Origin of the sequence: Roseobacter sp. MH60115 (assembly GCF_015644665.1) — a bacterium.
GTDB lineage: Bacteria > Pseudomonadota > Alphaproteobacteria > Rhodobacterales > Rhodobacteraceae > Roseobacter.
In genome coordinates this window covers 57672-105407 of record NZ_JADOBQ010000010.1, presented here as the reverse complement: position 1 = coordinate 105407, position 47736 = coordinate 57672, and the positions used below count along the sequence as shown (strand labels likewise).

Genomic DNA, 47736 nt, shown 5'->3' with positions numbered 1-47736 from the left:
GCGCGCGCGCCGACATTGTTTTCCGTCGCCTCGAGCATCTGCGCCAGGGCAACCTTGGCATTACGTGTATCATCCGAGGCCGGGCTGCTTTCGATGATATCCCGAAGCTCGGTGATGGCAACGTCGCGGTCTCCGCGGTTGAACAGATGCTCAGCCCGCATGCTGCGGTAAAAGACGACATCCTCACCGGCGGCGATCCGCGCGTCCATCTCGGCGACGGCGGCCGCGCTGCCCTTGGTGGCCTGCAAAAACTGCAGAACGACGACATGCGCGTCCCGGCGGTCTTCTTCGGGCGCATCCGCGGCCAGCTTACGCAGGAAGTCTTCTGCCTCGTCCAGCTTGTTTTCCTGCACATACCAGCTGATCAGGAAGTTCTGGATCTGCTCGTTTTCCGGAAATTGCCGGATCATGACTTCGAGGTGGCTGCCGACCGTTTCTGTTTCCTGCAGTTCGTTCAGAATGCGGAGTTTGACCTCATGCAGGCGCAGGTTCTCGGGGTCCTGTTCCAGAGACAGCTCGACCTGCTCCAGAGCCTCCGTCAGGTTCTGGTTTGTCAGCAGATCATCGATCAGAATCTGGCGCGCCACGTTCTGGGTGTCATCCTCTTCCAGGATGTCCCGGGCCAGCTGGATCACCTCCGACATCTTTGCGCTGTCTTCCGCATCGCGCGCCGTGCGGTAGTTGAGCAGCGCATCCATGGCACGGAACGACAGGTCATCCGGCGCCAGCGCATAGCCCCGGGGGATGTAGCGTTCCGCACTTTCCCAGTCGAAGCGGCGCAGGGAGATTTCACTCAGCGCGCGCAGGCCTGTGAGGTTTTCGGGATATTGTTCCACCAGCCGCAGATACTGCTTGTAGGCGATGTCCTCGCGGCCCCTGTCCATCTGGATCTGGGCATAGACTTCGCGGGCTTCGCGGTGCTGGCCGTTGAGTTTGAAGACGTTGCGCAGCTCGACCAGGGCCCGGTCGACATCCCCCTCGGCCAGCAGCTCCTGTGCCGTGGCAAAATGCCCTTCGGCGCGCTCTTCCGCAGTTTCACAGGCGCTCAGCGCCATCAGAAGCAGGAGGGGGAACAGGAATCTACGCATCAGAACCATGAAAATAATCCGCGAATGGTGAAAATGATGAATAAGAGCAATTGAGGCGATTGGCTATTAAAACTAATAACCAATCGCCTCAATGTGAAGGCTGTGCAGGCATCTCTATGCCAACAAATGCGTGCTTTTTAAGTCAATCTGCGGGGCAGATCAGCATCCTGTTCCCTTGAACACGACCCGGACCGTCGCAAGGATGATCTTCGTGTCCGTCTGGAAAGACAGCTGATCGTCATAGGCGTCATCGAACTGCACACGGCGCGAGAACGTCGTGTCGTTGCGGTCGGAAATCTGCCAGGGGCCGGTCACGCCGGGGCGCATGCCGTAATAGGACTGACCCGCGTAGAGGGCGCGCTGCTCGGGCATCATGGGACGCGGGCCGACAAGGCTCATGTCGCCCTTCAGCACGTTCCAGAGCTGCGGCAGCTCATCCAGGGACGCTTTGCGCAGGACGGCACCGAAAGGGGTGATGCGCGGGTCATTGCGCAGCTTTTGCTTGCTGTCCCATTCCGCGCGGGCGTCGGGGTTCTCGCTGAGGTGCTTTTCCAGCAGGGCGTCCGCATTGGCCACCATGCTGCGCAGTTTCCACATGGTGAAAACCTGCCCGTTCAGGCCGATGCGCTTTTGCGAGTAAAACGGGTTCTTGCCGTCGCGCAGGAAAATGCAGAGCGCAAGGGTGATGACGAAAGGCAGGACAACCGGTGCGGCAAGCAGGGTCAGCGCCACGTCTAGGCATCTTTTAACGCTTGTCCGGTAAAGATCGGAGGGAGCCGACACGATACCCGTGGATGCCACAAATTTCGCATCGTCGTCGTGTTCGGAAATGTTCGTGTAATGGATAGACATACTTGCAACCTTCACTGTGCCGGCCGAGGCCATTTACTGAGTACAGACGTCCGATCTATTAGAGACCAAACTTGAAATAAATTTAAACTTCTCAACTTCCTCACAAATTTTTTCGGAACACCTCTTCATACAAGCCAGAGGGCCTTTTGGCAATTTCATCATAGTTTAGGGTAAATTTTAGGAAAGATGTTAAGCATCTGATATTTAAGGGAATTTAAGTTGTCCACCTGTTTTCGCCGATCTCTTCGGAGCGTTTGCCCATTTTTTAATCAACCCAGCCGTGTATTGCGCCACCCAGCATATTGCCGATTCATACGAATGGCTCAATTTTGTCCAACTTTGATTCGCATTCGAATCATTAAATAGCATCATATTTTGTGGATGTTGTGACTTTTTGGGCAGTTTTCCCGAAACGCGCCGCAATCGTGCTAAAGGCAGCGTGCAGACAGGGTGGATGTGTTGCCTTGTGGGGGCAAAAACTGGATGAACACCGGGGTAAAATGCGATATGGCATCCTCGGTTGCGGTCCGGAAGTTGGCGAGACGTCGCGACATGTCTCAAATGTGTTCGGTTTGAGTGCGTGGATTAACAAGGTTGCGGGAAGACGAGATGAACATGTCCAACTCTTTCGATATCTATACGGAGTTCTTTGGCCTGACCGAGCGACCGTTCTCGCTGGTGCCGGATCCGGACTTCCTCTATTGGTCCGCAGCCCACAAGCGTGCCTTCAACATGTTGGAGTATGGTCTTTTTACCCATGCGCCGATCACGCTGGTGACCGGCGATGTGGGGGCCGGCAAGACAACGCTGCTGCAGTATCTTCTGAGACAGATCTCGGATGATATCACCGTCGGGCTGATCTCGAACGCCCAGGGCGGCCGGGGTGATCTGTTGCGCTGGGTCATGATGGCGCTGTCGCAGGAAGTGCCGCCCGGTTCGGACTATGTCGATCTCTTCAACCAGTTCCAGATGTTTCTGATCGAGGAATACAGCCAGGCCCGGCGCGTGGTCCTGATTTTTGACGAAGCCCAGAATTTGGACCGCGAAACGCTTGAAGAATTGCGTATGTATACAAACATAAACACCAATAAGGACGAGTTGCTGCAGTTGGTGCTTGTGGGCCAGCCGGAACTGCGCGACATCGTGAACCAGCCCGGACTGGAACAATTCTGCCAGAGGGTTGCTGCCAATGTTCACCTATCAGCCATGAGCGTGGAGACAGTGACCAGTTATATCAAGCACAGGATGCGCACTGCCGGTGCCACGCGGGAGGTCTTCACCGATGAGGCGATACAGCTCATCGCGCGGTCGGCCCGCGGTATCCCGCGCCTGGTGAACCAGCTGGCTGATTTTTCTCTTGTCTATGCCTCCTCTGAAGACCAGGAGACCGTGTCCGCGGATATGGTGCGCAATGTGCTCAGGGATGGTTTGTTTTTGTCGAATGTTTTGTTTCTGGAAAAGACTGAGTCATGAAATTCAATCCGAAATTCTACCTGTCGATTTTCTTTCGGCGCTTTCATTACTTCCTGGTGATTGCGGGGCTGGTCTCCGCGGCGGGGATTACCGTTTCCGCGATGCTGCCTGCTGAATATTCCGCATCGGCGCTGGTGCTGGTGGAGCGTCCGCAGATCCCGCGCGATCTGGCGGCCTCGACGGTGCAGACCACGCCGGGCGAGCAGGTTCAGATCATCCGGCAACGGCTGACCACCCGGTCTGCCGTGCTGGAGATTGCCGACAAGATGCAGATCTATCCGAACCGGAGCGAGCTGACCCCGAACTATATCATCAGTGACATGCGCCAGCGGATCATGATTGCCCAGCCCCGCGGCAAGCGCGGCACGGCAACGACGCTGACTGTCGGGTTCCGCGGGCGCACGCCGACAAAGACAGCGGCGGTTGCAAATGAACTGGTCACGCGGCTGTTGGCCGAGAACGTCGAGATCCGCACCGGGAATGCCACGCAGACGCTGGAATTCTTCGAGCAGGAAGTGGCGCGTCTGAATGCCGAGCTTGATGAAAGAAGCAGCCGGATCCTGCAGTTCAAGCTGCAAAACCAGAACGCCCTGCCGGACAGCATGAATTTTCGCCGGTCTCAGCAGACATCGCAGCAGCAGCGGCTGGTCCAGATTGAACGTGAGGAAGCGGCTCTCATGGACCGGCGGGCCAATCTCGTCGATCTTTTCGAACGCACGGGCCGTGTCGATACATCCGCGGCGGATCTGTCGCCCGAACAGCGGCAATTGCAGTCCCTGCAAAATGAGCTCGACAGCGCGCTGCTGATCTATTCCCCGCAGAACCCGCGGGTTCGGGTGCTGCAGGCCAAGATTGCCGCTTTGGAGACGGTCGTGTCGTCTCAGTCAAACGGGAATGAGCAGGATGCAGCCCAGGCCCTTTACGAGTTGCAGCTGGGGGATATCGACGAGCAGCTTGAGGCCTTTGCCCGGCAAAAGCAGGAGATCGAAACGCAGATTGCCAAGCTGCAGGAAACGATCGATGCGACCCCGGGCAATTCCATTCAGCTCGAAGAGTTGAACCGGGCGTTTGAAAATACCCAGCGGCAATATCAAGGTGCAACCGCGCGTCTCGCCACCGCCGAGATGGGGGAGCGGATCGAAGTGCTGGCCAAGGGTCAGCGGTTCTCCGTGGTTGAGCCGGCTGTTGTGCCCGGTCGCCCGTCGAGCCCGAACCGGCCCTTGATCGCAGGCGGCAGCGTTGGCGTGGGGATCGTGCTTGGTCTGGCTTTCGTGGTTCTGATGGAGTTGATCAACTCCTCAATCCGGCGCCCGATCGACATCCAGACCAAGCTGGGCATCACCCCGATTGCAACCCTGCCGTACATCCGGTCGACCCGGCAGCGTAAGATACATGATACGATTATCATCTGTGGCGTGTTCATTGCCGTGATCGCGGCGCCGGTGACGATCTGGGCATTGCATACCTATTACCTGCCCTTGGATCTGTTGATTGAACGGCTGCTCGACAAGACCGGGCTGTCCAGCATCGTCGCCCTGATGGGCGGGGGGAGTTCATGATGGGAACCAGTTATGCACCGGGTAATATTGTTCCGGTATATGCCCTAAACCTGGTCGGCGCGCGCGGGTACAGATCAAAAGGTGAGATGTAAAAGATATGGAACGTATTCAGGTTGCTCTCGAAAGGGCCCGCGCCAAGCGTGGTCAAGGCAAGAAACCGGCGGCCCCGGCGGCGGAAGGCACAAAACAATCCTCCATCAAGGGGGACTCCGAACTGGCGACGGTCTGGAGTGAACTCAAGCCTTTTGAGCCCGATCAGGATCTGCTGAACGAGCACAAGATACCTGCCTTTGAGCGGAATTCGCTGTCGACGCCGATTGATATGCTGCGCACGAAAGTGCTGCAGGCCATGCGGGACAACGGGTGGTCCCGGCTGGCCATTACCTCCCCCAATGCCTCCTGTGGCAAGACAACGCTGAGCCTGTGTCTTGCGTTCAGCATCGCGCGCCAGCCCGAGCAGCGGGTGGCTGTCATCGAAATGGATCTGCGGCGCCCGAATGTGGCCGCGTCACTTGGCATGCCGCGCGGCATCAGCCAGTTTTCCAAGGCGCTTGAGGGCCGGGACCCGATCAATGAGCATCTGGTGCGGATCACCGATAACATGCTGGTGGGGGCCAACCTCCATTCCGCCCGCAACCCATCGGAACTTTTGCAAAGCGATACGATGCGGGAAGCGCTGGACGAGGTCGAGCAGACCTACAAGCCGACGATCACGATTTTCGACATGCCCCCGATGCTGGTCAGTGATGACATGATGGGCTTTGCCGACAGTGTTGATTGCACCCTGCTGGTCGCTGCTGCAGAGAGCACCTCCATCAGCGAAGTGGACAATTGTGAACGTGAGATCGCCAAGCGCACCAATGTGCTGGGGATCGTGCTGAACAAGTGTCGCTACATGGGCAAGGAATATGGCTACGACTATTACAGCTGACCCCGCTGTCGTGTAAAACGGCAGCCTTGGTGTGATCAGCTGAAAGGTGATGGCTCTTGGCGGGCGGGTGCCCTGACCAGATCCCGGCCCCCCCCGGCCTTTTTCTTCAGAACAGCGGCCTGGCTTTTCTTGAAAGGCATTCGCTTTTGCGGCGGCGGCTTCTTTGTTTCTGCAAAGGCGGGGATTGCTTTTGTGTGGTGCGGGGGAGGGGCACATCATTCCCGTGGCCCGATCTGAGCGCTGGCCATAAAAAAAGCCCGCATTGCGCGGGCTTTTCTTTTTTAGTTGTCGCTTTTGAAAGCCGTATCAGGCTTTCTTGCGGCGGCGGGCCAGACCCAGACCACCAAGTGCGCCCATCAGCAGGAAGCCTGCGGCAGGCAGCGGCACTGTGTCAGGTGTGTTGCCGTCAGTCGAACGGTAGTCGATCGCGGCCAGCGCGAAGTCACCGTTTGCTGTGTCGACACCGTCGCCAGGCACGAATGTGATCGATTTGATCGCCAGGTCAGCAACAGCTTTGAAGCCGTAACCGTTGTTCGGGCTCACTTCACCATCGTCTGTCGCGAAGACTTCCACGATGAGGCTGTTGTCAGCATCGTTGAAGGTCAGTGCGGATTCAGTACCGTTCGGACCGATGAAGAGGTCAAGGAAGTGGACCCCCTGCAGGAAGATGGTTTTGGTGAACGACAGTGTCAGTGTCTGACCTGTGTTCGTAACCTCGTCATCCTGACCGCCAACGCCAACGCCGTCAGTGACCAGCGCGAGAGGCGCCGGAATGACGCCCTGGGCGTCGCTGTCGGTGTCTGCATTAACTGCACCACCTGTCGCGGACAGGCTCCAGTTGATGCCACCACCGATGGAACCGGAAGTGTTCGTGCTTGCTGTGAAATCGAGAAGGGCTGCCGAGGCGCCCATTGTGCTGGCGGCAGTGATGCCCGCAGCGAGGCAAAGAGATTTGATCGAATACGACATCTTTTTACTCCAAAGTTACATTTACTATTCCAGGTACCCCAAGAGAAATCACCGCCGATTGGCGTTGATATCCGGAACACCCCCTCGTCACTTTGTTACCACCTCCATCTTTACCAAAGAAGACCAAAATCCATCTTCGGTCTCAAAATGTTCGCATTTACCGGCGTCGTCTGTGACTTTGGCTACATTTGGCGGATATTTATTTCAGTTTTTACGACAATTTCGCCAAAAGGTAGTGATGGTTTCCAAATTCTGCTGGCGCGTCAAAGGCGCCGCGAATCACTCTTGCCCGACAGGCGCGGGTGAAATTGCAACCGAAAGAAAGGGCGAGCCTTTTTTCTTCCCCTTTAGCGTGTAGGCTGCTTTCTGCCCATTTTCGAATCGACCATCAGCCGTAAAATGCTGGTTTGGGGTGTCGTCCATGAAGACCCGGGTCCAACCGATCACTTTCCCTTGCGCGTAGGCATAGACGTCGCGCCAGGGGGCGCTCCAGTGCAGGACCGGATCGTAGGGGCGTTCGGCACCCAGGGCGTCGTAATCGATCTGCACGAGGCGGCGGGAGCCGCTGCTGTCCGGGCTCTCCTCATAACGCCGTTCCTGGTGCGTCGGGAAGCTGACCGAGACAAAAGCAGGGGCACTTTCAAGCGCGCCCTGCGTGACGATCACCCCGATATCCACCCGATCCGTCAGACGTTTGGCACGCGGTGCGATCGGGCGTCTGTCGTGCCAGTTGAGGGTCAGGCGGGCGCGGCTGCCCTGGGCATCCAGCGGCTCGATCCGGACGCGGTCGGGGTCGCCGCGCAGCAGGACCCAATTGAAACTGGCATCCGGAGCCAGCGGCACCCCGAGGGTGTCCGCGGCCACGATCATTTCCTTTTCCCATTCCGGCCCGCGCCAGACGCGGGCGATGGCCGCCGGCGTGTTGAACAGCCGTTCGGAGCGTCCGATCAGCCCGGCGCGGGGGGCAAAGCTCTCTGACAGCACCTTGAGCACGGGCACCGGCGGCACGGTCTCGGGGGTCAGGCTCTGGGCCAGCGTCACGATCCGGTCATAGCGCAGGGCATCCTGCTGAAACACGGTGGGGTGGGCGGCCCCCGACAGATAGGTGGCGCGGTTGCGCACATGCGCCTGGGCCCGGCGCAGGATCATCTGCAGGGTGGGCACCATCAGGTTTTCCTGCTCCAGAAAGGCGCGGGTGTCCGGGCGCATGGCGGCCAGCGCCCAGGCTGCCGCCGCGACAAATGGCCGGTCCTGATAGGACGATCCCTGGCTGATGATCATGTAGGGCCAGTTCGCCGGATAAAGATCGACCGCGTCGTGATCGCGGTGTTCGGGGTACACGTAGAACTGGTTCAGCATGTAGTTCTGATAGGCAAAGGTCGGCCCCGGCATCTGGGTCATGGCGGTGCGCGGCAGGCTGCGCGGCGCCTTGCCCCGCTTGTAGGCGGTGGAGGAGTTCCCGATCACCGGCGTGCCATAGAGCAGATCATCGGCCAGCCCGTAGTTGATTTTCCTGTCCTTCAGGGGTTTTGCGTAGCGGGTGATGATCAGGCCGGGATAGCGCGTCAGATCAAGCTCGGAATGGCCTGCGTCCCGATTGTCATAGAGCAGGCCGGAGAACCCGGCGGCCCGGCCGCTGTTGATCAGGCGGTTCAGATTGGCGTGGCCCGCGCGCTGGTCAGCCCTTGCGCGTTTCGGCAGGGGGGGCAGGGCCACCGGCGTGGGGGCCTCCGGCATCTCCAGCAGGACCGCGAAGCGCCGGGTCTGGCTGTCCCATTTCAGGTTTTCAAGGGTCAGGGGCAGTTCCTGCCCGACCGGTCGGGTGGCACGGGTCCCCGTGCTGCGGGGCAGGGCGCTGCTGCGGGCAATCAACCCCAGATCCTGTGCGGCGGGGCGCAGCGGGGCCAGCAAGGGATGGCCGAGTGTCTCGTCAAGGTTGGCGAACCCTTTGGCCACGGCCTGGTCGAGCGCCTTCAATGCCTTGTCGGGGGCGTTCTGGGCCATCCGGACCATGGCGCGCATGACATGAAGTTCGGGCAGGTCAGGGGTCTGCTTCTGGGCCTGGGCGATCAGCGTATCCGCCTGATCGATCTGGCCTCTCTGCAGCAAGAGGGCGGTCTGGTCGCGCAAGGCTTCAAGCCGCGGGATATCCAGAACGACCGTCGGCGTGGCGGTTGGGGTCTGCGGTGTCTCGGGGGCGGTCTGCGCGGCCAGCATCGTCGGCCATATGTGGAACAGCAGAATGCCTATGCGCAAAGGACGGATCATGCTTATGTCTTTGTCTCTCTATCGGTGCAGCCAAATATCCTTGACGGCACACTACAGCCGCAAGGCGGCTCCGGCTACGATGCTTTGATCACATCCGGGTGGGGCCTGATCTTTCAGCGGGTGGAGAGGGCGCGAAATTCCTTTTCGTAAATCCGCACATTGCGATCTGCACTATAGGTGTCTGCAACATAGGCCGGGCCGCGCTCCGAGACATGGGCCAGCTTTTCGGGGGCCGCCATCAGCTCTGCGATCCGGTCGGCCCAGGCCTGCGGCGTGTTGGGTGCGAGAAACCCGGTCTCCCCTTCGGTGACATAGCTGTTGATCGGATCGACGTCCGAGGTCAGCAGCGGCAGGCCCACGGCCATGCTTTCCAGAAGGATCTTGCTGACCCCTTCGAAATCCGCCGGGTGGCAGAGCAGGTTGGTCTCCAGCATCTTTTGCCAGAGGGCGGCCTGCGGCATGAATTCCTGAAAGGTGATCTTGTCGGCAACGCCCCGTGCGGCGGCAAGCTCTTTCATGGGCCCGAGGTTGGGGCCATTGCCGACGAAGGTGACATGCACATCCGCGTCTTTGGGCAGCAGGGCCAGCGCCTTGATCAGGATGTCCTGGCGTTTCTGATACATCGTGAAACGCGAGGCCATGAGGATCTGGAACGGCGTGCGGTCCAGTGCCGTATAAGGTGTCTGCCGGTCGACCTGCGCCCAGGTGCCGATGTCGCCATAGAACACGCGTTTGAACACATCCGGCATGTCCAGACGGTCCAGCTCTTTCTGCATCATCGGGTTCAGGGCTTCATGCAGCAGGTTGAGCGAATCCAGTTGCGAAAACATCTGGGTGTATTTGGCTTTCAGCGCCGGGTCGGTGTCGATCATGAAGGACCAGTGGAAGCCCGCCATGCGCATGACGATCTTGGTGCGGGGGGCAAAGCGGCGGGCGGTCAGCAGCCGTTCCAGCAGGTCGAGCTCGTAAAAGGCATAGACCACGTCGATCTTGCGCAGCCGCAGGATGAGGATCAGCTGCAGCACCTGCAAAAGCCGTGCCAGCCAGCGCAGCGCCGCATAGGCCTGCCCGCGTGGCTTGAGAATGCCGGTGAGCGTCACACCCGCCTGTTTTGCCATGCGTTGCGTCTCGGGGGTGACGCCAAAACACATGTAGGAACTGCCATGGCCCAGCTCGGCCAGTTTCTCGGCCAGCAGGCGGGTGGAGGTCTCCGCCCCGCCGAAATTCTTTTTGCCATAGGGATTGTTGGCCGTCAGGCAGAGGATGTTCATGGGATCTCCTGAATATGCAGGCTGGGCCGTCTCATCGGTTCCAGCGCCCGGTCAACGCATCGGGGTCGTCGCTCAGCGCCAGGCGCAGCATGATCCATGTGCGGTAGAACCGGATTCCGGTCAGCGCCAGCATCGCCAGCCCGCGCGCCCGCAGCCCCGAGATCCGATCCGAGGCGAGGATGCGCGGCCCTTCGGCCAGTGGCGAGGCGCACATGGCCGCGGTGCGGATCAGCCATTTCACCCGTCCCAGGCGGCGCGCGCGATAAAGGCTGTAGTCATGGGCGCTGTGCCGGTCCCATTTCTGGGTCAGCTCCGCAAAGCTCCGCCGCGCCGGGTGATAGACTTTCATGGTGGCCACATAGCGCAGGTCATGGCCCGCCCCCGTGGCGCGCTGGCCCCAGTCGCGGTCCTCGGCCACATCAAGCCCGCCGAAGGGTCCCACCGCCTGCATCACCGCGCGGCGCATCGCCAGATTGCCGGTGCCGGTGAAGCCCTCGCGGGCGATATAGCGGTCCATCCGGTAGGCATAGATGCTCTCATAGGCCTCCAGCAGGGTGAGCCGGCCGGGATCGTCATAGGCGATGCGCACATCACCCCCGAGGATTTCGGCGCTGGGGTCTTTTGTGAACGTCTCTTCGATCACCGCCAGCCAATCCGGATCAGCCAGACAATCGGCATCGATGAAGGCAAGGATATTGCCGCTGCTGGCGGCAACCCCGGTATTGCGCGCAGGCCCGGGGCCGGGGGTGGCCTCCGACAGCAGCGTCACACCTTCAAACGCGTCACAGACTTCTTGCGGCAGAACATTGGAGCCATTGTCGACCACGAAGATCTCATCTGGTTGCCTTGTGCCCGCCTGCAGCGAGGTCAGGCAGCGCTGCAGAAACGCTGGCTGGTTCAGATGCGGGATGACAACGGAGATGCGCAGGCGCTCAGACATGGGCGGCAGACCCCGCTTTCCACTCCGCGCGCCGGGCCCAGACCTCGCGCCAGGTGGCCGCACTGTCGGTTCCCTTTTTCAGGCCCAGCCGGTTCAGCAGGGCAAAGGCAAGGCTGCGCGACAGCGGCCAGCCATGGAACAGTGCCAGCGCCAGGGGGCGTTGCCAGGCGGGGATGTGACGGCGCACCAGCTCGGTTTTGGCGCGCATCAGCCGCACCATCTTGTCGGCGCGCACCTTTTCCGATGCCCCGCCGTAATGCACAATCGTGGCCTCGGGGGTGACGCGGGGGGCGGCATTCAGCTGCTCTTGCGCACGCAGGCAGAGGTCAGCCTCCTCGCCATACATCACAAAGGCCGGATCGAACCCGTCGAGCACCTCCCAATCGGCGCGGGTCATCAGGAACATGCAGCCCACCACGATATCCACCTGCCGTTCGGTGCTGCGGTCCCAGCCGCCATAGGCCTCGGCGTTGAAAAGATCGCTTTTGGGGAAAACCCCCGTCAGCCCCGCGGTGCGGCAGAAGATGTTCCACAGGCTCATGCGCCGCCAGCAGGAGGATGGGTTCAGCGACCGGTCACCGTAAAGCGTGCGCCCGCCCCAGATGCGCGCCTGCGGGTGCGTCCGGGCAAAAGCCAAGAGCTTGTCGAGTGCTGCGTCCAGCACCAGCGTGTCGGGGTTCAAAAGCAGCACGTATTCGCCGCGCGCCCGTTTGGCGGCGATGTTGTTGGCGCGCGCAAAGCCGTGATTGTCTGTCTCTGCCATCAGCACCGCATCGGGAAATTCGGCGGCGATGGCCTCGGCCGAGCCGTCGCTTGAGGCATTGTCGATCACGATCAGTTCGAAATCGGCCCTTGTCTCGGCATGGATGGACCGCAGACACTCCAGCGTCATCTCGCGCGTGTTGTAGCTGACCACGATGATGGAGAGGGCGGGGGCGGTCATGCGCTCAGGGCTTCTTCAGGCCAAGGGCGCGTTTGAGCCGGGCCTTTGCCTTATGTTTCATCACCGGCAGGCGGCTTTTGTGGGCCACGGCATCCTTTTGCCGGTTCGAGAGCAGAATGGCGGGCCATTGCACTAGGGGGCTCTCGCGCAGATCGCCGTCCAGATAGGTCAGCTCCAGCCCCATCTTCCAGGCCACGTAGTTGCACGAGAGTTGATCGCGCCGCGAATGGGTCAGCACCTGCTCGAACCAGTGCTCGCCAAAGGCCGCCCACTCCGGGCTGTCATGGCGCCGGATGAGGAAGGGGCCGGTAAAGAGCCCGTTGTGCTCGGGAAACCCTTCCTGTTTGTAAAACGCCATCTGGGTCTTGATCCGGTCCGCGGTGTCGCGCCTTGCCAGCAGACAGGCCTTGGCCTCTTCATAGGCGCAGTCGCGCAGGAAATGCCGGTAGGCGGCAAAACCCGTTTTCGGGTTCTCGGCGAGGCGGCCCACAAGTTCGACCGGATCGGCCAGAAGGCTCGCATTGTTGTCGAGATAGATGCTCCAGTCATGGTCCGGGAAATACCGTGCCGGGCGCAGCTTTTGCCGCCGCGACGCGCGGTTGACATCCAGCCCGTTCAACGGGTCGTGGATCACGGTCACCCCGTCGATGCGCAGATCGGGATTATCGGTGAACAGGAACCTGTCACAGTCGTGGTGCTGCCCCAGGCAGTCGGGGTTGATCGGGTCCCGCTGGCCATAAAGGGCGGAATAGACGGCAATCTTCATATGTCACCTTTCCCGGTGGGCCTGTGCGGCGGCGGCGCGTGTCTCGCAGGGTGCCAGGGGTGGTGATCCCGCGCCCGGTTCATTGAAAGCCCAGCCGTTTTGCCAGAGCCACCGGGTCATCGACCCCGCGGTTGGGCCCGCCCCGACCGGGCAGAAAGCTGCGCAGGTAGCGCGACATGGCTTGTCGGTTGACCCGGCGCAGCGCTTTTTGATCATGAGAAATCCGTCCGATCAGGGTCTTGATCGGCAGATCGTCCTGCCATTTGCGATACATATAGTCGTAGGCCTGACGGTACCCCTGATCGAGCCGGAAGATCTGGTCGCTGTTATGCACCACCGGGGCGTCGATCACGAAGGATGTATATCCCGCGGCCCGGGCGATCTGCACGATGTCGGTGCCGTAGAGGTGAAAATGCGGCAGCTCGCGGTCGAACCGGACGCCGCTGGAGCGCCGGACCACGAGCACCAGCTCGTCCAGGCAGCACACCTCCAGGGGCGACTGGAAGGCCGGTTTTAGCTCCCGCTGCAGGCCCGAGGACCACACATGCCCGCCCTTCACGCCCTCTGCCGTGATCCCGAAACAGCCCAGCACCGCCCAGTTTTCCCCCTTCTGCGCCAGCGTTTCGATCGCCTGTTGCAGGGCGAGATGCCAGCCATCGGGAAAATAGACATCCTGATGCGCAAAGATCATGTATTCGGCGGCGGTGTTCTCGACCCCGGCATGATAGGCTTCGCCGATATTGCGGGCGCCGCGGCAGAAAAACCGCTCCACCCGGTCGGAAGCCAGCAGCGGTGAGGCCATCAGATCGCGGGCCAGCACATCCTCTCGATTGACGGCGGCAATGACCGCGAGTTCATCCAGTATTGATGCCATGGTCTCCGGACCTTAACAGGTTTGAGTCGTTACGATATTTCCGCGCGCAGGCTGTGGTTATCTCAAACAGATAAACTTCACCAGATCATGAATGCCGGATCCGCAGGCGGTGGGCGGATCCTAGCGGCGTCTGCCGCAAATGCTGATCTGGCGCATAAAAAGATGGCGCAGGCGGTTTCCGGTCAGCCTGTTGAGGGTCCGGGTGCGGTTGGCAAAGGGCGTCACCGGGCGGACTTCGGTCACCTGAAACCCCGCCTGCTCAAAGAGATCGGCAAAAAGCGCAGGTGTGAACCAGCGCAGATGGGTGCGGTCCATGACACCTTTGTCGGTCAGCTCCCACCGGCCCTGCAGCAGCCGCAGAATGACACTGTAGTGACTGATATTGGGCGAAGAGGCAAAGACCAGCCCGCCGGGTTTGACCAGCGGCGCCAGGCGCTGCATCACCTTCCAGGGGTCGACCAGATGTTCGAGCACTTCACTGACGATCACTGCATCGAAACTGGCGGGTTCGAAGGGCAGGTCCATCTCTTCGACATTGCCGATGAGGACCTGCGTCAGTTTCTGGCCTGCGATCTCGGCGGCTGCCGGATTGAGTTCCACCCCGACATAGGTTGCGCATTTTCCCCGCTCCAGGGCCAGCGCACCGGTGCCGCCACTGGCGCAGCCGATCTCGAGGATGGCCGCGTCGGGGGTCTCTGGCAGAGCATCCACATAATCCGCCCGGCAGCCCTCGAAATAGGAGGAGGGTTTTGCTTCGTAGTCCATGACCGGTGCAAGCGTCATACATATTCCTTTGGTGAATATTCGCGTTCAAAAAATCCGGACCATGTTGCGCGCTTGAAAGCGGTAGCGTCAATCGAAAATGAAGGTGCGGGGGGAGGTGTGTTGCCGGGCCGGGGGGATCAGACAATGAAAGGTCTGTCGCGGCAGTTCGGGATCTTCGTCCGGTCGATAGTTTTCGCCGATGACAATGCCCGGGCCGTCCGGGAAAAGTTCCGCGGCTTCGCTCCCGGTCATCCAGTCTGCATCGCCATAGGTGGCGTTGCGTGATCGCTTGGCGTGCATCTTGCCGGATCGCGTTCGCATCGGTGCGCGCGTGCCCATGCGTAGAAACCAGATGGCGAAGAGCAGCGCTACGATGGCGGCGATGAGTGCATAGGCGTCCACGTATGGCATCAGATCCGCCCAGCTGTATCCGCGCGCGGTGAAAGGTTCGAGGCGTTGATACTCGACCACAGCAGCCCAGCCAATCACGATGAGCACACCAACAGCGCTGCCGACTGCCACATCCCGAAAGCCTGTGTCATTCAGGAGAGCGCGCAAGAAGAGCATGAGCGCGAACATCGGGAAGATAATCACAAGCGGCGGACCCAGGCGCAGGAGTTCGGCATCGGCTGCACCCGCGAAGCTGTCAAAGAAGAATCCGACGACGAACGCCATCATCACGGCGGCAGCAACTGGTCCCGTGAGATAGAGCGCCCGGATCATGAAAAGAACTCACGCCGTCCGCGGCGCTCGAGGCGGTTGTGCTCTTCGGACTTTTCGAGTTTTTCGGCCAGTTCGACGAGACCACCATAGAGGGCGAGCCTGTCGACATCGCCGATGCCAGCCTTGATGATGAGACCGCCAAGTTCGATTTTTTGGCGTGTGTCCTTCTTGCGATCTGCGAGAACGGTTCTGGTGCGTTCGGCGTCCACTCTATGCAGCCTGGCTCGGAGTTTGCCCAGAGGGCTTTTCTTGCGCTTTGTCACCGGCCCGCTTCTGAAATCGCCCTGCAAACTCCTTGAAGAGTGTTTTCCATTCGGCGTCAGAGATGTTCAGATCGATCAGGCCTTCTGCAGCGGCGAGCTTTCCGATCTTGATGGCCGCCCGCTCTTCAGCTTCGGATATCTGTGCCTCTAAAGCTGCCATCTCTGCCTTGAGTGTTGCGATTGATTTGCGTGCCATTGTGCTGCTCCTATTTCCCGTATTGCGAGAATCTTGAAGAAGAGTGGACCGGCCGTAAAGCGGCCTCTTCGCCGTAGGCGGTCACTTGCCTTCAAGTGCGCACTTACGAGTTGCATTTGCAACTCAGAGCGAAATCGCCAAGATTCATCGTGTGAATCCAGACGATTGAGAGATGAGCGACGTGGCGATCTACCACCTCAGCATGAAGCCGATCTCGCGGGCTCAAGGACGGAGCGCCGTGGCCGCAGCGGCCTATCGGGCAGGCGTAAGCCTGACGAATGCGCGTGATGATCTGACCCACGACTTCACGAATAAACGTGGCGTTTTGCACGCGGAGATCGTGTTGCCGGAAGGCGTGGAAGCGGCGTGGGCCGAGGACCGATCTGATCTTTGGAATGGCGCCGAGGAAGCTGAGAGGCGCAAGGATGCGCGGGTCGCCCGCGAGTTTGAGGTGGCGCTTCCGCATGAACTGGATGCAAAGCAGCGCCTTCAGGTCACGCGCGACATCTCACAGATGCTTGCGGATCGATACGGGGCTGCGGTCGATTTTGCCATTCATGCACCGCACGACGAGGCGGATGTGCGCAATCATCACGCGCATATCCTGATGACCACACGGCGGGTCACGGCGGAGGGGTTTGGCGAGAAGACCCATATCGAGCGGGAAAACAAATGGCTGCTTGCGAACACTCTTGCGACGACAGACATGCAGTTGCGGGAGCTGCGGCAGGCCTGGGAGATGATGGTCAACGAGCGGTTGGCCTTGGCCGGGTTCGATGTGCGGATTGATCACAGGTCTCACATGGCGCGCGGCCTAGAGATCATCCCGACAGAACATATGGGCGTGCAGGCGACACAGTTGGAGCGCCTTGGGCTCAAGCCTTCACGGGCGCGACTGGGTATTGAGGCCGCCAAGCACAATGCCGATCTGATCCGTCAGAAGCCCGAGCAGGTGTTGGACATCATCACGGCTGAGAAGAGTGTGTTTGACCGGCGTGATGTGGCGCGCACGCTGCATCGCTACATCAACGACGATGCGATAGAGTTCCAGACCCTCTTTGCGAAGGTGATGGCCTCCCCTGCCCTGGTCGAGCTTCAAGCGGAGTATGAGGCCATCGAGCCGGGCGACAGCGGGCTGGCGTTGTACTCGACCAAAGAGATGGTGGACGTCGAGACTGGCATATTGAAAGCGGCGGTACGGCTTCATGCGAGTGCGGATCACGTAGTGGATCCGGGTCATGTGTCACGTGCCATTGGCGCGCAGGATGCCGCGATTCAGACGCGTTCTGGAGACCCAAGCGCCGGTCTTTCTGAGGAACAGAAAGGCGCGATCAAACACATCACCGGTGCAGAGCGTGTCTCCGCTGTCGTTGGATTTGCGGGCGCGGGCAAGAGTACGATGCTGGCGGCGGCGCGTGAGGCTTGGGAGGCGCAGGGCTACCGCGTGCGTGGTGCGGCGCTGTCCGGCAAGGCGGCGGAAGGGTTGGAGGAGTCGTCCGGCATATCCAGCCGCACGCTGGCGTCCTGGACGCGCAGTTGGGACCACGACCGCAACCGGATCGGCAAGGGCGATGTCTTTGTCATCGACGAGGCGGGCATGGTTGGCAGCCGCCAGCTGGCCGGGTTCGTGGCCGAGGTCGAGGCGCGTGGTGCCAAGATCGTGCTGGTGGGCGACCACGAGCAGCTGCAGGCGATTGGGGCCGGTGCCCCCTTCCGCGCGATCACCGAGTTCATCGGGCGGGCGGAGCTGTCCGAGATCAGGCGGCAGCGTGTGGGTTGGCAACGAGATGCGTCGGTGGCGTTCGCTACGCATCGGACGGCAGAGGCTTTGGCCGCCTATCGGGATCAGGGCGCGATCGAGCTGCGTGAGACCGGAGAGGATGCGATCCAGGCCATTGCGCGCGACTACCTTACCGACGGCGATGATGGCGGCGGCGGGACGCGCGTGGCCATGGCGCATCGCCGGGTCGATGTGCGGGCGATCAACGATGCGATCCGGGCCGAGCTGCAGGCGCGCGGTGCGCTGGCCCATGTCGCGGAACCTGACACCGATGGTCGCCAATCGCTGGATGGAGGCGCGGCCGCTGGGCCTCGCGCGTTGCGCTTCCAGACGAACGATGGTGCGCGCGACTTCGCAGTCGGTGACCGCGTTGTCTTCCTGGAGAACAATCGAGCTCTTGGCGTGAAGAACGGGATGCTGGGCACGGTCGCATCTGTTGCCGATGGGCGCATGAATGTGATGGTCGATGGTCGGAGCGGCGCGCAGGTTAGCGTGTCCACTGAGGAGTACAAGGCCATTGATCATGGTTACGCGACGACGATCCACAAGACACAAGGTGCGACCGTGGACCAGGCCTTTGTTCTGGCGTCGCGCACGATGGACCGGCAGCTGTCCTATGTGGCGATGACGCGGCACAGGACAGATGTGAAGCTTTATGCGGCGATGGATGAGTTCGCAGACAAGCGGGCGGGTCGATTGGTGGCCCATGGAGCAGCGCCCTTTGAGCACAACCCGGAAAAGAGCGAGAGCTACTACGTCACGCTGGAAAGCGCGAGCGGCAAGCAGCACACGCTCTGGAGCAAGGATCTTGGGCGGGTCATGGCGGAGGTCGCGCCAAAAATTGGAGATGAGATCGCACTACAGCATCTTGGGTCCACCCCTGTTACCTTGCCCGATGGCACGCAGACCCATCGCAATACGTGGAAGCTTCAGACCGTAGACCAGCTGGTGCATGCTCAGCTGGAAAACCGGCTCTCGCGGTCTGGCCTGAAATCCAGCACGCTCGACTACGTGAATGGCGTCGATATCAAGAGCGCCATCGAATTTGGCGAGCGGCGTGGCCTCACGTCCAAACAGTCCGTGCTGCGCAGTGTGCGCAACACCATCGCGCGCCAGGCCAAGCGCCTCGCGGGCCTCGTGACCCGGCTGACGGCTGTTGCCCCCGAGGTGTCAAGATCGAGCGAGTGGCTAATCGCGCCGCTGGTCGAGGCAGATCGCGACGCCGCGAAGTTGGCGCAGGACCGCGCTCTGGTCTCGCCAAAAGTCGTGGAGGCCGAACGCGACCTGCAGGCGGCGGCTGCCAAGGTGTTCCGCAATCCTGATGCGGCGATGGCGATGTTCCGTCAGCTGCTCAAAGAGCCAGCCGCTGCGGCGGACCGGATGGCCAGTCAAGTTCTCAACGACCCCGAAAGCGTTGCCGCACTGCGCGGGGGCACGGGCCTGATGGCAGGGCGGGCGGCCCGAGCGGAGCGTGCGGCAGCGATAGCTGCGATCCCGCCGCTGCGGCGGCGCATCAGCGACTACCGCGGGATGTTTGGAGCGATGGAAGCCCAGGAGCGCGGTATTGAGACCGAGCGCCGTGAGCGGCTTGGTGTCGGCATCCCCGCCCTTTCGCAAGAGGCATCGTCGCTGCTCAAGCGGCTCGACGGCGCCGCGCGAGACGGGGACAAGGCATTTGCGGCAGCGCGTGAACAGGCGAGGAAGGACGCGCCAGTTGTCATGGCGCAGCTGGACGGCTTCCAGGTGGCGCTCAGCAAGCGCATCGGACCGCTTGAGCGCTTCCTCGCAGGTCATGATGACTTTGCACCCGGAGAGGTCGCCAAGACGGACAGAAAGCATCTCATGGCCCATATCCCCAAACTGCGGCAGCTGCAGTGTGTCAAGCGAAGCATCGAGGAGCAACGGAGGTTGGAACAGTCGCGTGATCAAGGTTTGAGGCAATAGGGGGCTCCATCAACTTCAGCAGTGGAGCCAAGGAGGCAAAATGCAATTCTAGGATGATTGGTATTGTCAATGGACATGGCCCTTAAGCACTACTTTGTGGCAAGTCCCCCGCCTTCTCTGACCCATTCCGATATGCCCATGGTTTCTGAAAGGATCTGCGCATCGGGTCCTTGGGCCCATTTGTCCTGCTATTTGCGGTCATTCACACAGATCGCGGCGAAGGTATAGAAAGAGTCTATTTTGTTGAAAAACTCTTGCTTGATCGAAGTGTAAGTTGCTGATTCAATTGCCTCTGAGGGGAGGCATTGATGATGTTGAGACGAGACAAGAGGCACAGTCAGCGCTCTTTTATGGCTTCTCGCTGGAGGATCATGTTCCACAAGACCATCTGGTTCGATCGATTGACCGGTTCGTCGATCTGAGCATAATTTGCGCGCACCTTGCGGATTTTTACAGCCACACCGGCCGCCCATCCATCGACCCTGAACTGCTGATCCAGATGCTGATCGTGTGATCTTGTGGTCTGCGATTTGGCCGAGGACCCAAGTGAGCCAGGACTGTCGGTCGACGTCGTTCAAGTTGGCAGTTTCGACTAGGGTGAAGGCGATGGCCATTGCCTTGCCACCGCCTTCGGAACCAGCGAACATCCAGTTCTTCCGGTCCGATTGCCACGGGTTTGACCGCGCGTTCGGCTGTATTGTTGTCGAGTTCCAAATGGCCGTGGTTCAAGTATGGCCGCGCCTTCGGCATCCGGCCAAAAGTGTAGCGGATGGCCTGGGCCAGTGGAGACTTGCCAGAGATCTTGGGCAGCTGCGCGTGTAGCCACGCTTCCAGACCATCGAAGATCGGCTTTGATCGCGATTGGCGCAGCGCGACGCGCTCGTCGGGCGCTTTTTGCCTGTTCGTCCGCCGCTTCGGCGATCTCCTCGTCGTCTTCGAAGGTTAGGTTGAGTTGATCCATGCTCTCGGAACGAACACCAAACCTATAGCGCTTCTGTCCCGCCAGTTGGTGCTTGAGATTCTCGATCAAGAGCGCCTGTGATTTGACTTCATCAGCCGGAAGCCGGTTCACCGCCCGTAATTCTGCAGGATCGTTTGGCGTGATATCGAGGTCGTTCAGCATCGCCGATCCTATAGCGGATCAGGGGCAAAACGTGAATCCCGAAAGTACCCAAGGCACTGTCTTTATTGGCCTATCCGACCTTCAAGGGACGCTAGGTCTTCTGCGGTATGCGCCAGTCGGTCCCTTCCAGCAACATCGACAACTGCGCTAGTGTCACGCTGACCTTGCCGTCCTTCGCAGCAGGCCAGACAAATCGGCCTTTCTCCAAACGTTTGCTGAACAGGCATGCGCCTTGTTGATCCCACCAAATGATCTTCAACAGATCACCGCGCCGGCCGCGGAACACGAACAGATGGCCGGTGTAAGGGTCAAGCTCCAGAACCTTCTCAGCCTGCGCTGCATATCCGTAACACCTGCGGCAAGCCAGACGCGCGTGTTGCTGGGGACAGGGATCAAACCGCCAGACCCTGCACGAGGCTAACAACGGCAGCCAGCGCTGTAGGTCCTTCGACCAAAATGCGCCGCCCATCTGATAAAGTGATGTCGACGCGACTGGCCGACAGAGGGGCAGATGGAGATGGCATTGGAACATCGATTAGTGCTGGCTCAACGACAACATCGGCCTCAATCTTGATCGGTAGAAAGGTTGCTTCATGTTCTGGGCTTCTGCCTCCGGCGCAAAGCGCGGGTCCTTCAACCATTTGAAAATAAGGTTCGCATTGACCGTATATCACCATGCCACCTGTGCCCAAATCTCTTGCTTCTCGTCGTCAGCTCCAAACCGCTTCTTTCGCCTACTCATAGAGTGCCTCACAGTGTCCACTATCGATGGTGGACACTTAGATCACTCTCTTGGATGCCGTTAGGTCGGGTTCATCGGACGTCCACAGTCCGGGCTGCCCGGCATCAGATCGTCAAACCGTCCGGAGGCCGACATGAAGATCCCGCATCCCGCCACCGTTCCCCACTGGCTCAGGCGGTGGGCGATCGTGATGACGGTTCGGAAAATCTGCTGCGCGACGTTGCTGATCTGATGTCTGCCAGGCACGCAGGCCGTTCAGGGGTCGAGGAATTCCTGCACCAGGGCTTCTGTTTCCCAGTCATCCAGAGTTCGGCCCCAGAGCCTGAAGTCATCGATGTCTCCCTGGAATGCGGCCCTCGTCTCGGCGTCACGCTTCACGAAATGGCCCCCCAGGCTGAGCACGTGGTTCGGAGGGCTGTCCAGTCCCCGGCGCCATGTCAGCAGAAGGTCCCGCCAGGAGGGGCTTTCGGTCATGGGCCATTCGACAAGCTGGTGCGGTTGGCCGTCGACGGTGATCTGCAGGTCCACCAGCGGGGCGTTGTCGCTGTGCCGGAGCGTCACGTGGTGCCACGCGCCATCCGCTAGGTTGCCGTCAAAATCCACGCGGGCCCGTTTGTAGAAATGTTTGACCTCCAGCTGCCCCGCATCGAGGAACAGGGCAAAACCCTTGCTCAGAGACGCATTTGCCGCTGAAAACAGAACGCCACGCCCCTGGTCGTCGGAGCGGAAGCGAAAGGAGACCGTGGTGGGTTTGCTGCGCAGAAAGGTCGGGGAGGCATAACCTTCGGTGATATAGGCCGCCCCGCCGGTCAGAAAGCTGTTGCCGTTTCCGCGGGTCACCCCGCACGGGGCGCACACCAGATCATAGTACGCGCCGAACCCGCCGGCATTCGGCACCCGGTTGTCGCGGACCGCATCGAAGTCGTAGTTCAGGAGAGGCTCTGTGAGGTCCACAGGGGTCAGGACACCGGAAGAGCTTGCATCCGTGTCGTCCGTTTTCGCTGTGTAGCGACCGGTTTCCACAAGCGTGCCGTCCGGCGTGTAGCTGTATTGCGTGATGGTGAAGGTGTCTGCATCCACCTGCACCGACGTGACCATGGAGCGTGGCACCCCCGCCCGTGTCGTGACCTGAAGCAGGGCGGTGTCGGCATCCTCGATCAGGGTATCGGTATGCACTTCACCGGAGAAATAGGCATCCACCTCATATTCGCGCAGCAGATGCCAGAACGGGCTGTGCTGCCCGTCATCGAAATACATGATGCTGGTATTGCGGCCGCGCACCGGGTTGAGCACGGGCAGGTGACCCTGAACAAAGACATATTCAATCGAATCCTCCGCCCGCGCGGCCTTGAGAACGCTTTCCAGCCACCGCAAATGCGCGCCCTTGACCGTTCCGGTGACCGTTTGCAGATCCCCCTTCAGGACATTCAGGGCCTGTTTCGGGAGACGGGCGGTATGGCTGAACATGTCGACGGTCACAAAGACCGCATTGTTGATCCTGACCGCATAGGAGGTGTCTTCGAAAACGGTGCCGGTGGGGGTCGAATACGCGGCGTTTTCCGGCAGGGTCCGTTTGACATGGCCGCCGAAGTAGGAGGCAAATAATTCCCTGAAAACCGGTATGGACGCATCCCGCCGACTGAGCGGCACCCAAGGATCGTCGCCATATTCATGGTCTCCCGTGGCCACCAGAATGGTTTTGAACCCGGCCTGCTCCGCGGCCTGAAAGAACGATCCGTACACGATATCGGCGGCGGCGCGCACCCGGTCGGTATAGCTCAGCTGCGGTTCAAATCTGGTCTCCAGATCCTTTGTGAACCACTCACCATCCGCCAGATCGCCGGGGACGAGCAGGATGTCTGTTTCGAACTGTCGGACCATCTGGCCGTAGAGGCGGGTGTGTTCTTCGATCAGGGCCTGCCTGTCGGCCTCGGAGGTCATCTCGCGGGCTGCTTTGGTCTGCAGATAGGCTTCGGCGTTATGAGGATCGGGCAGCACGACAAAGCTCCAGTCCTCCGGAGCGGAAGGGGCGGTTGCCGAAAAATCGGGAGAAAAGTCGAGCATCCACTGCCGGATCTCCTGCAGGGCAACAAGCCCCCCCCATCCGATGATGAGGACGCCGGGGATGAGAAACAGAAATTTACGCATAAAAAGGCACTCTGGTGATGGTGGGTTGTAGCTTGGCTACGTCAGATCATGGGCAAATGCATCATTTAATATCCAGGCGGGCGCATTGTCGTCAGGGCGCGCCGCCCCGGATGTGATCTCTTGCCTGCCGGAACCACGCGCGTGTTCTACGGTGGCAGACCCTCTCGCACGGCAAGGGGTCGGAAGCCTATTGGCGGCAGGATAAACCCACCCCATTCCGGGCCTCGGGGCAGGGGGTGCAGCCTTTGTGCGGGATCAGGCCTGTTGTGCCATCTCGCGGAATTCCGGGCTGCTCTGCATCAGATCGTCAAACCGCCCGGAGGCCAGCACCTTGCCCCCTGCCAGCATGAAGATCTCGTCACAGTTCTTTACCGTGCTCAGGCGGTGAGCGATCATGATGATGGTCTTCTTGCCGCCGATATTGTGCACCGCCTCCATGACGGCCCGTTCGGTGACATTATCCAGCGCCGAGGTGGCCTCATCCAGGATCAGCACATCCGGGTCATGATAGAGCGCGCGGGCGATGCCGATGCGCTGGCGTTGTCCGCCCGAGAGGCGCACGCCGCGTTCGCCCACATGGGTCTGATAGCCATCCGGCAGTTCGGTTTCGACAAAGTTGTGCAGGCTGGCGATTTTCGCCGCCCGGATCACCGCCTCCATATCAATGTCCTCGGTGGCAGCGCCAAAGGCGATGTTATGGGCCACCGTGTCATCGGTCAGGAAAATCTGCTGCGGGACATAGCCGATCGATTTCTGCCAGGCGCGCAGACGTGCGGGCTCGACCGCAGTGCCATCCACTTCCAGGGTGCCCGCATCCGGGCTCAGCAGGCCAAGCATCACATCGATGGCCGTTGTCTTGCCGGCCCCGGTGCCGCCGACGATCCCCACGGTGGTATTCGCCGCGATATGCAGGGACATGTCATGCAGGGCAGCGCGCTCTGCCGCCGGATACTGATAGCTCACATTGCGCAGGGCCAGGGACGTTTTCAGCCCCATCGGCGGCTGCGCGTTGGCCCGCGCAAGATCGCTCTCCTTGGGCATGACCAGGGCATTGATTTCCTTGTGAATATTCGTCAGCACCGCATCGTTGAACCGCAGCTGGGAGAATTTGCTGTAGAGTTGCTGCAGCGCGGGCAGCAGGCGCCCGAAGGCCAGCACGAAAAACCCGAAGGTCGGCAGCACCTCGGCCAGGTTGCCACCGCCGCGCACGATGAGAAACAGCAGCATCACGATCATGCCGCCAAAGGCGATGGTTTCCAGGGCAAATCGCGGCAGCTGCCGGATCACCAGGCTGATGCTCTGGATTTTCGCCATGCGGAACGCAGCACTTTCGAAGCGGGTCATATAGGCCTGCTCCAGTCCCATGAGCTTGAGTTCCTTGATCCCGCCGGTGGCCTCCTGCACCGCGTGAAAGCGGCGTTTGTTCTGGATCATGCGCTGATGGCCAAGCCGCCCGATCAACCCGCGCATCCCGGCATAGATCAGGGCGTAGGACCCGCCCAGCAGAACCACCGCGATCACGGCAATGACCGGTTCGATGGCCACGATGAAGCCCACGATGAGCAGGATCGTCAGCAGGTTGGGCAGAATCTGCAGCGCGGGCAGCAGGCAGCCCGAGACCAGCTGGTTCACTTCCGTCAGGACGGAGGTGGTCAGGGCCGAGCTGTGGCGGCTCACAAACCAGATATAGGGTTGATAGAGCGAGCTTTTCAGCAGGCGGGTGCTGATCCCGAAGGCCCGCATCACGCCAAAGCGGGTCAGGGCATAGAGGGTCACCGCCTTGAACGCGATCCCGATCACGAGAAATGCGAAAATGCACGATCCCATGAACAGCGAGAAGGATTGGGCCGAGGTAAAGCCGAAGCTGTCGTAGAAGAATTTCAGGATGGCCGTTTCCTGGATTTTATCCGCATCGGACAGAACCTGCAGGAACGGCAGCATCAGCGCCACGCCACCGGTTTCCAGGATGGAGGAGACGATCACCATGAAGAACAGCAGGGTGAAGCGTTTCCGTTCCCGGCTGTTCAGCAGTGAAATCAGCTTTTTATACGTGGTAAACATTTATATCCAGGAGCGGTTTGCCGTCTCGTAGCAGAAGTATCTGGGCGAGAACAGGGAAAGACCGAGACAATCGTGAGACCTCATAAAAAGCGTGTTCAAAGATACGGATACACTCTGTGTCTATCCTCCAAAAAGGTGCATATATTGCAAAGGCGCTGGTGGGTTGTTATGCGCGCCACAGCGGATGGTCTCACAGGGGCTTTCGGTTGAAAAGGGAATGTGATGACCAGTTTTTCCGTTCTTGTCCTGATGAAGGAAAGTGCAGCGGTCATCCATCGTTTCGCCGCTTATTACAGCAGGATCGGGGCGGCCCAGACCGTCATTTTCATCGACGGGCCCATCGGGTCCGATCTGGAGGCGGGGCTGGACCGGGACCTGCTGGCTGCGCAGCGCGCAGAACTGGTCCCCTGTGACGAGACCTTCTGGGCCACGGCCCCCGGCGACCGGCCCCAGGACATTCAGGACCGCCAGCGCGCGATCTACCTGATGGGCCAAGCGCGCTGCACCTCCGACTGGGCGCTGATCTGCGATGCCGATGAATTTGTGATCGACCGGATGCCTGTTCCTGAGTTTCTGGGCGCGATGCCGGATGACGTGTCCTCGGTGGCCATCGCCCCGGTCGAGGCGGTCTGGGGCCCGGGCGAGGATATCAACGCCGCTTTTGGCTCTACGTGGTTCCGGCGGCCCGATATCGCGTCGTCACGGCTTGAAAAACGCCTGCAGCTGCGCAGCCTGTGGCTCTACGGTCCCTTGGGTATCCTGTTCCGCAGCGGCATTCTCAGCCATGCGGTGGGCAAGCAGTTCATTCGGACCAGGGCGCATTTCGATGTGATCGACCTGCATTTTTCCACCGTTGACGGCAAACGGCTGACCCGCCGCGCGGTGGATATCGACCCGGCGCTGGCGCAGGTGGAGCTGGCGCATTTCGACGCCATCAGCTTTGAGCGCTGGCATGCGAAATCCCTGCGCCGGGTGCTGCATGACACGCGCACCGCGATGATGCGCCGTTCAGGTCGCAGGCGGCTGCAATTGCGGATCTTCGATCTGCTGCGCCGGTTCGGCAAGGCCGGTCCGCGCTGGTTTTATCGCCGTCTCTATACGCTGACACCGCGCCAGACGCGGCTCTTGATGCAGCGCGACATGGCCTTTCAGATGCATCTTTTTGAAGATCAGGCCCCGGAGACTGCGGGCCAGAGCGCCAGATCGCGCGCATAGAAGCGGTCGACAAAGGCTTGCACCTCGCGGGTCTCTTCCGGGCTCAGATCAAAGCGGTCGCTGGGTTTGGCCTTGCTGGTGAACCGCCCGCGCAGCGCTGATTTCACTGCCCCGATCCCCGGCAGGCGGTTGGCCAGCGCCTTGACGGAGCGGCTGGCGGCCAAGGGGGCCAGAGCGCCCGGCAGTTCCAGCTGATCGCCGCGGTTGCGGGTGGCGGGCGTCAGGGGCTGCCCGCTGCGCGCGGCGATTGCCTCGAAAAGCGCGTCGATCCGTGTCACGGGCAGGGCGGTCATCTCCAGCGCCTCCGAGCCTTCGCTGCTCCAGTAAACCCACTGCGGCCGGAAATGGCGCAGATCATAGTGATCCATCACCGCCTCGGCCTGGCCGTGCCCGCGCAACTCTTCGATCATCGCCATCAGCGTGGCCTTGCGTGCCGCCGCCCCGGCAAAACGCGTGTCCGTTTCCCCATGCAGCTTGGAGTATTCGGCGAGCGACGAGAAAAACCGCCCCAGCGGATCGCGGTAGAGGCAAAACATCGCATAGCCCTGCACCCGGTCCCAGAGTTCCGGGTAATGCTGTGCAAATTCGTCGATGCCCAGATGCGCCCGGTCCAGCTGCACCTCGGGGGTGGCCTTGTCCGTGCCCCAGAACACTTCCGGGTCATCATGCAGATGTTCGATGGTGGCGCGCACCGAGGTGCCGCCAACCTTGGGGTTGTGGAAAAACACGAAACGGTGCTGATGGGAGAGGATCATGGGGCGCGGCCGTTCAGCTGTAGTCTTGTTTCATCAGATCAAGTGCTGCGTTCAGCTGATCAATCCGGGTTGTGCGGATGGCGTCCCCGCTGAGATGTGGCTTATAGCCTTTCAGCGTTTCGAAATAGGCCTGCATTCGGTCGGTGTGCCGGGCGTTCCAGCTGCGGAACGGCGCGGTGTTGCGGCCCCGCGCCAGAGCCTCAAGCGCCACGGTGCGCCCCTTGCGCAGCACCGTCTTGGCCTGCATGCGTGCCTTGTAGGTCAGCCCCGGCTTGCGCGGCGCAGGCGCGGTCTGCAACACGTCGAAAGTATCGAGCGGCACCGGGATCGGCTCTGGCGTGGGCGAGATGGGCTGGCGTTTTTCCCCCTGCAATAGGTGATCCACATAGTCCGAGGGCGGCAGCAGATAGGGGTGATATTCCAGTCCCAGCGACTGGCACCAGTCGAGCCATTTGTATTTCAGGATACGCTTGGGCGAGGCCACTGGGATCCACGGCGTGCGGTAGAAATCGGCGATGATCGCGCCGTGCAGGGATTCCACGATGGCCAGTTCCGCATGGGCCAACGCGCCAAAGACCGTGTCGCAATCGGCAAAGGGGTCCACATAGGTCAGGTCACTCTGGGCGCAGATTTGCCCCCAATTGCCATAGCTCGCGGTGCTCCAATGCGGCACGAAAACGGTGCCTTTGCGGGTTGTCGGAACATCTGCATAACGCGGGATCTGATTGATCAGCCAGGCGCCATCGGTGATCGCCTTTTCCGGCGCGAGCCCAAGGTGTTTCGCGGTCAGAGGCCCACGCACGCAGCGCACGTCCCAGGCGGCGGCCTGATCCTTTGTCGGCAGGCTGCTGTAGCCCGAGCCGGTGCCGAACACCACTTTGGGCCCGGCCACGAGATCGAGGTTGCGCGACAAAAGCGAGCCCACGCCGATGAGCCGGATATCATCCTCGCGCGCCAGCAGATCCGGGATCAGCTCCGGCCAGAGCCAGCTGTTCATGTGGTCGCCAAAGTTTGTCGTGGCGCCGTAATAAAAAGGTCTCATGTCTGCTTTCGGGCCTCGGAAAAATCACAGATCAGCATATATCGCCTGCCGTTACTCATTTATAAGATGTGCCCTGTAAACGGGATTTTATGCTCTGAACCGGCAAAGTTGACGGCCCGTGGCGCAGTTCACGCCTTCGTATCGTCTGAACCTTTGAATTGCCATATATAACGGGCTATAGGGTGCACGCGTTTTAGGTTTTGTTAAGTTGAGTTCAAAAATGTCCCATCTGACTTTCATCGTGCCGGTGCGGCACCCGGACAATTCTCCGGACTGGTCCTTGCAATGTCAGTTTCTGCAGGCGACGGCGCGCTCTATCGCGGCGCAGGCCGACCCGGGCTGGCGCGGGATCGTCGTGGCCAATGAAGGCTCAGATCTGCCGGAGCTGCCGGAGGGATTTTCGGTGGAATGGGTCACGTTCAAGCCGAACCCCGCCTATAGCATCGCGGCCCATGGCAAGGAGGTCGCGCGCGACGCCTTCCGGCTCGACAAGGGCCGCCGGGTGCTGGCGGGCATGCTGGCGGCGCGTGACAGTGGCCATTTCATGATTGTTGATGACGATGATTTTGTCTCCAACACCCTGTCGGGCTTTGTGAAGGCCAATGCCGACGCGCCGGGCTGGTTCATCGACACCGGCTATGGCTGGACAGAAGACACCGATTATTGCGTGCGCATGCAGGGCTATTCCGGGGTCTGCGGCAGCAGCCTGATCATCCGGGGCGATCTTTACGATCTGCCTGCCCGGTTCGAGGATGCCTCGGAAGAGTACATCAAGGAATGGCTGGGCAGCCACGTGCGGATCAAGCATATCCTGCGCGCCGCCGGGCATCCGCTGGTGCCGCTGCCGTTTGACGGCGGGGTCTACCGCGTCGGGCACCGCAATTCGCACAGCAATTCCGGGTCGCTCTGGCAGTATTTCTTCCTGAACCCCAAATACCTGGTGCGCCCCGGGCGTCTGTGGCGGAATATCAAAGGGCTGCGCAAGCTGTCGGATGATCTCAAGCGTGAGTTTTTCGGCGGTGCACCCTCCGCGCCCGCCATGGGTGTGCATGAGACGCTGTCATGACTGTCTACACCCGGCAGGATGCGCCGATCTTCCGCACGGGCGCGCGCCCGAAACTGCCCCCGGTGAAGAGGTCTCATCGTCAGGCAGAGCGCCCAAAGCAGGTGGCCGAGCCGGTTAAGACAGAGGCGGTACAGGCGCTGCCTGCTGACGCCGTGGCACAGGCGGCCCCGGCCGCGAAGGGGAACAGGCTTTTCATCCTGTTCATTTTTTCGCTGCTGTTCCCGATTGTCATCAAACTGGGTCCGATCGTCTTATTCCCCTACCGGATCTTCCTGCTTGTCATGTTCATCCCGCTTTTTATCCGGCTTGTGAGCGGAAAGGCCGGCGGGATACTGACCGTGGATTGGTTCATGATGCTGGCGACCTTCTGGGCGGGTGTGGCGCTGGCGGCCAATCATCCTTTCGGGCGCATTATCGAGCCTTTCGGGGTCTATACGCTGGAATTTTTCGGCGCCTATCTGGTCGGCCGCATCGGCATCAGATCGGCAAAGGATTTCATTTACATGGTGAAGCTTGCGTTTCTGTGCATCGCTTTGCTTTTGCCGTTTGCCTTTATCGAGGCGGTGACCAACAAGAATATCCTGCTGGATCTGCTGCCAAGCTCCATTCGGGACACCGATCAAGGGGTGCGTATGGGGTTTCACCGTGCCCAGACGATCTTTGCCCACTCGATCCACTACGGGGTTTTCGCGTCCTTGCTTCTGGGTCTGACCTGGTATGCGTTCAGCCCGGGCAAACCCCTTCTGCGGTTCATCCTGACCTTTCCGGTTGTGGCCTTTTCGACCTTTCTGTCGCTGGCCACCGGGGCGCTTATTGCCTTCAACGTTCAGTTCCTGCTCATCCTGTGGGAAGTCATCATGAAGCCCATTCGCCAACGCTGGGTGATTTTCGGCTGGCTGAGCGTTGCGGGCTATATCTTCGTCGACATCATGGCGACGAAATCTCCCTTCCATACGCTTGTCGCAAAACTCGCTTTCTCCCAGACCAGCGCCTACAACCGCATCCTGATTTTTGATCACGGGATGAAGAACGTCATGGCCAACCCCTGGACGGGCCTGGGCATGAACGACTGGGTGCGTCCCAGCTTCATGAGTTCCAGCACCGATAACTTCTGGCTGCTGATCGCCATGCGCTACGGCATTCCGGGCTTTGCCTTTTTCGCCATCGCCATTTTCCTGATCATGCGGCGCGGGGCGCGTGTGCCCCTGACGGATCCGCTGGATCGTGCGTGCCGGGCGGGCTTTCTGACGGCCATGGGCGGGTTGATCATCTCCGGGGGGACGGTGGATTACTGGAAAGGCATGCTGGCCTTCATGCTGTTTTTCATCGGCTCGGGGGTCTGGCTGTTTTCGGGCGGTGCCAATACCACGCCCCCCGCGCCTGAAGAGCCGGATGCAGACACCCTGCGCAGGCAATCATAATGCGGGTGCTCTATCTGACGCCGACCATGAACAAGATGTCGGTGGGCGAAGCCTATGTTGCCTTCAAATGGGCGGAGGCGCTGTCGGAGATCGTCGATCTGACGGTGCTGACCTTTCATCCCTCCAACCCGGCCCACGGGCAGCTGGCGGAACAATTGCCCCGGGCGGAGGTCGTGACCTGGCCGATGCCGAAGTTCCCCAAGCGGCTGAACCGCCTGGTGGCGATGCTGAAGCCGAACTATCCGATCTATGCCCGCCATGTGCGCCGCTGGCTGGCCGAGGCCCGCGCCGAGGGTCGGCACTTCGATCTCGGCCACCAGATCATGCCGCAGGCCGCGCGCTATGCCTCGCCCCTGCAGGGGGCGGGGTTTCCTTATATCATCGGCCCGCTTGGCGGATCGCTGAGCACACCGGCGGCCTTTCAGCATGAGGATGCGGGCAGCGCGCAATGGTTCACCGCCCTGCGCAAGCTTGATCCCCTGCGCTTTCAATATGACCCCTGGCTGCGCCGCAGTTATGCGCAGGCCGATATGATCCTCGGGGTGGCGCCTTATGTCGAAGACGTGCTCGGGGCGATTGAGCTTAAACGCTTTGAGGTGGTGCTGGAGCTGGGGGTTGATGCCGTCCCGCCCGCGCGTCCGCCCCGGCAGGGGGAGGGGCTGCGCCTGCTGCATGTGGGCCGCGGCGTGCGCACCAAGGGGTTGCGTGACGTGGTGCGTGCCATGGCCGCGCTGAAAGACCTGCCCGACGTGACGCTGACCAGTGCGGGCGAGGGGCCGGAGCTGGCCTTTTGCAAGGCGGAGGCGGAAAAGCTGGGCGTGGCGGATCGCATCACCTTTGAAGGGCAGGTGCCGCGTGCGCGGGTCGAGGAATTGTACCAGACCCATGATATCTTTGCCTTCCCCAGTTTTCGTGAACCGGCGGGCAATGTGCTGTACGAGGCGATGCGCAACAGCCTGCCGGTGATTGCCGCCGACCGGGGGGGGCCCGCCTTCATCGTCGATGACACCGTCGGGATCAAGCTGCCCGTGAGCACGCCAGAGGCACTGGCCGCAGGGGTTGCGGATGCCGTGCGCCGTCTCTATCACAACCCCGCTGAACGGGCGCGGCTGGGGCAGGGCGCGCGCGACAAGCTGGAACGCGAAGGGCGCTGGCCCACCAAGGCGCAGCATCTGGTGTCGCTCTATCGGTCGGTTGCGGCCCCTTCGGTGGCACAGCCAGATCAAGATGTGGTCGGCTGAGCGCGCCGCGGCTCTGGTGCATGGCAAGCGCCGGTAATCTGGTTTCAAATATTTGAATATATCTTGAAGATCAGAAGAATTGTTAAGGTGACAGAGGGGTCTTTGAAAATCACTTTTAGGGCGTGCCTGCGCGCCGCCCGGAATATTTTTCAGGTTTGAATTTTGAAATGGTTACCTTTGCGATCATCTGTCTGGCCAATGAAGACGACACGATTCTGCAGACCTTCTTGGCGCATTATCTCGGGATGGGCGCAACCGAGATCGCGCTTTTTGTGGATCGCGCAGAGGACGGCATGCCGGTTTCGCTGGAGCATTTCAGCGCCCAGCAACGGGACCGTATCCTCCTGACCTACTGCGATGATGGCTATTGGGGAGCTGTGGGCACGCCGCGGCCCGCAATGCTGGAAGATCGCCAGCGTGCCGTGTTCAACGCCTATTTCAGACAGTGCAAACAGGATTGGCTGCTGGTCTGTGACGCCGATGAGTTCCTCGTCAGTCCCGCACCGCTTGCAGAGGTGCTTGAGCATGTGCCGGAGGAGGTCTCCTCCGTGACGTTCCCCCCGGTCGAGGCGGTCTGGGGGCCGGGTGACGATATCGACACGGCCTATGGCAATTCCTGGTTTCGCGCACCCTTTTCCGACACTGCGGCCTGGCGGCGGGAAAGTCCGGGTATCTACGGATGTGAACGCTTTCTGATGAGTGGGCGCGGCGCTGTGGGGCATGACGACGGCAAGAGCATGACCCGTACAAATGGGGATGCCAGTCGCCTCAACCTGCATTGGGCAACTGTCGGAAAGAAGATCGTTTCGGTGCCCAGCTGGCAAGTCGGCGCTCCGCTCACCTCAGTATGTCTTGTGCATTTCGATGCCATAAACTTCAGCCGGTGGCGCAGGAAGTTCCGCCGTCGCGGCGGATGGCGCGGGATCAATGGCGGGCGTGGGTCCAAACGCCGTGTCAGGCAACGGCGTGTCGTGAATTTCGCCAATTTGCTGGGACCCAATGCAGGCCGTATCGTGTTTCGCAGGTTTTATTGCCTGACCGCGCGGCAACTGGCGCTGTTACAGAAACAAGACCTGGTGCAACAGCTGCAGCTTTTTGATCCGCCGCGTTCCCGGCAAGACTGACAGCACGCGCCAGATGCGCATCCGGGGCCTAGGCCTGTTTGGCGATCTCCTGGGCCGCGAGATCGGTATAGGCCGCCAGCCGGGCGTCCACCTTCTTCATCGCTTCCGCCACTTCGGCCTTCAGCGCGGCGCGGTTGAGATAGCCTTGCTGGATACGCTCCAGAATATCGGCCGGGTCATCCGCCTTGCAGTCGGCCACATGGGTATAGCCCAATGTGCCGAAGACGCCGATGAACTTGCGGCTGTAGGCCATGGGCACCACCGGCACGCCGGTGGAGAAGGCGGCGATGGTGGCGTGCATGCGCGCGCCCATGAAGAAATCCATGCCCGCGATATAGCTCTTGGCCTCGATGGGGGAGGTGAAGACCGGGGCCAGCACGGTGCCGGGGAATTCCTCAGCCAGCTGCGCGCTGACCCGCTGGTCGTCCTCGACGCCGATGAACTCGGACTGCACATGGCCCACCAGATGCAGCTCCACCTCCTCGCGCGCGGCAAACCAGCCGACGATCTCGCGGATCAGGGTGGGGTAGTCGCCTTTCAGGCCGAACTGGTTGGACTTTGTATAGCCGCCGTTGAACAAGAGCCCCGAGACATTCAGCCCGACCTTGACGGGGGCATCTTCGGCACGCGCCTCGGGCTTGGTGTAGGACATGCCCATGGCCACATCTGTGGCCTCCAGAATATGCGACCGCACGCCCAGATCCTGCAGGAACCTGGTGGAGGGCGCATCGCGGCTGACCACGAACCGCGCACGGTTCATCACCATGCGCGCCAGCGGTTTCGACCACCATTTATCGAAGGGCCCCACGGTCTGCGGGCTCAGCACCAGCGGTTTGCCCGCCCAGAGGGTGCGCGCCTTGGTGACCCAGATGGTGAAGAAGCGTTTGAAGCCATAGATATCGGTGAAACTGTCGCCACCGCCAATGTCAAAGACCAGATCGCAGCGCCGGATCGCGGCGGCCAGCTTGTCGCCGGGCCGCACCAGATGGCGCAGGCGCAAGGGCTCGTTCTCGATATCCGGTGCGCTCAGATAATAGTCCCGGCTGTCGCGCCAGCCCAGGACGATGAAATGCGCGGTGAAGCCTTCGCGGGCGGCGGCAGCGCGCAGGATCTCGATATTGGCGAGGGTCAGGGCGCCCACGCCAAGGTTGTCGGAATTCATCGAATGCCAGAACAGGCCGATGGTGAGGGGTCTGCCTTGCGTGGGTTCGGTCACGATCATTCTCGCCTGTTTTGCCGTTTGATACGCTCTCTATGAGAAAATCAGAGGCAAGGACAGACTGCATTGCGGCAGACTTGGGGTTCTTTGCCCAAGGCGGCTGCACAAGGGTTGCCTTGCGGGCGGATTTGGTTTCAACAAGGCGGACGATCCCCGAATGGACCTCCGCGAGCAAGTGCAGACCCCGTGAGCCAGAAACCCAATTTCCTTCGAAAGGTCGAGCGGGGTGATCTCTGTGCGGGCTGTGGTGGCTGTGCGCTGGTGTCGGATCAGAAAATCACCATGGAAACGGTAGCCCCCGGCTATCTGAGACCGCGCGTCAAAGCCCCGCTGAGCGCGAAAGAGGATGCCCGCATCGCGCGCTTCTGTCCCGGTCTGGGCCAAAGCGTTGCCGCACAGGGCCGCACCGATGATGTCCTCTGGGGCCCTTACGAAGAGATGTGCGAAGGCTGGGCCACCGATCCGGCATTGCGCCATACCGGCTCTTCCGGGGCAGCGCTTTCGGCCATCCTTGTCTCGGTGCTGGACAGCGGCCTGGTGGACGGTGTCGTGCAGACCGCCGCCGACCCGGACCGGCCCACCGCCAATCGCGCGGTGATTTCCACCACGCGCGCGGAAGTTCTGGCCGCAGCCGGATCGCGTTATGCGCCCTCGGCACCGCTGGCCGATCTTGGTCCCTGCCTTGAGAGCGGAAAGCGCTATGCCTTTGTCGGCAAGCCCTGCGATGTGGCGGCCCTGCGGGCGTTGGCCCGGCAGGATGCGCGGATCGAGGCCACATTCGTGCTGATGGTGTCGTTCTTTTGCGCCGGCGTGCCCTCGCTGGCGGGTGCCGATGCGGTGCTGAAGGCGCTGGGGGCGGCCCCGGAAGAGGTGCAGGCCTTCCGCTACCGCGGCAATGGCTGGCCGGGGCAGGCGACCGCCACCCTGCAGGATGGTCAGACCCGCAGCATGAGCTATCACGACAGCTGGGGCGGGATCCTGTCCAAACATGTGCAGCACCGGTGCAAGATCTGTGCCGATGGGACCGGCAAGGACGCCGATATCGTCTGTGCCGATGCCTGGCATGCGGATGAAAAGGGCTATCCGCTCTTCACCGAAGACGAAGGCATCAGCCTCATTGTCGCGCGCACCGCGCTGGGGGCGGCACAGATCGCGCAGGCAGAGACCGCAGGGCTGCTGGAGACGCGTCCTTTCGACCGCAGCCGCCTGGAGGCCATGCAGCCGGGACAATCGGGGCGGCGCAAGGCCCTGCTGGCCCGGCTGATCGGCCTGCGCCTGATGGGCCAGCCGATCCCGCAGTACAAAGGGTTGCATCTGCGCGCGGCGGCCCGGCGCAACAGCCCCAAGGTTTTGCTGCGCAACATGCTGGGGACAATGCGCCGGGTGGTCCGCCCGAAACGGGGGTGATGTCGCCCTCCGAGGTGGTTCCGAGCTGTTAGGCGGTATTTGACCGGACGTGAGCGGATCTCCACACAAGCCGCACATGGGTGCTGTTTTCCTGTTCCCTTATTACGGGTATTTTTGCAGACCTTATCGCCTAGGTTTTACGTTAAAATGGATCAGGAGCCCGACGCATGCCCCTTGCCCGTATTGGTCAGAATATCCTGTATTTGCCCATATCCCCAAAACCGGTGGCAGCAGCATCGAAGCCTATATCAGGCACAAGGGCAGCCTGTCGCTGCTCTACAAACAGGCCGTGGGCGGGCTGCGCACATCGCCACAGCATCTGCAGGTCGCGCTTTTCGACACTCTGGTGCCGCGTGCGTTCTATGATCACGGCTTTGCCGTCCTGCGGGATCCGGTGGCGCGGCTGGTCAGCGAATTCTGCTATCGGGCCCGCCCGCCGTCACGGGTCTGGTTGCGGTCGACCGAGGGGCTGGCCCGGCTGCCCCTCAGAGGCAAGGGCCGCAATGTGACCTTTGATCAATGGGTCGATGCCGTTTTCGATATCTACCGCGACAACCCTTACGTCTCCGGCAATCACATCCGACCGCAGGTCGATTTCATACATCCCGATCACCTGTGTTTCCGCTTCGAGAACGGCATCGATCCGGTGCTGCGCTGGATCGATGCGGTGACACAGACCGCCGCCGTGCCCTCTGAACGGCTCAAGAAAGCGACATGGCCCAAGCCGGATGTCTCCGCACAGACCCGCCGGAAGATCGCGCAGTTCTATGCCCGCGACTACGCGGTGCTGGACCGGATGGGTGAAGCGACTGAGCCTGTTTTGGGACGTGATATTCTGGACGCCCCTGCTGCGACGCAATGGGCCACGGCCGGTTAGCCGAAAACAAACTCGTCGCCGACAACCATCACCGACCCCACGGCCACGGGGGCCACGGTATTTTTCGGTTCAGGCTGTCGCGCTGCCGGGGGGGAGAAGGTCGTCTTGAGGCTGATTCTGGTATCCCGTATCGGTTTCTCGAGTTCACGCAGCAGGTAGAAAAGGGCCGCGCGCGTCCCTTTCAGGCTTTGAGGTACCGTGATCTGTTTGAGGCGGCTGGGGGTACAGGTCTTGAGCGTCACATCGGAATCCTTCTTCGGCACCTGCCGTCATCTGTTAACTTTATGTTAACAGTTTGACAAAAGAAGGAAGGATTTTTGGTCCGGGCGGCGAAAATCAGTGTCCCGGGCGGCGCGGTGCCGGGGTTCTGGGGTGGCTCTCTGCGCAAAACCGGGCTGCCGGATGATCAGGTATCGGGTTGTTTATATGGTATCTTTGTGCAGGGCCATCGGCCATATATCCAACATATGACAGTATGGATCGCTGATATGAGAAGGCCGGGGCACCACGCGCGGTTCGGAGTGTGATGGCGCCTCGTTTTCTTGCACGGCTGTTCAGAGCCCCCCCACCTGAGGCGCCGGCCTGTCATGTGCTACCAGAGCACCGGGTCTATGCCATCGGGGATATCCATGGCCGGGCCGACCTGCTGGCCGATCTGTTGGAAAAAATCGCCCGGGATCGCGCGGCACAGGCCGATGCGCGTGAGGTCAAATACGTCTTTCTTGGGGATTACGTGGACCGGGGGGAGCGTTCCAGAGAGGTGCTGGATCAGCTTTCTGCCCTGCGCGGGCAGAGGGGGCAGGAGGTGGTGTTCCTCAGGGGCAATCACGAAGCCGCCCTGCTGGATTTTCTGGCAGACCCCGAGACAGGGCGCCGGTGGTTGCAGTTCGGCGGCGACCGGACCCTGAAAAGCTATGGGCTGGATCCCACCGGTGAGCCTGAGGCGCTGCGGGAAAGGTTCCATGCGGCCCTTGGTCCACATCTGGATTTCTTGCAGCAGACAGAGCGGTTCTGGATGTCAGGAGAGGTTCTTTTTGTGCATGCCGCCGTCAACCCGCGCCGCGCCATTGCCGATCAGGAGGATCAGGATCTGTTCTGGGGCAACCGCGCCTTTCTTAGGGGTCGCGCCTTTCCCGGGATGCGCGTGGTGCACGGGCATTACAACGCCTTTGAGCCCGTGGTGACACCGCAGCGGATCTGCGTGGATACAGGAGCCTATTACTCCGGCAGGCTGACAGCGGTCTGTCTGGATGATAATACGTCCTTTGTCAGCACCGGCTGACGTCAGAATCTTAAAGTATTTGAGTACAAGTTTTTAGGAAATACATCATATGAAATACCGTCCTGAAATTGACGGGCTGCGCATGGTCGCGGTTCTGCCTGTCATCTTGTTTCATGCAGGTTTTACCTTCTTCTCGGGTGGTTTTGTCGGGGTTGATGTCTTCTTTGTCATCAGTGGTTATCTGATCACGACGATCCTGATCACCGAACTGGAAGCCGGTCGCTTCAGCATTCTGCGGTTTTATGAACGGCGGGCGCGGCGTATTCTGCCGGCCCTCTTTACCGTCATGCTGTGCTGTCTGCCCTTTGCCTGGCTCTGGATGTTTCCTGCAGCCCAGAAGGATTTTGCTCAAAGCCTTGTGGCGGTTGTCTTTTTTGCATCCAATTTCCTGTTCTGGAAAGAAACCGACTATTTCGCCACCGCCGCAGAGGAAAAACCGCTTCTGCACACCTGGAGCCTGGCGGTCGAGGAACAGTATTACCTGCTTTTCCCGCTCTTTCTCATCCTGTTCTGGCGCTTTGGGCGTCATCGGGTCTTCTGGATTATTGCAGCCCTTGCCGCAATCAGCCTTTTGCTCAGTGAATGGAGCTGGCGCACCAGGCCTGCTGCAAATTTCTACCTTGCCCATACCCGCGCCTGGGAGCTTCTGGCCGGGTCACTCTGCGCCTTTCTAGCGGCAAAGCGGGGCGTGCGCGGCAGCAATCTTCTCAGTGCTGCGGGCCTGGGGCTTATTGTCTTTGCGATTGTCTCTTACGATGAGACCACGCCATTCCCGAGCTTTTACGCGGTGGTTCCGGTTCTTGGCGCTGTGCTCATCGTGCTTTTCGCAGACCAGCGGACATGGGTTGCGCGTGGTTTGTCGTTGAAAATTTGCACAGGCATCGGGCTGATCAGCTATTCGGCCTACCTGTGGCACCAGCCGCTCTTTGCATTTGCCCGCATTCGCAGCCTGGAAGAGCCGGGCGAGGGCCTCATGCTGTCCCTGGCTTTTGCGGCATTGGCGCTGGCGTATCTGACATGGCGCTTCATCGAAAAACCATTTCGCCGCTCTCCTGTGCCAGCGCTGCCCTCTCAGGGTATTCTCTTTGGGGTCAGCGGTATGGTGGCGACGGTTTTTGTCGCCTTGGGGTTCTGGGGATACATGGCGACGAAGGATCTGCAAATAAGCCGCGAAGTTCTCAGCGAAAGATGTAATTTGCATCGTGGGGATTGTTTTCATTTGGAGAACCCCGGGTTCAGCGTCGCCCTGTGGGGTGACAGCTATGCCGATGCGTTTGCAAAGAGCCTGGGGGCTCAGGTGCGTGAAGCGGGAGGTGACCTTGCCCTTTTCATCAAGCATTCATGCCCCTCGATCCTGGGCGTCACGCGTAATGAGCCAAACAGATTGGGGGTAAAATTCGCAGATCAATGCCGCAGGCATAATGAAAAGGCCCAGGCTGATATTGTTGAAGGCACCTATGATTACGTCGTTCTGGCAAGCTCTTATTTGCGGTACGCTGAAGCGCGCAATCTAAAGGGTATGCCGGTCCTGTTGGACCACCGGGACAGTGCACTGGCCGCAGATCAGGCGATTGCCGGGAATATGGTGGAAACGGTCCGGGCAATCCGGGCTGCCGGAGCCGAAGTCATTCTCGTCACCCCCCCGCCAAGGGTTCCTGATTTCGACAGGCAGCGTAAACTTGTGAAATTTGGTCAGGCCGATCAGATATATGCCGAAGTGGAAGGCGGGACGGACATCAGCCAGATGCTCCTATCCCGGATTGCCGCCGCAAATATTCCGGTAAAACATGTGAACACGATCTCGTATTTCTGTGGGGGCGCAGATTGCCCGGTGATCACCGAAGATGGCAGGCTCAAAACCTATGACGGCTCCCATATCTCGACCGTCCTGTCGCCAGTTATCGCAAAGGCCGTCCTTGATGCGACTTGGCCGCGGTGATGGGACATCCTGCAAGGCGGCGTGAATGCCTTTCCGGGTGTGTGTCTGAATAACCTCATAGCCGCAAATCGGAGTCTTCTGTCGGCAGCACCGATTTGACATCGTAGAACACATGGTCCGCGCAGCCATAGGCGCGCAGGGTCTCGGGACTGCTGTCGCGAAACTGCTGATGCGCCACCGCCAGGATGATCCCCGCGTAGCGGTCCGGCTGCGGTGTCTGGATCAGCTCAAGCCCGTATTCGGCACGCGCTTCATCGGGGTCCGCCCAGGGGTCATGCACATCCACCTCGAACCCGAAATCCTCAAGCTCCGCGATCACGTCGATGACCTTGGTGTTGCGCAGGTCGGGGCAGTTTTCCTTGAAGGTCAGCCCCAGCACCAGCACCCGGCTGTCTTTGCGCGCCAGGCCGCGTTTGAGCATTTCCTTGGTGAATTGCCGGGCAATATAGGGCCCCATATTGTCGTTCAACCGGCGCCCGGCGAGGATGACCTGCGGGTGATAGCCTGCGGCGGCGGCCCGGTGGGTCAGGTAATAGGGATCGACCCCGATGCAGTGCCCGCCCACCAGACCGGGCCGGAAGGGCAGGAAATTCCACTTGGTGCCTGCGGCCTGCAACACGGCCTCGGTGTCGATGTCCATGTGGTTGAAGATGATCGACAGCTCGTTGACGAGCGCGATGTTCAGATCGCGCTGCGTGTTCTCGATCACCTTGGCGGCTTCGGCCACGCGGATGGAGGGGGCCTTATATGTCCCTGCCGTGATGATCGAGCCATAGAGCCGGTCCACCTTTTCCGCCGTCTGAGGCGTCGAACCGGAGGTGACCTTCACGATATCCGCCAGGCGGTGCTGCTTGTCCCCGGGGTTGATCCGCTCGGGGCTGTAGCCGCAAAAGAAATCCCGGTTGAACGTCAGACCGGACATCTGCTCAAGCAGGGGCACGCAGTCTTCTTCGGTGGCGCCGGGATAGACGGTGCTTTCGTAGATGACGATATCGCCTGTCGACAGCACGCGGCCGATCATCTCGGAGGCGCGGATCAGGGCCGTCAGGTCCGGACGTTTGTGGGCATCGATCGGCGTGGGCACCGTGACAATATAAATCGAGGCCTCCGCCAGGGCGGCAGCATCGCTGGTGAAGGACAGATGCCTGGCCGCGGCCAGATCCTCGGCCGGGGTTTCGCGGGTGATGTCCTGGCCGTCTTTCAGCGCCGCGATGCGCGCATCGCTGATGTCGAACCCGATGACCGGACGGATGCGCCCGAATGCCACCGCCAGCGGCAGCCCGACATATCCAAGGCCGATGACGGCGATCTTTTCTTCATCCATGGGGTCTGCCTTGCCGTTCCTGTTGCATCCGCCGACAGGGCCCGACAGGCGCGCGACGGATTTCCATAAATCCCGCCGGTCCCGCTTTCGCGTGGCACCGGTCGCTCTTTCTAAGCTGCCTTTGATCTGAACGCCAAGGGGCTTCGCGGCTTCGTGACCGGGATCGGGGGGCGGTCCTTTTTGCAGGTTTGCGCCCGGGGCATTTCATGGCATCACACTGCTGGAGACCCGGCAAAACCACACGCCCCCGATCTGAATTGGAGTATCCGCCCTCATGATCTATCCAGTTGTTCTTTGCGGGGGCTCCGGTACGCGCCTCTGGCCCTCCTCACGCAAGGCCTTTCCCAAGCAGTTCAACCGGTTGATCGGGTCCGAAACCCTCTTCCAGACCACGCTCAGACGGCTCACGGGGCCGGAATTCGCAGCCCCGCTGGTGATGACCAATGCCGATTTTCGCTTCATCGCGATGGAGCAATGCGCCGCCATCGGCCTGACGGATGCGCGCGTGGTGATCGAACCGGCGCTGCGCAACACCGCGCCTGCCATTCTCTGCGCCGCCCTGCTGCTGGAAGAGGAGCCCGACGCGATGATGCTGGTGGCCCCCTCCGATCACATCATGAGCGGCACGGAAGCCTTTCATGCCGCCGTAATGGCCGGGGCGGAGGCCGCCGCCCAGGGTCATCTGGTCACCTTCGGGATCACCCCGGACCGGCCGGAGACCGCCTATGGGTATCTGGAACTGGCAGAGATGCCTGCGGACACCACCCCCGTCAAGCTGACCAGTTTCACCGAAAAGCCCGATGCAGAGACCGCCCGCAAGCTGGTGGCAAGCGGGCGCCACCTCTGGAATGCAGGGCTTTTCCTGTGGCGGGTGCGCGATATCATTGCCGCCTATGAAGCCCATGCGCCGGATATGATCGCCCCCTGCCGGCAGGCCATCGCCGACAGCGAGGAGGATCTGGGCTTCACCCGCCTTGGGGCAGAGGCCTTTGAAACCCTGCGCGCGGATTCCGTTGATTACGCGGTGATGGAGCATGCCCAGAACGTGATGGCCGTGCCGCTCAGCAGTGGCTGGTCTGATCTGGGCAGCTGGGATGCGCTCTGGGCCGCTTTGGGGCCGGATGCGCAAGGGGTGGTTCAGCAGGGCGCGGCAACGGCGTTGGACTGTGAAAACACCTTTCTGCGCTCGGAAGATGAGAACATGCATCTGGTCGGCGTGGGGCTCAGGAACATCGTGGCCGTGGCGATGCGCGATGCCGTGCTGGTTGCGGATATGAATGCCTCCCAGCAGGTCAAGGATGCGGTGACGCTGCTCAAGGCGGCCGAGGTCGCCCAGGCCACCGAGTATCCGCGTTTCCACCGCCCCTGGGGCTGGTACGAGACGCTGTGCCTTGGCACCCGCTTTCAGGTCAAGCGCATCATGGTCAAACCGGGGGGCGAGCTGTCCCTGCAAAGCCATGTGCACCGCTCCGAGCACTGGATCGTCGTGGCTGGCACCGCCGAGGTGACCGTGGGCGAAGAGGTGCAGCTGCTCACCGAGAACCAGTCCGTCTATATTCCGCTGGGGGCCGTGCACCGGATGGCCAACCCTGGGCAGCTGCCGATGTATCTGATCGAGGTGCAGACCGGCGCCTATCTGGGCGAGGATGACATCGTGCGCTACGAGGATGTGTACAACCGCAGCTGAGACAGCCATGGCGCGCCAGACAGGCTAAAAACCGCCACCGGGTGATTCAGGAAAGCTCTGCGGGGTGGGGGTGTTGGTGGCCCGACCCACAGCTTTCAGGTGAGTCGCAGGGGGGGAAACCTATCCAATCGGTTGAATTCCCTGTCTAAAAACTACCATACCGGGATTTTTCTCAAAAAACGCGCTGAATTTTAACGAAGATCAAAGTTAATTAAAATTTCGTTACCATTTGAGCGGAAACTTGCTGTAGGGTCGCCTCATAAAAACCAGGAGCCTTACGAGTGACGGGCACCAGCGGGGGTGGTTGTAGAAGTTTCGGGACGAGTGCGATGGCATTTTCGCCATTGGTGTAGAGGATTTACAAATTTCAGGGGCTTTTATGGCCCCGCTTTCCGTACCGAAGATTAAACGACTGCATCCGGTCTGACCACGTCATGTGGAGAGATCTGCCGTGTCGGCGCGACAGCCGGCTTGGTTGGGACATCCCGCCGTCGGGCACGTATCAAGTTGGGACGTACGGATGACTTACAAGACTTATGAAATTACAGCTTTTGCGGAATCGGACCTGCTGAGCGGCGGTGACGGTAACCTGAATTGCGGTGACAAGTTCACCATGCCGGGTGACGCGACCATCTGCATCAGCGTGAAGGATAACGACAGCTTCCTCTCCGGTGACAATTACTGCAACGAAAACGCCAATGACCGCTATGGCCAGCAGGCCGAGATCATCGGCGAAGACGGCACCGATCTGGGCAATGGCGGGCAGATCTACGCAGAGAGCTATTTCTGGGTCAGCGATCAGAACGGCAACTGGTACGTGATGATCGAGGTCGAGCAGGAAGGCACGAACGACGATTATTTCACCTTCTATACGGGCGGCGGATATTCCCTGCCGCCTGCGGGCGCGGAACTGACCGTTGGCTCCAAGTGCAATGTCAAAGGCGACTGGGTTGATTACAAATGCCTCGACGCAGGGGACAAGCCCGAAGACGATCCATGGGATTTCAACGAGGAAACCTGCACCTATACCGTCGAGGCCGAAAGCTGGGATCTGCATAATTTCCACAAGGTGGACGGCGATCAGGCCTCCGGCGGCGAGCTGGTGAAAATCTCCGGCCATGACGGCAAGATTTCCACCGATTTCGGCGGCACCGACGGTGTCTACAACATGACGATCTGCGTTCAGGACGAATGCGACGGCAACTCCAAGCTGAAGGTCTATGTGAACGGCGAATTCCAGCAGACCATCATCCTGGACAGTGGCGCGGACGGCTGGGGCTCCAACAATGGCGGCTTCTCCGAGGTCACGCTGCAGGGTCTTGAGATTGCGGAAGGCGACAAGGTCGAAATCCGCGCCTGGCGCGGCGGCGATGAATACGTCCGGATCGATGCGATCAAATTCGAACAGGTCAAGTTCGAGGAATGTGACGAGCCCGGCGCGGTCAAGCTGGACTTTGAAAACTTCGCCACCGGCGACATTCTAGGCACGCAGATCGATGGTGTGACCATCTCGGCCATGGGCGGTTCCGGCGATGCGATGATCTTCGACAGCCAGAACCCCACAGGCGGCGACGGTGACCTGGAAACCCAGGTGGCCCAGCTCGGCAATGTGCTGATCGTCTCCGAGGATGGTGACAAGAACGACCCCGATGATGCGATCGGCGGCAAGATCACCTTTGAATTCGAAGCCCCCTCGTCGATCTTTGATCTGAAAGTGATCGATACCGAAGAAGGCGGCACCATCACCCTGACGCTGGAAGATGGCTCCACCCAGACCTTCGACATTCCGAACCTCGTCAATGGCGGCGTGGGCCAGGTGGTCATGGATGTGGCGGACGTGGTGCGCATGGATGTGCAGCTCAACGGCTCGGGCGCCATTGATGACCTGTGCTATGTGCCGGGCGATGCACAAGAACCGCTGGGCTCGCTCTCGGGGCGTTATTTCTGTGACGATAACCGCGACGGGCTGGACAATGACGGTGCGAACAACGGTATCGAAGGCGTCCTGGTCGAGCTGCTGGACGAGAATGGAAACGGCACCGGCATCACCACCACCACCGATGCGAACGGGGATTATTCCTTCATTGATCTGGCGGCAGGCACCTATGGTGTCAAATTCACCGACGCGGTCTCCGGCAAGGAGCTGACCACGCAGAACGTCGATAACGATGTCTCTGATGATATCGACAGCGATGCGGGCGATATCGGTGGCGGCATGTCCGTGATCAACGGCATCGTGGTCGTGGCCGGGGAAAACACGCCCGACAATGACGCCGGTGTGGTTGAGCTGCCCGGCGCGCTCTCGGGGACGTATTTCTGTGATGACGACCGGGATGGCGTCGATGACGGCGCCGCGGGTGGCGATGTGGATATCGCGGGCAAGACCGTCATGCTGTTTGAAGCTGATGGCGTCACACCTGCCACGGATATCGATGGCAATGCCATCGCCTCTGTGCAGACCGATGCGGAAGGCAACTACCGTTTCGACAACCTCGGCGCACGTGACTACGTGGTGAAATTCGAGGCCACCGAAGGCAAGGAGTTCATCGCGCAGGATGTCGGCAATGACGACACCATCGACAGCGATGTGGATCCGTCCAATGGCATGACCGCACCGGTCACGGTTGTGGCCGGTCAGGAGACCAAGGATGTCGACGCAGGCGTTCAGGATCTTCTGGGCTCGCTCTCGGGGCGCTACTTCTGCGACGACGATGAGGACGGGCTGGACAACGACGGCGCCGACAACGGCATCGAAGGTGTCACAGTCACCCTGCTGGACGCAAACGGTGATCCGGTGCTGGATGGCGGCGGCACCCCCCGCACCACCACCACGGATGCGCAGGGCAACTACTCCTTTGCGGGCCTGGTGGCCGCGACCTACGGGGTGATGTTTGCCGATGCGGTCTCCGGCAAGGAACTGACCACGCAGAACGTCGATAATGACGCCTCTGATGACATCGACAGCGATGCCTCCGATCTGGGCGGCGGCGAGTCCCTGATCGAGGGTATCGTGGTTGTGGCCGGTCAGAACACCCCGGACAATGACGCCGGTGTGGTCGAGCCCAACAATGACCCCAATGCAACCGATGACGCGGGTCTTGGCTGTGCCGATGATCTGATCACCGTCGATCTGTCGGACAACTTCTCCGACCCCGATGGCGATGCAGCCATGATCACCATGATCGGTACCGAGAACATCGCGGATGGCCAGACGGTTCTGCTCGATGGCACGGCAACCACAGATGGCGGCACTCTCGACTTCACCGGTCTGGAAGTGACGCGCAATGGGGATGAATTCATCTTCGACGCCGAGGATGCCTTTGCCGCCCTCGACATCGGTGAAAGCGCCACTGCCAACATCAGCTTCAAGGTCGAAGACGGCGAGGGCGGGTCGACGACGGCGAATATCGCACTCACGATCAAGGGTGATGCCAATTCGGTGGACAGCTTCAGCGCGGCCCTGCCTGCCGGGGGCACCTACGAGCTGGAATATGCCGCAGATGAGGCCAGCCCCTTCCCGGAATACGCCTTCGATCTGCGGTTCCTCGACACCGGCGACGCGCGCTTTGACGGGGTGCTGTTCGAAGAGGCCTATTGCCTCGACTTCAACACCGCCGTGCGGACCCTCGGAGAAAACGGGCCGGACAATGTCGGCGCCATCTTCGGGTCGCAAAGTGCCGCAGCCCTGGACGCCTTCGATCCCAACACGGTCTCGAACGCCAATGGTCTGCCGGGCGCGGAAAACCTCGATCTGATCAACTGGGTGATTGCCCAGAACTTCGAAGATCAGGGCTTCTCGGGCTGGGAAGTTCAGTTCGCGGTCTGGGAGTTGGCCGACAACTTCGACGCCTCGGCGGTCAACTACAGCGCCTTCCAGGACTCGGATGCGGCAAGTGTCCAGTCCATCGTCGATGCGGCCCTGGCACAGGGTGAAGGCTTCGAGTTCGCCGTGGGCGACACCATCGGTGTGATCGTCGATCCGGGCACCTCGGATGCGGATAACATCCAGCCCTTCATCGTGGGCGTGGATTGGGAAGAATACGACTGCATCTGCTGAGGATGCACATGAGATGTCAGGCGCCCGGGGCTCGGGCGTCTGAAGCAGGCGGAGCCCCCGCCGGTCAGAACCGACACCACAATTAGGTGGGCACTCAATCGGACCTCTGATTTCACGATTGTTCTATAAGGAGAACAAAATGAAGAAACTGGCACTTTCCATCGTTACGATGGTGGCGTCCACTGGTGCGGGTATGGCAGCTGACTGCCTTGACCCCTTCAACCAACAAGCCTGTGTGACGTCTGTTCCGGAAATCAGTGCGCTGGAAGGTACGGCAGCCCTGGCTGTTGTGGCAGCCATCGTTCTGCTGGCCTGGGAGCGTCGCCGCAAGGCGGCCTGATCCGGCCATGAAACAAAACGGCCCCGCCCGGTGGGTGGGGCCGTTTTACCGTTTACATCAG

37 protein-coding genes and 3 pseudogenes are annotated in these 47736 nt (G+C 60.6%); 17 read left to right on the top strand and 23 right to left on the bottom strand.

Features of this window, described 5'->3' with window-relative positions:
- Positions 1 to 1097, bottom strand: a 1097-nt coding sequence (locus tag ISX84_RS21625) for a tetratricopeptide repeat protein (protein WP_195822495.1), incomplete at its 3' end; no start/stop codon positions are given.
- Between the two features lie 150 nt (positions 1098 to 1247).
- A complete protein-coding gene (locus ISX84_RS21620; RefSeq protein ID WP_195822494.1) occupies positions 1248 to 1940 on the bottom strand; it encodes a sugar transferase in 693 nt (230 codons plus the stop codon).
- 615 nt (positions 1941 to 2555) lie between these two features.
- On the opposite strand from ISX84_RS21620, the gene ISX84_RS21615 reads away from it, so the two are divergent.
- From ISX84_RS21615 to ISX84_RS21605, 3 genes are all read left to right on the top strand, one after another.
- Positions 2556 to 3413 (top strand): ExeA family protein, encoded by an 858-nt coding sequence (locus ISX84_RS21615; RefSeq protein WP_195822493.1) that lies wholly within the window; start codon positions 2556 to 2558, stop codon positions 3411 to 3413.
- Complete coding sequence (locus ISX84_RS21610) at positions 3410 to 4972, top strand: GumC family protein (RefSeq protein ID WP_195822492.1); 1563 nt, start codon at positions 3410 to 3412, stop codon at positions 4970 to 4972. Before ISX84_RS21615 ends, ISX84_RS21610 begins: the two co-directional genes overlap by 4 nt.
- A 97-nt stretch (positions 4973 to 5069) precedes the next feature.
- Positions 5070 to 5903, top strand: a complete 834-nt coding sequence (locus ISX84_RS21605; RefSeq protein WP_195822491.1) for a CpsD/CapB family tyrosine-protein kinase — start codon at positions 5070 to 5072, stop codon at positions 5901 to 5903.
- A gap of 306 nt (positions 5904 to 6209) precedes the next feature.
- Here ISX84_RS21605 and ISX84_RS23320 read toward each other — a convergent pair whose 3' ends face one another.
- From ISX84_RS23320 to ISX84_RS21550, 11 genes are all read right to left on the bottom strand, one after another.
- A complete protein-coding gene (locus ISX84_RS23320) occupies positions 6210 to 6872 on the bottom strand; it encodes a VPLPA-CTERM sorting domain-containing protein (protein WP_229884486.1) in 663 nt (220 codons plus the stop codon).
- Between the two features lie 279 nt (positions 6873 to 7151).
- Positions 7152 to 9140 (bottom strand): tetratricopeptide repeat protein, encoded by a 1989-nt coding sequence (locus ISX84_RS21595; protein WP_195822490.1) that lies wholly within the window; start codon positions 9138 to 9140, stop codon positions 7152 to 7154.
- A gap of 113 nt (positions 9141 to 9253) precedes the next feature.
- Positions 9254 to 10411, bottom strand: a complete 1158-nt coding sequence (locus ISX84_RS21590) for a glycosyltransferase family 4 protein (protein ID WP_195822489.1) — start codon at positions 10409 to 10411, stop codon at positions 9254 to 9256.
- A gap of 31 nt (positions 10412 to 10442) precedes the next feature.
- Positions 10443 to 11351, bottom strand: a complete 909-nt coding sequence (locus tag ISX84_RS21585; RefSeq protein WP_195822488.1) for a glycosyltransferase family 2 protein — start codon at positions 11349 to 11351, stop codon at positions 10443 to 10445.
- Positions 11344 to 12294, bottom strand: coding sequence for a glycosyltransferase family 2 protein (locus tag ISX84_RS21580; RefSeq protein WP_195822487.1), 951 nt, complete (start codon positions 12292 to 12294; stop codon positions 11344 to 11346). The genes ISX84_RS21585 and ISX84_RS21580 overlap by 8 nt, the downstream gene beginning before the upstream one ends.
- Before the next feature lie 4 nt (positions 12295 to 12298).
- Positions 12299 to 13060, bottom strand: a complete 762-nt coding sequence (locus ISX84_RS21575; protein WP_195822486.1) for a glycosyltransferase domain-containing protein — start codon at positions 13058 to 13060, stop codon at positions 12299 to 12301.
- 79 nt (positions 13061 to 13139) lie between these two features.
- Positions 13140 to 13934 (bottom strand): glycosyltransferase, encoded by a 795-nt coding sequence (locus tag ISX84_RS21570; RefSeq protein ID WP_195822485.1) that lies wholly within the window; start codon positions 13932 to 13934, stop codon positions 13140 to 13142.
- A gap of 120 nt (positions 13935 to 14054) precedes the next feature.
- Entirely contained in the window at positions 14055 to 14717 is a 663-nt protein-coding gene (locus tag ISX84_RS21565) for a class I SAM-dependent methyltransferase (RefSeq protein ID WP_195822484.1), read from the bottom strand.
- Positions 14718 to 14786: 69 nt separating this feature from the next.
- Entirely contained in the window at positions 14787 to 15422 is a 636-nt protein-coding gene (locus ISX84_RS21560; protein WP_195822483.1) for a hypothetical protein, read from the bottom strand.
- A complete protein-coding gene (locus ISX84_RS21555; protein WP_195822482.1) occupies positions 15419 to 15631 on the bottom strand; it encodes a conjugal transfer protein TraD in 213 nt (70 codons plus the stop codon). The genes ISX84_RS21560 and ISX84_RS21555 overlap by 4 nt, the downstream gene beginning before the upstream one ends.
- A 1-nt stretch (position 15632) precedes the next feature.
- Positions 15633 to 15881 (bottom strand): TraC family protein, encoded by a 249-nt coding sequence (locus ISX84_RS21550; protein WP_195822481.1) that lies wholly within the window; start codon positions 15879 to 15881, stop codon positions 15633 to 15635.
- 172 nt (positions 15882 to 16053) lie between these two features.
- On the opposite strand from ISX84_RS21550, the gene traA reads away from it, so the two are divergent.
- Positions 16054 to 19605 carry a Ti-type conjugative transfer relaxase TraA gene (gene traA / locus ISX84_RS21545; RefSeq protein ID WP_229884484.1) on the top strand — a complete coding sequence of 1184 codons (3552 nt, stop codon included), beginning with the start codon at positions 16054 to 16056 and terminating at the stop codon, positions 19603 to 19605.
- A gap of 304 nt (positions 19606 to 19909) precedes the next feature.
- Positions 19910 to 20116 (top strand): annotated as a pseudogene (locus ISX84_RS21540) (IS5/IS1182 family transposase); the annotation flags it as partial.
- Here ISX84_RS21540 and ISX84_RS21535 read toward each other — a convergent pair.
- The 5 genes and pseudogenes from ISX84_RS21535 to ISX84_RS21510 form a co-directional block, all read right to left on the bottom strand.
- Positions 20112 to 20505: pseudogene (locus ISX84_RS21535) on the bottom strand (IS66 family transposase); the annotation flags it as partial. The pseudogenes ISX84_RS21540 and ISX84_RS21535 overlap by 5 nt on opposite strands.
- A 314-nt stretch (positions 20506 to 20819) precedes the next feature.
- A pseudogene (tnpB, locus tag ISX84_RS21525) lies at positions 20820 to 21124 on the bottom strand (IS66 family insertion sequence element accessory protein TnpB).
- Between the two features lie 406 nt (positions 21125 to 21530).
- Positions 21531 to 21716 carry a hypothetical protein gene (locus ISX84_RS21520; RefSeq protein WP_195822480.1) on the bottom strand — a complete coding sequence of 62 codons (186 nt, stop codon included), beginning with the start codon at positions 21714 to 21716 and terminating at the stop codon, positions 21531 to 21533.
- Positions 21717 to 21725: 9 nt separating this feature from the next.
- Entirely contained in the window at positions 21726 to 23618 is a 1893-nt protein-coding gene (locus ISX84_RS21515) for a LamG domain-containing protein (RefSeq protein ID WP_195822479.1), read from the bottom strand.
- Positions 23619 to 23873: 255 nt separating this feature from the next.
- Positions 23874 to 25679, bottom strand: coding sequence for an ABC transporter ATP-binding protein (locus ISX84_RS21510; RefSeq protein WP_195822478.1), 1806 nt, complete (start codon positions 25677 to 25679; stop codon positions 23874 to 23876).
- Positions 25680 to 25901: 222 nt separating this feature from the next.
- On the opposite strand from ISX84_RS21510, the gene ISX84_RS21505 reads away from it, so the two are divergent.
- Positions 25902 to 26894, top strand: coding sequence for a glycosyltransferase family 2 protein (locus ISX84_RS21505; protein WP_195822477.1), 993 nt, complete (start codon positions 25902 to 25904; stop codon positions 26892 to 26894).
- Here ISX84_RS21505 and ISX84_RS21500 read toward each other — a convergent pair.
- Positions 26849 to 27649 (bottom strand): hypothetical protein, encoded by an 801-nt coding sequence (locus ISX84_RS21500; protein ID WP_195822476.1) that lies wholly within the window; start codon positions 27647 to 27649, stop codon positions 26849 to 26851. The genes ISX84_RS21505 and ISX84_RS21500 overlap by 46 nt on opposite strands.
- 13 nt (positions 27650 to 27662) lie before the next feature.
- Positions 27663 to 28691, bottom strand: coding sequence for a polysaccharide pyruvyl transferase family protein (locus ISX84_RS21495; RefSeq protein WP_229884483.1), 1029 nt, complete (start codon positions 28689 to 28691; stop codon positions 27663 to 27665).
- Between the two features lie 220 nt (positions 28692 to 28911).
- On the opposite strand from ISX84_RS21495, the gene ISX84_RS21490 reads away from it, so the two are divergent.
- From ISX84_RS21490 to ISX84_RS21475, 4 genes are all read left to right on the top strand, one after another.
- Positions 28912 to 29757, top strand: coding sequence for a glycosyltransferase family 2 protein (locus ISX84_RS21490; RefSeq protein ID WP_195822475.1), 846 nt, complete (start codon positions 28912 to 28914; stop codon positions 29755 to 29757).
- Positions 29754 to 31178: an O-antigen ligase family protein gene (locus ISX84_RS21485; RefSeq protein WP_195822474.1), complete on the top strand. Its 1425-nt coding sequence runs from the start codon at positions 29754 to 29756 to the stop codon at positions 31176 to 31178. The genes ISX84_RS21490 and ISX84_RS21485 overlap by 4 nt, the downstream gene beginning before the upstream one ends.
- The gene (locus ISX84_RS21480; RefSeq protein WP_195822473.1) at positions 31178 to 32419 is read left to right on the top strand and encodes a glycosyltransferase family 4 protein; all 1242 of its coding nucleotides are present in this window, start codon (positions 31178 to 31180) and stop codon (positions 32417 to 32419) included. Before ISX84_RS21485 ends, ISX84_RS21480 begins: the two co-directional genes overlap by 1 nt.
- A gap of 167 nt (positions 32420 to 32586) precedes the next feature.
- The gene (locus ISX84_RS21475) at positions 32587 to 33543 is read left to right on the top strand and encodes a glycosyltransferase family 2 protein (protein ID WP_195822472.1); all 957 of its coding nucleotides are present in this window, start codon (positions 32587 to 32589) and stop codon (positions 33541 to 33543) included.
- Positions 33544 to 33571: 28 nt separating this feature from the next.
- On the opposite strand, the gene ISX84_RS21470 is transcribed toward ISX84_RS21475, so the two are convergent.
- Positions 33572 to 34765: a polysaccharide pyruvyl transferase family protein gene (locus ISX84_RS21470; protein WP_195822471.1), complete on the bottom strand. Its 1194-nt coding sequence runs from the start codon at positions 34763 to 34765 to the stop codon at positions 33572 to 33574.
- 183 nt (positions 34766 to 34948) lie between these two features.
- Here ISX84_RS21470 and ISX84_RS21465 point away from each other — a divergent pair, with 183 nt between their 5' ends.
- Complete coding sequence (locus tag ISX84_RS21465; RefSeq protein ID WP_326838779.1) at positions 34949 to 36169, top strand: Coenzyme F420 hydrogenase/dehydrogenase, beta subunit C-terminal domain; 1221 nt, start codon at positions 34949 to 34951, stop codon at positions 36167 to 36169.
- A gap of 76 nt (positions 36170 to 36245) precedes the next feature.
- On the top strand, positions 36246 to 37046 hold the full coding sequence (locus ISX84_RS21460) for a sulfotransferase family 2 domain-containing protein (RefSeq protein WP_195822470.1): 801 nt from the start codon (positions 36246 to 36248) through the stop codon (positions 37044 to 37046).
- On the opposite strand, the gene ISX84_RS21455 is transcribed toward ISX84_RS21460, so the two are convergent.
- Positions 37043 to 37288, bottom strand: a complete 246-nt coding sequence (locus tag ISX84_RS21455; RefSeq protein WP_195822469.1) for a hypothetical protein — start codon at positions 37286 to 37288, stop codon at positions 37043 to 37045. The two genes, ISX84_RS21460 and ISX84_RS21455, sit on opposite strands and share 4 nt — an antisense overlap.
- Before the next feature lie 284 nt (positions 37289 to 37572).
- On the opposite strand from ISX84_RS21455, the gene ISX84_RS21450 reads away from it, so the two are divergent.
- Together ISX84_RS21450 and ISX84_RS21445 are read left to right on the top strand one after the other, a co-directional pair.
- Positions 37573 to 38328 carry a metallophosphoesterase family protein gene (locus tag ISX84_RS21450; protein ID WP_195822468.1) on the top strand — a complete coding sequence of 252 codons (756 nt, stop codon included), beginning with the start codon at positions 37573 to 37575 and terminating at the stop codon, positions 38326 to 38328.
- Between the two features lie 49 nt (positions 38329 to 38377).
- A complete protein-coding gene (locus ISX84_RS21445) occupies positions 38378 to 40267 on the top strand; it encodes an acyltransferase family protein (protein WP_195822467.1) in 1890 nt (629 codons plus the stop codon).
- A 55-nt stretch (positions 40268 to 40322) separates the two neighbouring features.
- Here the strand turns inward: ISX84_RS21445 and tviB are convergent, their stop codons facing one another.
- Positions 40323 to 41591: a Vi polysaccharide biosynthesis UDP-N-acetylglucosamine C-6 dehydrogenase TviB gene (tviB, locus tag ISX84_RS21440; protein ID WP_195822466.1), complete on the bottom strand. Its 1269-nt coding sequence runs from the start codon at positions 41589 to 41591 to the stop codon at positions 40323 to 40325.
- Between the two features lie 274 nt (positions 41592 to 41865).
- On the opposite strand from tviB, the gene ISX84_RS21435 reads away from it, so the two are divergent.
- The 3 genes from ISX84_RS21435 (at position 41866) to ISX84_RS21425 (ending at position 47675) form a co-directional block, all read left to right on the top strand.
- Positions 41866 to 43278, top strand: coding sequence for a mannose-1-phosphate guanylyltransferase/mannose-6-phosphate isomerase (locus ISX84_RS21435; RefSeq protein WP_195822465.1), 1413 nt, complete (start codon positions 41866 to 41868; stop codon positions 43276 to 43278).
- Between the two features lie 520 nt (positions 43279 to 43798).
- Entirely contained in the window at positions 43799 to 47335 is a 3537-nt protein-coding gene (locus tag ISX84_RS21430; protein ID WP_195822464.1) for an SdrD B-like domain-containing protein, read from the top strand.
- A gap of 139 nt (positions 47336 to 47474) precedes the next feature.
- On the top strand, positions 47475 to 47675 hold the full coding sequence (locus ISX84_RS21425; protein ID WP_195822463.1) for a VPEID-CTERM sorting domain-containing protein: 201 nt from the start codon (positions 47475 to 47477) through the stop codon (positions 47673 to 47675).
- Positions 47676 to 47736 lie beyond the last annotated feature (61 nt).

What these genes read in the sequence shown, in the direction of transcription:
- ISX84_RS21585 (WP_195822488.1), bottom strand. Translation starts at nt 11,351, where the DNA reads ATGTCTGAGCGCCTGCGCATCTCCGTTGTCATCCCGCATCTGAACCAG.
- ISX84_RS23320 (WP_229884486.1), bottom strand. Translation starts at nt 6,872, where the DNA reads ATGTCGTATTCGATCAAATCTCTTTGCCTCGCTGCGGGCATCACTGCC.
- ISX84_RS21490 (WP_195822475.1), top strand. Translation starts at nt 28,912, where the DNA reads ATGTCCCATCTGACTTTCATCGTGCCGGTGCGGCACCCGGACAATTCT.
- ISX84_RS21550 (WP_195822481.1), bottom strand. Translation starts at nt 15,881, where the DNA reads ATGGCACGCAAATCAATCGCAACACTCAAGGCAGAGATGGCAGCTTTA.
- ISX84_RS21580 (WP_195822487.1), bottom strand. Translation starts at nt 12,294, where the DNA reads ATGACCGCCCCCGCCCTCTCCATCATCGTGGTCAGCTACAACACGCGC.
- ISX84_RS21475 (WP_195822472.1), top strand. Translation starts at nt 32,587, where the DNA reads ATGGTTACCTTTGCGATCATCTGTCTGGCCAATGAAGACGACACGATT.
- ISX84_RS21435 (WP_195822465.1), top strand. Translation starts at nt 41,866, where the DNA reads ATGATCTATCCAGTTGTTCTTTGCGGGGGCTCCGGTACGCGCCTCTGG.
- tviB (WP_195822466.1), bottom strand. Translation starts at nt 41,591, where the DNA reads ATGGATGAAGAAAAGATCGCCGTCATCGGCCTTGGATATGTCGGGCTG.
- ISX84_RS21460 (WP_195822470.1), top strand. Translation starts at nt 36,246, where the DNA reads ATGGGTGCTGTTTTCCTGTTCCCTTATTACGGGTATTTTTGCAGACCT.
- ISX84_RS21470 (WP_195822471.1), bottom strand. Translation starts at nt 34,765, where the DNA reads ATGATCGTGACCGAACCCACGCAAGGCAGACCCCTCACCATCGGCCTG.
- ISX84_RS21425 (WP_195822463.1), top strand. Translation starts at nt 47,475, where the DNA reads ATGAAGAAACTGGCACTTTCCATCGTTACGATGGTGGCGTCCACTGGT.
- ISX84_RS21500 (WP_195822476.1), bottom strand. Translation starts at nt 27,649, where the DNA reads ATGATCCTCTCCCATCAGCACCGTTTCGTGTTTTTCCACAACCCCAAG.
- ISX84_RS21450 (WP_195822468.1), top strand. Translation starts at nt 37,573, where the DNA reads ATGGCGCCTCGTTTTCTTGCACGGCTGTTCAGAGCCCCCCCACCTGAG.
- ISX84_RS21480 (WP_195822473.1), top strand. Translation starts at nt 31,178, where the DNA reads ATGCGGGTGCTCTATCTGACGCCGACCATGAACAAGATGTCGGTGGGC.
- ISX84_RS21510 (WP_195822478.1), bottom strand. Translation starts at nt 25,679, where the DNA reads ATGTTTACCACGTATAAAAAGCTGATTTCACTGCTGAACAGCCGGGAA.
- ISX84_RS21505 (WP_195822477.1), top strand. Translation starts at nt 25,902, where the DNA reads ATGACCAGTTTTTCCGTTCTTGTCCTGATGAAGGAAAGTGCAGCGGTC.
- traA (WP_229884484.1), top strand. Translation starts at nt 16,054, where the DNA reads ATGAGCGACGTGGCGATCTACCACCTCAGCATGAAGCCGATCTCGCGG.
- ISX84_RS21590 (WP_195822489.1), bottom strand. Translation starts at nt 10,411, where the DNA reads ATGAACATCCTCTGCCTGACGGCCAACAATCCCTATGGCAAAAAGAAT.
- ISX84_RS21485 (WP_195822474.1), top strand. Translation starts at nt 29,754, where the DNA reads ATGACTGTCTACACCCGGCAGGATGCGCCGATCTTCCGCACGGGCGCG.
- ISX84_RS21495 (WP_229884483.1), bottom strand. Translation starts at nt 28,691, where the DNA reads ATGAGACCTTTTTATTACGGCGCCACGACAAACTTTGGCGACCACATG.
- ISX84_RS21565 (WP_195822484.1), bottom strand. Translation starts at nt 14,717, where the DNA reads ATGACGCTTGCACCGGTCATGGACTACGAAGCAAAACCCTCCTCCTAT.
- ISX84_RS21570 (WP_195822485.1), bottom strand. Translation starts at nt 13,934, where the DNA reads ATGGCATCAATACTGGATGAACTCGCGGTCATTGCCGCCGTCAATCGA.
- ISX84_RS21595 (WP_195822490.1), bottom strand. Translation starts at nt 9,140, where the DNA reads ATGATCCGTCCTTTGCGCATAGGCATTCTGCTGTTCCACATATGGCCG.
- ISX84_RS21610 (WP_195822492.1), top strand. Translation starts at nt 3,410, where the DNA reads ATGAAATTCAATCCGAAATTCTACCTGTCGATTTTCTTTCGGCGCTTT.
- ISX84_RS21445 (WP_195822467.1), top strand. Translation starts at nt 38,378, where the DNA reads ATGAAATACCGTCCTGAAATTGACGGGCTGCGCATGGTCGCGGTTCTG.
- ISX84_RS21430 (WP_195822464.1), top strand. Translation starts at nt 43,799, where the DNA reads ATGACTTACAAGACTTATGAAATTACAGCTTTTGCGGAATCGGACCTG.
- ISX84_RS21605 (WP_195822491.1), top strand. Translation starts at nt 5,070, where the DNA reads ATGGAACGTATTCAGGTTGCTCTCGAAAGGGCCCGCGCCAAGCGTGGT.
- ISX84_RS21615 (WP_195822493.1), top strand. Translation starts at nt 2,556, where the DNA reads ATGTCCAACTCTTTCGATATCTATACGGAGTTCTTTGGCCTGACCGAG.
- ISX84_RS21560 (WP_195822483.1), bottom strand. Translation starts at nt 15,422, where the DNA reads ATGATCCGGGCGCTCTATCTCACGGGACCAGTTGCTGCCGCCGTGATG.
- ISX84_RS21515 (WP_195822479.1), bottom strand. Translation starts at nt 23,618, where the DNA reads ATGCGTAAATTTCTGTTTCTCATCCCCGGCGTCCTCATCATCGGATGG.
- ISX84_RS21575 (WP_195822486.1), bottom strand. Translation starts at nt 13,060, where the DNA reads ATGAAGATTGCCGTCTATTCCGCCCTTTATGGCCAGCGGGACCCGATC.
- ISX84_RS21620 (WP_195822494.1), bottom strand. Translation starts at nt 1,940, where the DNA reads ATGTCTATCCATTACACGAACATTTCCGAACACGACGACGATGCGAAA.